The following is a 48,540-nucleotide window of genomic DNA, read 5'->3' on the forward strand; positions in this document are numbered from 1 at the left end:
CTCGCGGCCCGCCGGGGACCGCCTCGCGGCCCGCCGGGGACCGCCTCGCGGCCCGCCGGGGACCGCCTCGCGGCCCGCCGGGGACCGCCTCGCGGCCCGCCGGGGACCGCCTCGCGGCAGGGCGCCGACCGCCTCGCGGCAGGGCGCGGACCGCCTCGCGGCAGGGCGCCGACCGCCTCGCGGCAGGGCGCCGACCGCCTCGCGGCAGGGCGCGGACCGCCTCGCGGCAGGGCGCCGACCGCCTCGCGGCCCGCCGGGGACCGCCTCGCGGCAGGGCGCGGAACGAGTCCGCGCCGAGCGGGTGGTGCTACCACCAGAAGGCGGCCCACGACGCATCCACCGATCAGTCATTTGATCATCACCTGTACGGCCCAATTGATCATGACTGGGCGTCGAGCCCGGGATGGCGGCGGTTTAGACCGACAGGAGGCGGCAAACCGCGATTAATCCGTAATACGCGATATGAACAAAAGACGCGGATGATGCCCCGGGACCGGGAATGGCCGGGCAGAATCCCGCAAATTGTGGCGCATGCCACCAAGCGCCCAGGCCACAGGCTGCCGCGGGTTGTCTAGCCTCGCCGGGTGCGCCCCGACGACTCCGCCAAGCAGAAGCAGACCGGAACGACATCGGATGACCGTTCGGCCGATGCCACCTCCGCCGTACGGCGGGTCGGGCGGCACCGCGCCGACCCGCCCCGTCGCGGCGGGGTGCTGGCGTCCACCCCGGTACGAGCGGCCCTGGCCACCGGTGTGACCTGCTGCCTCGGCGTCGCCGTGTTCGCCGGCACCCGGCAGGCCGACCAGCACCGGGAGCCGATGCGTGAGGCCCTGGCCGACCGGGCCGCGGTCGCCGCCGAGGCCGAGCAGCGCGCCTCCCGTTCCCTCGACCGCTCTCCCGCCGTCCCGGTCACCGTCTCGCCCAGTCCGACGGCGACGCCCAGCGCCACCCAGAAGCCGAAGCCCAGGCCCAAGCCGAGCCGGCCGAAGCCGGTGGCGGGGCTGAACCAGCGACAGATGGACAACGCCAAGATCATCGTGGACGTCGGCGTGAGCATGAAGGTGCCCCGCCGCGGCCTCGTGGTGGCGGTCGCCACGGCGATGCAGGAGAGCACCCTGCTCAACTACGCCAGCGGCGTGCTGCCCGAGTCGCAGAACTACCCGCACCAGGCCATCGGCTGGGATCACGACTCCGTCGGGCTGTTCCAGCAGCGGCCGAGCAGCGGTTGGGGCACCGTCCGCGACCTGATGCGCCCGGCGTACGCCGCGCGGGCGTTCTACGAGGCGCTGCTGGAGGTTCCCGGCTGGCAGGACATGAGCGTCACCGCGGCGGCCCAGGCGGTGCAGATCTCGGCGTTCCCGGACGCCTACGCCCAGCACGAGGACCGGGCCACCACGGTGGTCGAGGCACTGACCTGATCCGTCGCACCGGCTCAGCCTCCGGCGCCAGCGGGCTGATCCCGTTCCGCCGGCTCAGGCGACCCGGGTGCCGCGCTCGCTCGGCGGCTCGACCCCGGCGCCACTCGCCGCGGCCCGGGTCGTCGGCACCCCGGCGGGCGGCACGGCCGCCGCGGCGGTCGGGGTGTCGACGGGCACCGGCGCCCCGGCCAACCCGGTCAGGATCTCGTCCGCCCGGTCCTCCCGCCGGCGGCGGGCCGCGAGGGCTGCCTCGAACTCCCGGCGGGCCTGCACCGCCTCGGCGTACACCCGCTCGCGGACCTGCCGAGCCTCCTCACGGGCCGCGTCGAGCTCGAACCGGGCCTGGGCCAGGATCTCGGCGGCCTCCCGCTCGATCTCGCCCAGTTCGGCCCGCTCACCCGCGCCGCGGCGACGCTCGACGACATCGCAGAGGCGGGTCGCCTCGTGCCGGATCTGGTCCCACTCCCGACCGGCCCCCGCGAGGCTCTCCGCCCGCGCCGCGAGTCTCGTCAACCGGACTCCCAGCTCGTCGAGGCAGGAGTCGACCTGCCCCCGGTCGTAGCCGAACTCAACGACGGAGAACCTCATACTGTCGCCCCCCAGGCAGCCGATGTTTCCTTCCCCACGCCGATCCTCGACCGTGCCGGCGACCGCCGAGGGGGTTCGGGAAAAATGTTCAGCATCCGCGCGGCGGGGGCGCCGCGGCCCACGGGGCGGGTCAGGCCCGCTTGGGCAACACCACGACGCGGCCGAAGAACTCGTCGATCCGGCGCACCACGTCGTTGAAGTCGTCCAGGTCGATCGGCTTGGTCACGTACGCGTTGGCCTGGAGCGTGTAGCTGCCCACCACGTCGGTGTCGGCGTTGGAGGTGGTGAGCACCACGATCGGGATGGTGCGCAGGTCCTCGTCCTGCTTGACCTCGCCGAGCACCTGCCGGCCGTCCATCCGGGGCATGTTCAGGTCGAGCAGGATCACGTCCGGGCGCTGGGCGTCGGTGTGCCGGCCCCGGCGGTGCAGGAACTCCATCGCCTCCTGCCCGTCGCCGACCACGTCGATGACCTTGTCGATGTCGGAGTCCGCGAGGGCCTCCTCGATCATGAGGACGTCGCCGGGATCGTCGTCCACCACGAGGATGCGAACGGGTCCGGGGGTGCCTTCACCCATGGGAGCTACCTGCCTCGGATCGGGGCGGACGGGGACCTGCCGGTCACCCGCTGGCGGGAATCTAACCGATCAGGGGGCGGTCTGCGGCGGCGGGTGGCCGGCGTCGGGCTCGTAGCCCAGCACCTCGGCGAGACCGGTGATCCGCAGCACCCGCTCCACCCGCCCGGTGGCGCCGGTGACCCGCAGCCAGCCGCCCCTCGCCGCCGCCCGGTTGTCGCCCCGGACGAACGCGGCGATCCCGGTCGAGTCGCAGAAGGTCAACGCGCTCAGGTCCACCAGCAGGTGGCGCTCCCCCTCGGCGGCGAGCCGGTCGATCGCGTCGTTCAACTCGGGGGCGCTGCTCATGTCGAGCTCGCCGGCCAGGTGTAGGCATGCCCCGACGCCGTCCCGTTGCGCGTACGTGACGGTGAACGTCACCGTGGTCCCTCCCGCTCCACCGCAGGCAGACGCTTGCAGTGGAGCAAGTATAGACAGGACGCACGGTCACCGGGTCGGGGTGCCCGTGCGGCCCACCGAGCGCCGCGCGTCCCTCGGCCAGAACCCGGCCGCGCACGGGAAGTCCCGCAGCTCACGTCCGTAGTGCTCCAGGGTGAGCGCCACCGCCGACGGGGGCACCCGCCGGCTGGCCAGGATGCCGCCAGCCAGTCGACGAACTCGGTGAACAGCGAGGCGTCGTCGACGTAGACGCCCGCGGCGAGGAAGTCGATGAGATAGCCGAGATCGCCGACCGTGGTGTCGAGCTGCGCCGGCGTGTACCCGCGCACCGCGGGGACCCGGGCGCGCAGGTCGGCCAGCGCGCTGTCGATCAGCTCCCCGCGCCGCTTCGCGAGGCTGGCGTACTCGTCGTCGGCCAGGTGCGCGCCCACCGCCGGCCGACCTCCGCCTGCGCGGGGGCCCAGTGGTACCTCATGGGAGGAAGCCCGAGGTGACGCCGCTGACCATGGCCGTCGACCTGGCCGAGCCGGGCGCGCCCGTGATCCGGATCGGTGGCGACCTGGCCTTCACCACCGCCGCGCCGCTGCGCCACGAGGTGGACCGGCGGCTCGCCGAGCAACCGCCGACGCTCGTGCTCGACTTCGCCGAGCTTCAGTTCATCGACAGCACCGGGCTGTCGGTGATCGTCAACGCGTGGCGCGAGGGGCAGCAGAGCGGCACCAGCATCCGCCTGCGCTCGACCCCGCGGTTCCTGGACACCATCCTCGACATGACCGGCGTGACCAGGGGCCGGGGGCCGGCGAGGATGGCCTAGGTGGCGGTCACCGGCTGCAGGCGCGGTCCGGCGCCGCGCAGCTCGCCCGCGCCCGGCGGGGGTTCCGCGTCGTCCGGCGGTCCGGAGTCGGGCGTCTGGAACAGGTAACGGACGAACTCCCCACCCGCCTCGTTGTCGTCCGCCCCCGGCCACTGCCCGATGCAGTCCATTCCGACCACCTCGCGGCCGGTGCCGTCGGCTTCCTCCATCAGGGCCCACAGGCTCACCGGGTAGCACCGGGTCGCGTCGGGCGCGAGCCGCCAGCGGGCGTACCAGCCGGGTCGGGCGGGAACGATCTCGACGATCCTCTTCATGACGACCTTCCCTTCCGCGTGCGTCGGAAGTCTTCCGGTCCAGCCCGATCGTGGGGCGGGGTCGGGTGAGCGCCCCTCACCCCGGCCGGATGACTCTCCGGTCCGGTCCGGTCCGCCGGACCCGCGCCGGCCGCGCCGGCGCCCGTTTCGGCCCGGGCGGCGGCGGGAAGGCGACGGGCGAGACAGCGGATCGAAGAGGGAAGCAGAGGTGTGCCATGCGCAAGCAGATGGAGGGCGACAACCAGCGCCGTCGGACCCTGGCTCGACAGGCGCGCGAACGCGGCCTGCGGGCCAGCGAGACCGGCGCCTCGCTGAGCGCCACCAAACAGCTCGCCCACCTGGACCAGGGCAAGCGGGCGGGCCCGCCGCCGGCCGGGCGACACAAGCCGGCCACCGTCGAGGGCGGGCCGAAGCCGCCGCCGCCTCCCACGCCGTCGGTGCTGCGGTCCGGCCCGGCCCAGCCGCGCCCGGGCCGCTCGGTCGGCGGCGCGCCGGGCACGGCGGACATGGGCTACCGGGGGCTGGTCGACGACGTCGGCCGGCGCGCCGGGGTCGACTTCCCGACCGCGAAGGTGGCGGCCGAGGCCACGGTGCTCACCCTGGCCTGGGCGCTGGACCAGGCCGAACGGCAGCGGCTGCTGGCGGCCGTACCGTTCAGTCTGCACGACGTGGTTCCGGCCGACGGCGTCCAACGCCACCAGGACCTGCCCGGCTTCCTCGCCGAGGTGGCCCGGCTCTGCGGCCGTACCCCGGAGCAGGCCCGGTACCAGGCGGCGGCCACCCTCGCCGCGCTGGCCGACCGCGACGGCGAGCTGATCGCCTCGCTGCGCGTACCCGACGGGTTGCGCGACCTGCTCGCCACCCCGCCCGGCGGCTGAGCGGCCCGGCCCGGCGCGGCACGCGCCGGGCCCCTGGGTAGCGTGCCGGGGTGGACAGCAGCGGCGGGGTGGAGATCGTGGTCGACCCGGGCCGGCCGAGCGGGCGCACGCTGCTCGCCGACGGGGTCGCCCAGTCGTACGTCGACGTGGCCGACCCCCGACACCTGCACTTCGAGTACGTCCGCCGGATGGCCGACGTGGTGGACCTCGCCACGCCGCCCGGCGCGCCGATGGACGCGCTGCACCTCGGCGGGGGCGCGCTGACCCTGCCCCGCTACGTCGGGGCGACCCGGCCCGGCTCGGCGCAGCTCGTGGTGGAGCGGGACGCGGGCGTGGTCGAGCTGGTCCGCCGCGACCTGCCCCCGCCGCCACCGGGGGTACGCGTCGAGGTCGCCGACGCGCGGGACGCGGTCGCCGCCGCCCCGCCCGCCCGGTACGACCTGGTGCTCGCCGACGTCTACCGGGCGGCCCGGATGCCGGGGCACGTGGCCAGCGTCGAGTTCGCCGCCGAGGCGGCCCGGGTGCTGCGCCCGGACGGCATCCTCCTGGTCAACGTCACGGACCTGCCGCCGCTGGTGTTCACCCGCGCCCGGGTGGCCACCCTGCGCGCCGTCTTCGCCGACGTCTGCGTGGTCGCCGACCGGCGGATGCTGCGCGGGCGCCGCTACGGCAACGTGGTGCTCGTCGCCGCCCGGCGGGCGGGCCGGTTGCCGGTCGGCCGGCTGGCCGCGCGGGTGGCCCGCGACCCGGTCCCCGGCCGGGTGCTGCACGGGCCGGCCCTCGACGAGTTCGTCGCCGGTGCCCGGCCGGGGACCGACGCCTCCCTCGGCGTCGGGGCGGCAGGGGGCACCCTTCCCTGACACCCGTGGCACGTCAGGGGCGCGGACGGCGCGTGGGCGGCCAACGGGGTTTCCGGCGGCGCCGGCCGGGTAGCCGCGCCGGATGAGAGGGGTTTCCGGTGGCGTCCGCCGGGTAGCCGCGCCGGATGAGAAACGGCGACGACCGGACAACCGCCCGCCGGACCGCGGTCGTCATCGGGGTGGTGCTGGCGACCGTGGTGGTGCTCGCGCTGGTCTGGGCCACGCGGCGCGTACTGACCTGGGTCGTCGTCGCGGCGTTCTTGGCGGTCGCGCTGAAGCCGCTGGTCGACGCGGTCCAGCGCCGCCTGGTGCGGCGGCGCGCGCTGGCCACCCTGCTGGTGTTCGTCGTCGTGTTCGTCGTGCTGGGGGCGTTGCTCGCGGGGATCGTCCTGCCGCTGGTGGGCGAGGTGACCCGGTTCGCCGACCGGGCGCCGGAGCTGCTGCGGGAGGCCCGGGAGGGCCGGGGGCCGGCCGGCGAGCTGCTGAACCGGCTGCGGCTGCGCCAGTTCGTGGTCAGCCACTCCGACCATCTGAGCCAGCTCGGTGGGCGACTCGGGGGGCCCGCGTACGGGTTCCTGCGCAGCGCGGTGGAAACCGGCGCCGGCATCGCCACCGTGATCGTGGTGTCGTACCTGATGGTGTTGCAGGCTCCCCGGATCACCTCCGGGCTGCTGCGCATGGTCGGCGACGAGCACGACGAGCGGATGCGGCGGATCGGCCGGGGCGTGTCCCGGGTGGTGACCGGCTATCTCGGCGGGAACCTGCTCATCAGCCTGATCGTCGGCGTGCTGACCTTCGTCGTGCTGACCCTGACCGGGGTGCCGTTCGCCGGGGTGATCGCGCTGCTGGTGGCCCTCACCGACCTGATCCCGCTGGTCGGGGCGACCCTCGGCGCGGTCATCGCGGCGGCGGCGGCCTTCCTGCACTCCCCCACCGCCGGGATCGTCGTGCTGGTCTTCTTCGTGGTCTACCAGCAGGTGGAGAACCACCTGCTGGCACCGGTGGTGATCTCCCGCGCGGTCCGGCTCAGCCCGTTGAGCGTCGTGCTGAGCATCCTGCTGGCGGCCGAACTGGCCGGTCTGCTCGGCGCGCTGCTGGCCGTCCCCGCCGCGGGCATCGCCCAGGTGCTGCTCCGCGAGTTCCTCCCGCCCGAGCGCCGGCCCACGCCACCGGCGGTGCCGGAGGGTCCCGGCGGGCGCACCCCCTTTCGTGATCGTCTGCCGTTCGGCAAGAGGAGGCGCCGGCCGGAGTCACGCTGACGACCGTGCGCCGTCCGACGGCTCGCCGGGGGCTCGCCCGTCAGCCCCGGCGAGCGGTGGCCGTCAGCCCCGGCGGGCCACCTCCGGCGACGTGCTCTCCAGCGGCACGGCGTTCGCGGGTATCAGGCCGAGCTGCACGGCCGGACGGGACAGGGTGGCGTCGAGCAGCCAGTCCGCGCCGACCCGGGCCCGGTTCGACGGCATGGCCAGCAGGTGGTAGCCGCGGGTGACGGCCTTGGCGGGCAGCCCGGACATGGACACCTTCAGCGGGTTCGCGGCCGCGTCCTTGCCGCCGAGGTCGACCACCCAGCCCAGCTCGCGGTGCCGGTACGGCCGGCGCCGGCCCTGCCCGTACGAGGCGGCGATGTTGTGGGCGGCCAGCTTGCCCTGGCGCTGGGCGTGCTGCGCGGTCATCGCGCAGATCCTGCCGGGGTTGTTGGGGTCGGGCACCGCTGCGGCGTCGCCGCAGGCGTACACCTCGGGATAGCCGGGGACGGTCAGGTACTCGTCGACCGTCAGGCGGCCCTTCTCGGTGCGCAGGCCCAGCTCGGCGACGAACGGGTCGGGACGCACGCCGACGCACCAGACCAGCGTGCACGTCGGCACGTACTCCCCGTCGGACAGCTTGACCCCGTCCGGGGTGGCCTCGGCCACCGACGTGCCCATCCGGACGTCGACGCCGCGCCGGCGCAGCACCCGGTCGGCCGTGTCCGACATCCGCTGGTCCATCTCGGGCAGCACCCTCGGGGCCACGTCGAGCAGCATCCAGCGGGGCCGGACGTCGAGGTGCGGGCGCTGGGCGACCAGCCGGTCGGTGAAGAGTTGGCCGTGCGCGGCCACCTCGGTGCCCGTGTAGCCGGCGCCGACCACGACGAACGTGGCGCGCGCCCGCCGCTCCGCCGGGTCCTCGGCCAGCTCGGCCAGCTCGATCTGGCGGACCACGTGGTCGTGCACGTAGAGCGCCTCCGGCAGGCCGCGGAACCCGTGGGCGTACTCGGTGACGCCGGGGATGGGCAGCAGCTTGTTGACGCTGCCGACGGAGAGCACGAGCCGGTCGTACGCGAGCTTGCCGGTGTCGCCCTCGGGATTGGTGTAGCCCACCCAGCGGTTCTGCAGGTCCACCCGGTCGGCCTCGCCGACGACGACCCGGACGCCGTTCAGGGTGCCGCTGAGCGGCACGGAGATCCGGCCGGGCTCGACCACCCCGGCGGCCACCTCGGGCAGCAGCGGCAGGTAGAGGAAGTAGTCGGTCGAATTCAGCAGCACGATCTCGGCCCGGTCCCGGGCGATCCGGCTCAACGTCTTCGCCGCGTGGTAACCGGCGAACCCGGCTCCCACGATCACCACACGAGGTTTCGTCATGTCCGCTGCGGTTCCCCCCGGCCGGACGGGCAAACACTCAAGCCGGGAATTCAAGAACGGCAATATAGACAACGGGGGTGTTCCGGGGCGACGATGCCCGGATGGGAGCACACCACAGCGCCCGCGCGGATGCAGTCAGGCGAGGTTGGGTCGCAGCCACCTCTCCGCCTCGGCCACCGCGCAGCCGCGCCGGACGGCGTACTCCTCGAGTTGATCCCTGCCGATGCGGCCGACGGTGAAGTACCGGGACGCGGGATGGGCGAAGATCATGCCGCTGACGCTGGCGGCCGGGGTCATGGCGTACGACGCGGTCAGGCCGATCCCCCGCGACCCGGCGTCGAGCAGGTCGAACAGCTCGCGCTTCAGCGTGTGGTCCGGGCAGGCCGGGTAGCCGAACGCGGGCCGGATGCCCCGGAAGCGCTCGGCGTGCAGGTCCTCGACCTTCGGGTCGGCGTCGGGCTCGAACCACTCGCGGCGCGCCCGCAGGTGGACGTACTCGGCGAACGCCTCGGCGAGCCGGTCGGCCAGCGCCTTGACCATGATCGACCGATAGTCGTCGTGCTCGGCCTCGTACCGCGCGGCCAGGGCGTCGGCGCCGTGGACGGCGACCGCGAAGCCCCCGAGGTGGTCCCCGGCCCCGGCCACGTAGTCGGCCAGGCAGCGGTTGGCCCGCCCCTCCGGCTTGCCGGTCTGCTGCCGCAGCATCGGGAACCGGACCCCGTCGACCACGATGTCGTCGCCCTCGGCGTACGCGGGCCAGAAGCCGTACCCGCCGCGGGCCTCGAACGCGCCCTCGGCCTCGATGACGTCGAGCAGGGCGTTGGCGTCGTCGTACAGCTCCCGGGCCGCCGGCTGGTCGAGGATCCGCGGGAACTTGCCCTTCAACCCCCAGGCCAGGAACAGGAACTGCCAGTCGATCAGCGGGCGCAGCTCGCCGACCGGCAGCTCCACGGCGCGTACGCCCGTGAACGCGGGGGTCGGCAGGTCGGCGAAGTCGACCCGCTCGCGGTTGGCGCGGGCCTGCTCGAGGCTCAGCAGCCCCAGGCCGCGGCGGGTCAGGTGCTGCTCGCGCAGGCGCTCCTGCTCCGCCCGGTTGGCGGCGTCCAGCTTGCTGGCCCGCTCGGCGTCGAGCAGGTCGGACACCACCCCGACGACCAGGGACGCGTCCAGGACGTGCACGGTCGGGCCGTCGTAGGCGGGCGCGATCCGCACCGCGGTGTGCTGCTTCGAGGTCGTCGCCCCGCCGATCAGCAGCGGGAGGCGCAGACCGCGCCGGCGCATGTCGGCGGCGACCGTCACCATCTCGTCCAGCGACGGCGTGATCAGCCCGGACAGGCCGACGATGTCGGCGCCCTCGGCGACCGCGGTGTCCAGGATCTTCGCCGCCGGCACCATCACGCCGAGGTCGATGACCTCGTAGGCGTTGCAGCCCAGCACCACGCCGACGATGTTCTTGCCGATGTCGTGGACGTCGCCCTTGACGGTGGCGAGCACGACCTTGCCCCGGCTGTGTCCGGTGCTCTTCTCCTTGTCCATGTACGGCTCGAGGTAGGCGACGGCGCGTTTCATCACGCGGGCGCTCTTGACCACCTGCGGCAGGAACATCTTGCCGGCGCCGAACAGCTCGCCGACGACCTTCATGCCGTCCATGAGCGGACCCTCGATCACGTCGAGCGGGCGCCCGAGCAGTTGCCGCGCCTGCTCCGTGTCCTCCTCGACGAAGTCGACGACACCGTGGACCAGCGCGTACGAGAGGCGTTCACGGACGGAGCCCGCGCGCCAGGACAGGTCGGCGGTCCGCCTGGTGCCGGTTCCCGTGACCGTGGACGCGAAGGACACCAGCCGTTCGGTCGCGTCCGGGCGCCGGTCGAACAGCACGTCCTCGACGAGTTCCAGCAGGTCGGCGGGGATGTCCTCGTAGACCGCGAGCTGGCCGGCGTTCACGATCCCCATGTCCAGCCCGGCGCGCACCGCGTGCAGCAGGAACGCCGAGTGCATCGCCTCGCGTACCACGTCGTTGCCCCGGAAGGAGAACGACAGGTTCGAGATGCCGCCGCTGGTCCGGGCGCCCGGGCAGCGCTGCTTGATCAGCGGCAGGGCGTCGATGAACGCCTTCGCGTACCCGTTGTGTTCCGGGATGCCGGTGGCGACGGCGAGCACGTTCGGGTCGAACACGATGTCCTCGGGCGCGAAGCCGGCCCGGCCGACCAGGAGGTCGTACGCGCGGGCGCAGATCTCCACCTTGCGCCGCGTGCTGTCGGCCTGCCCCTGCTCGTCGAAGGCCATCACGACGACGCCGGCGCCGAAGCCGCGGATCCGCCGGGCCTGGGCGAGGAACTCCTCCTCGCCCTCCTTGAGGCTGATCGAGTTGACCACGCCCTTGCCCTGCACGCACTTCAGCCCGGCCTCGAGCACGCGCCAGTTCGAGCTGTCGATCATGATCGGGACCTTGGCGATCTCCGGCTCGGTCGCGATCAGGTTGAGGAACGTGGTCATCGCCCGCTCACTGTCGAGCAGGTCGGCGTCCATGTTGACGTCGAGGATGTTGGCGCCGCCGCGGACCTGGTCGAGGGCGACGTCGACCGCGCCCTGGAAGTCGTCCGCCTCGATCAGCCGCCGGAACCTCGCCGAGCCGGTGACGTTGGTCCGCTCACCGATCATCACGAAGCCGGTGTCCGGGCCGATCTCGAACGGCTCCAGGCCGCTGAACCGGGTCGTGGCCGGCGGGACGGCCACGGCCCGCGGGGCGACGTCCCGCACGGCGGTGGCGATCCGCGCGATGTGCTCGGGCGTGGTGCCGCAGCAGCCGCCGACGACGTTGACCAGGCCGGCGGTGGCGAACTCGCCGATCAGCCGAGCCGTCTCGTCGGGTGTCTGGTCGTACCCGCCGAACGCGTTCGGCAGGCCGGCGTTCGGGTGGCAGGCCACGTAGGCGCCGGCGAGCCGGGCCAGGTCGGCGACGTACGGGCGGATCTCGGCCGCGCCGAGCGAGCAGTTGAGGCCGACGATCAGGGGCTCGGCCCGCTCGACCGAGGTCCAGAATGCTTCGACGGTCTGGCCCGACAGGGTCCGGCCGCTGAGGTCGACGATGGTGACCGAGATCCACAGCGGCAGGTCGGGGGCCACCTCGCGGGCCGCGGCGATCGCCGCCTTCACGTTGAGCGTGTCGAAGGCGGTCTCGATCATGAGCAGGTCGACGCCCCCCTCGGCCAGCGCCGTCATCTGTTCGCCGTAGGCGTCCTTGACCTGGTCGAAGGTGACCGCCCGATACGCCGGGTCGTCGACCCGGGGCGACAGCGACAGGGTGACGTTCAGCGGGCCGACCGAGCCCGCCACGAACCGGCCGCCGGCCTCGTCCGCCACCTGCCGCGCGAGCCGCGCGCCGCGCAGGTTCATCTCGCGGACCAGGTGCTCCAGGCCGTAGTCGGCCTGCCCGATGCTGGTCGCGGTGAACGTGTTGGTGGTGATCACGTCGGCGCCGGCCGACACGTACCGCCGGTGCAGGTCCAGGATCAGGTCCGGCCGGGTCAGGTTCAGCAGGTCCGGGTCACCCGTCACGTCGCACGGGTGCCCCTCGTCGACCACGGCGCCGCGATAGTCGGCCGGAGCCAGCCCGGCGCGCTGCAACATCGTGCCCCACGCGCCGTCGAGGACCATGACCCGCTCGGCCATCGCGCGTCGCAGGGCCGCGACCACGTCGCTCCGGCTGCGTGAACCATCCATGCCAACCGCCTCCGTATCCACCGGAGGCGCCCTTGTCGTGAAGGTGAGCCGAGCGTGGCGGGCGGGGACGCCCGTTGCAGCGCCTCTCGACTCGGCCCCTGATCTTACCCGAGGGGTACGGGAAGATCGTGGGATTCCGATTCCTCGGGACGCCGGTACGTTCACCTGCCGGTGCGCACACCGCCGGTCCGTCGCACCGGGCCTTCCGCGCTCCGGGCGTGGATCCGTTTCGGGCCGCGCCTCCGACTCTCGACCCCGCCGAACAGGCAGCGAGGACCCGCCAGGAGCACCCTGGCGGGCCCTCGCCTTCCCGGGTCCGGCGGCGGGTCCGGCAGATCGTCATCAACCCCCGCATCCGGAATCGCCAGAATGGCCGATCCCGAATCGTCGACTCGATGTCGGCGACACAGGGGTGTCCGCGCCCTCCGGACGCCGCCATGTCGGCGACATGGGGCGGATCGGCCGCCCGGACCCGCCGACAGTTTCCGCCGTCGGTCAACCGTGCTGGTCGCCGGCCCGGAGTCGGCGGCCCGCGTCGAGCTGCTCGACGGTCGGGGGCGGACGATCGCCAGCGGGAGCCTGGAGGCCGGGGTGGGCGCGACGCGCGTGGATCCCCGCCAGGTCACCAAGCTGAAGATCTTCGACAGGGACGGCGGAACCATGCGGACCGCAGCCACGCCGAGCCTCGGCCCCGACCTCGGCCAACTCGGCGAACCGACCGTCTCAAACTGGTGACGCCGGCGCGTCGACAACTTCAGGGAAGATGCTGCCTGCCGGGCGCCGCGAGGCGGCATCTTCCCTGAAGTTGCGCGGTGTTCGGGGCGCGGCGTCGCGCCGGGGGGATCAGGCGGTGGGGTCGATGTGCTTGGCCAGGTCGACGAACGCCTGCCACGTCTTCGGGTCGAAGTGGAGCGTGCCGCCGTCCCGGTCCTTCGTGTCGCGTACGAGCACGACGCCGGGCAGGTTGTCGGCCACCTCCACACACGAGCCGCCGTTAGAACCCGAGCGGGTCGACTTGTGCCACCTGGCACCGGTCACGTCCATGTCTGCGCCGCCTCCCTGATCAGTTCGAGTGACTGCCTGCGCGAGAGGGCTTCACCTCTGACCACTTCCCACGTCCGCTGGAGGGTAGCAAGGTCGTCCACCCCGTCCACCACCTGCGCTTTGACCTGGTGGTCGAGGTGGGCCACCACCGCCCCGTCGCTCAGCGTGGCCAGGATGAAGGCTCCCTGCAAACCAGGGTAGAGCCCGGCGTCCTCGGCGACCACAAGGATCTGGACGTGCGGCAGTTCCGCCAGCTTGGCGAGGTGTTCGAGCTGCTCGGCCATCACGCCGGGGCGCCCGTTGATCGGCCGGCGCAGCACCATGACGTCGAGCACGGCGACCAGCGGGATGGGAGATTCCCGGGTCAGGATCTGCTGCCGCTCCAGCCGCGACGCCGCCCGCTGCTCAACCTCCTCAGGGTGGAGCAGGCTGTGCGCCATTGTGGCGCGGGCGTACGCCTCGGTCTGCAGCAGGCCCGGCAGGAATGCCGGCTCGTACCAGCGCAGCAGGGTGCCGTCGCGCTCCAGCTCGATCCACTCGCGCAGCCAGGTCGGCGTCACGTCCAGCTTGCCCAGGTCGCGCAGCATCCGCATGAACCGGCCCTCCCCGCCCGGCTGATACGCGGGGTCGTGCGCCCGGTCGACGGCCTCCATGTACTCCTTCGTCGGCGGGCGCCCGCCCGTCTCCACGGAGCTGACATGGGAGCCGGAGTACCCGATGGTCCGGCCGAACTCCTCCTGACTCGACCCGAGCGACGCCCGGAGCAGCCGAAGCTCGTTGAGTACGTAGTCGCTGGCGGTCCCCATCACTTCCCCAATTCCTGCTCGATCGTGCCGGCGAGACTTCCAGGAGCGCTCGTCCGCCCTTCCGACCTGCACGGACACGCGCGCGCGTTCCGACAGTAGCGGCGCCCTAAGCGGACTGTCACGGATGCGAACCCGTTACACGCCGAGAAGAACTGGGGCGTACTCCGCCAGGGCCGCCCCGGTCTCCCCCGTCACCCGGGCCCGAGACTGAGAGCCAGGGGTACAACGGTGCGGGCTCGCTCTTGCCATCTTGCAGTTGTGGTGCCACAAAAGCGGTCAACGCCCCACTTTGTCGGGCACCACACCTCCATGATCGACGCGCAGCAAACCGGCGAAGGCGGAACACCGCACTAGGCAATCAGGCCGGAGCGGTGATCGCCCAGCGCTCGTGGTCCCGCCACGCCCCGTCGATGAACAGGTAGTCCGGCGAGTAGCCCTCCAGCCGGAAGCCGAGCTTGCGGGCCACCCGCCGCGACGGCTCGTTGCCCGGCTGGATGTTCGCCTCCAGCCGGTGCAGGCCCAGGGCGGTGAACGCGTGCTCGACCACCAGGCCGATGCCGGCCGAGGCGTGTCCCGTGCCGCCGTACGGCAGGAACGCGGCATAGCCGAGGTACCCGCCGCGCAGCGCACCGAGCAGGATGCCGCTGATGTTGGCGTACCCGGCGATCGCCCCCGTGGCCCGGTCGCAGATCAGGTAGCCGGCGTGGTCCCGGCGACGGATCTTGCGCAGGTACGCGGCGTACGCCTCGGCGGTGTCCGGGGCGGCCAGCCACGGGTGGTGCAGGTCGTGGCTGCGCCGGGCGGCGGCGACGAACTCGGCCTCGTCGACGGGCCGGGGCCGACGGATGGCCGCCGCACCGGCCGTACGCAGGTATCTCACGGGGCCACTCTGACCGTGGCGGTGCGCCCCTGTCCAGCCGAACGGTGATCGTGAAACACCTCCCGCGAACGGCGACGACGCGGGCCGGCCCACACGTTCGGGACGGCCCGCGTCGACGTGGCGGGTCAGGATGCCTCGCGCTTGCGCGCTCCCCGCAGTCCGGCGGCGACCGCCAGGGCGCGGACCTCGGGGGCCGCCGTCACGCTGAGCGGTTCCCGGCGCAGCTCCCGGAGCAGCCCGGCGACCATGCCGACCATCACGAACAGGAACGGCAGCGCGGCGAGGATGGTCAGCGACTGCAGGGCGGACAGCCCGCCGGCGAGCAGGAGCACCGCGGCCACCAGGCCGGTCAGGACGCCCCACACCGCATCGGTACTCAGCACCTGACGGTTTCCGCCGCCCGGCGCGCTGGGGTTACAGCCGCGCGGCAAGGCGGTGGTAGGCGCCGCTCCACCGGAGTTCCCGCTGGAGCCTCTCCGGCGTGGCGTCCGCGTCGATGACCACGAGCTCCGTACGCAGCATCTCGGCCAGTTCGCGGAACTCCGGCGTGCCGACCGCCTTCGACAGGACGGTGTGGTGCGGGCCGCCGGCGAGCAGCCAGCACTCGGCCGAGGTCGACAGGGTGGGTAGCGGCTCCCACAGGGCGCACGCGACCGGAAGCCTGGGCAGTGCCTCCTCGGGCTCGACGACGTCGACCTCGTTGAGGGTGAGGCGGAAGCGGTCTCCCAGGTCGCTGATGCCCACCACCACGGCGGGGCCGGGGGCGGCAGTGAAGCGCAGGCGCACCGGGTCCTCCCGGTTGCCGATGCCGAGGGGGTGGATCTCGAGGGTCGGCCTGCGTCCGGCGATGCTGGGGCAGACCTCGAGCATGTGGGCGCCGAGGATCTTCTCCTGCCCGGGCACCAGGTGGTAGGTGTAGTCCTCCATGAAGCTCGTGCCGCCGGGACGGCCGGCTTCCATGACCTTGGTGGTGCGGAGCATGACCGAGGTCTTCCAGTCGCCCTCGCCGCCGAAGCCGTAACCATCGGCCATCAGCCGCTGCACGGCGAGGCCGGGAAGCTGGCGCAGGCCGCCGAGGTCCTCGAAGTTGGTCGTGAACGCCTGGAAGCCGCCGTCGGAGAGGAAAGCCCGCAGGCCCGCCTCGATCCGGGCGCCGTAGCGCAGGGACTCGTGGCGGTCCCCGCCCGGGCACAGCTCGGCCGCCACGTCGTAGGCGTCGAGGTACTGCTCGACCAGGTCGTCGATCTCCGCGTCGGGGATGTCGTCGACGACCTTTACCAGCTCGTTCACGCCGTACGTGTTGACGGAGACCCCGAACCGCAACTGCGCCTCGACCTTGTCCCCTTCGGTGACGGCCACGTCGCGCATGTTGTCGCCGAACCGGGCCAACCGTAGCGTCCGCAGCTCGTGCGCGCCGAGGGCGGCGCGCGCCCAGGCGGCGACCCGCTCCACCACGACGGGGTTGCTGACGTGCCCGGCGACGACCTTGCGGGCCACGCCGAGCCGGGCGGTGAGGTAGCCGAACTCGCGGTCGCCGTGGGCTGCCTGGTTGAGGTTCATGAAGTCCATGTCGATGGTGGACCAGGGAAGTTCCGCGCCGGCCTGGGTGTGCAGGTGCAGCATCGGCTTGCGCAGGGCGTCCATGCCCGCGATCCACATCTTCGCCGGGGAGAACGTGTGCATCCAGGTGATGACGCCGATGCAGCGCGTCGCCGCGTTTGCCTCCAGCACCCGGGCGTGGATGGCAGCCGGGTCGGCGAGGACCGGCTGCCAGACCACCTTGGCGGGCAGCAGGCTGCTGGCGTCGAGCTGCTTGGCGATGGCCTGCGACTGCTCAGCCACCTGGCGCAGGGTGTCCTCGCCGTACAGGTGCTGGCTGCCGGTCAGGAACCACAGCTCGGGGGCGTTCTGGGGGTCAGCAGGCATGGGTGGTCTCCTCGGGTGGCTCGGGCGGGTCAGCGCTGCCCGTAGACGTTCTGGTAGCGGTCGTAGAGCGAGTCGATCTCGTGCTCGGCGATGGGCAGCGGCTGGCCCAGTTGCCGGGCGATGTGGACGGTGCGGGCCACGTCCTCACACATGACGGCGGCCTTGACCGCTGCCCGGGCCGTCGGTCCGATGCTGAAGACGCCGTGGTTGCGCATGAGTACCGCCGGCGAGCGGCTCTGCGAGAGGGTCTGGACGATCCCGCGCCCGATGGAATCGTCGCCGATGAGCGCGAACGGGCCGACGGGGATGTCGCCACCGAACTCGTCGGCCATCATCGTCAGCACGCACGGGATGGGTTCCCCGCGCGATGCCCAGGCGGTGGCGTAGGTCGAGTGGGTGTGCACGACACCGCCGACGTGCGGCATGTGGCGGTAGACGTACGCCTGGGCGTCGGTGTCGGACGACGGCGCGCGGTTGCCGTCGACGACCCGGCCGGACAGGTCGCAGACGACCATGTTGTCCGGGGTGAGCTGGTCGTACGGCACGCCGCTGGGCTTGATGACCATGAGGTCCCGGTCGGGCACACGGGCCGACACGTTGCCGGCGGTCCACACCACGAGCTCGTAGTGCGTCAGCTCGACGTGCAGCCGGCACACCTCCTCGCGCAGGTGCCGGATCGTCGCGTCGACGTCGGTCAGAACGGTCACGGTCAGCTCTCCTTCCGGCCGGCGGTGGCCATCGCGGAACGGCGGATCTCCTTGAGTCGCTTCATGACCGGGTTCGCACCCCGGCCGAAGTAGTCGTGGAGCGCCAGGTACTCGGCGAACAGTGCGTCGTAGGCCGCTGCTCGTTCCTCGTCGGGCAGGTACGCGGCCCGGGTGACCCGGCCCATGGCCTTGGCCGCGGTCGTGATGCCGGGGTGGGCGCCGGCGGCGACCGCGGCGTGGATCGCCGAGCCGAGCGCGGGCCCCTGCTCGGAACCGAGGACCGACAGCGGCATCCGGGTCACGTCGGCGTAGATCTGCATGAGCAGGCGGTTTTTGGTCAGGCCGCCGGCGACGATGAGCTCTTCGACCGGTACGCCGCTGTCCCGGAACGTCTCTAGGATGACCCGGGTGCCGAATGCGGTGGCCTCGAGCAGCGCGCGGTAGGTGTCCTCCGGGCGGGTCGCCAGCGTCTGCCCGACGACGACCCCGGACAGCTCGTGGTCGACGAGGACCGACCGGTTGCCGCTGTGCCAGTCGAGGGCGATGAGCCCGTGCTCACCTACCGCCTGGCCGGCGGCCCGCTCGGTGAGCAGTTCGTGCACCGAGAAGCCGCGCTCCTGCGCCTCGGCCGCGTACGCCGCGGGCACGCCCGTGCGGGTGAACCAACCGAAGATGTCGCCCACCCCGGACTGGCCGGCCTCGTAGCCCCAGAGCCCGGGGATGATCCCGCCGTCCACGACGCCGCACATGCCCGGCACCTCGCGCAGCACGGTGCTGGACATGACGTGGCAGGTGGAGGTGCCCATGATCGCCACCAGCTGGCCGGGCTCGGTGGCCTGGGCCGCGGGCGCGGTGACGTGGGCGTCGACGTTGCCGACGGCCACCGCGATGCCCTCGGGCAGGCCCGTCCAGGCGGCCGCCTGCGCGGTGAGCCGGCCGGCCGCCTCACCGAGCTGGCCGATCGGGTGCTCAAGCTTGTCGACGACGAAGCGCGCGAAGCCGGGGTTGAGCACGGCGAGGAACTCCGGAGTGGGGTACGTCCCGTCCTGGAGGATGCCCTTGTAGCCGGCGGTGCACGCGTTGCGGACGTACCTGCCGCACAGCTGCCACACGATCCAGTCCGCGGCCTCCACCCAGCGTTCGGTCGCGGCGTACACCTCGGGATCCTCTTCGAGGACCTGCAGCGCCTTGGCGAACTCCCACTCCGAGGAGATCAGCCCGCCGTAGCGCGGCAGCCATGCCTCCCCGCGGCGGCGGGCCAGCTCGTTGATGCGGTCGGCCTGTCCCTGGGCGGCGTGGTGCCGCCACAGCTTGACGTAGGAGTGCGGCCGGTGGGCGTACGCCGGCAGCTCGCACAGCGGCGTGCCGTCGGCCGTGGTCGGCAGCACGGTGCAGGCGGTGAAGTCGGTGGCGATACCGATGACGTCGGCCGGGTCGATCCCCGCCCGCCGTACCGCCGACGGCACCGCCACCCGCAGGACCTCGCGGTAGTCCTGGGGCACCTGCAGTGCCCACTCAGGGGGCAGCGCCGGGCCGGAGGGGAGGGCGTCGGTCAGCACGGCGTGCGGGTACTCGTGCACGGCCGAGCCCAGCTCGGCGCCGTCGGAGACCCGGACCACGAGGGCCCGGCCCGACAGGGTGCCGAAGTCGACGCCCACCACGTACCTGTCGTTGCTCATGTGCTGGTCCTTGTCGGTGGCGCGGTGCTCCCACGCACCACGAGCTTGGGGGTGACCAACGGCGAGGGCTGGAGTTCCCCGCCCTGGATCGCCTGCGTGACGACCTCGATCGCCCGGCGACCGACGGCGTCGAAGTCCTGCTGGATCGTGGTCAGCGGCGGGATGAGGTAGGGCGCCTCGGGGACGTCGTCGAACCCGACGACGGAGATGTCCTCCGGCACCCTCCGGCCGGACTCGTGCAGTGCGCGGAGCACCCCGATCGCCATCTGGTCGTTGGCGGCGAACACCGCGGTCGTCTCGGGCATTGCGCTGATCCGCAGCCCGGCGACGTACCCGCTCTCGGAGCTCCAGTCGCCCCGAACCGGCTCGGCCGGGCGCAGGCCCGCCGCGCTCATCGCCAGGCGCCAGCCCTCGACCCGGGCGCGGGCCTCCGCCCAGTTGAGCGGACCGCTCACGTGCACGATCTCGCGGTGTCCGAGTCCCAGCAGGTGCTCGGTAGCCATTCGGGCGCCGAGCACCTGGTCCACCCCGACGGTGCGGGACGCCTTCGACAGGTCCCCCTCCACCACCACGAACGGGACCTGGGAGCGCTGCGTACGCACCACCTCGAGCGCCTCGTCGTGCCCGGCGATCATGACGATGCCCTCCACGCCGACACGCATGAGGTGCTCGGTGGCGTCGCTGAGCGCCCGCCGGGTCACCTCGGTGAGGTTCACCGAGGTGGCGAAGTAGCCGGCGGCGCGGGCCGCGTCCTCGACGCTCCGGTGGATGCTGGTCGGGCCGAACAGCGTCCGGGCGGTACCGATGATGCCGATGATCCCGGAGCGGCCGCGCACCAGCGCGCGGGCGGCGGTGTTGGGACGGTAGCCGAGCCGGTCGATGGCCTGGAGCACCCGTTCCCGCGTCTCCGGCTTGATGCTGGGCGACCCGTTGATCACCCGGGACACCGTCTGGTGCGACACGCCCGCCAGACGGGCGACGTCGGCCATCACCGGCGCCTTGGCCGCGGCCGCCGTCACGGCCGCCTCCGCATGAAGACCCGCTGCATCACGATGAAGAGGAGCAGCAGGGTTCCGATCGCGATCTTTGTCCACCATGAACTCAGCGTGCCTTGGAACGAGATCAGTGTCTGGATGACACCCAGGACGAGGACGCCGAGCAGCGAGCCGAGGACGTAACCGACGCCGCCGGAGAGCAGCGTGCCCCCGATGACGGCGGAGGCGATGGCGTCCAGTTCCATGCCGACGGCGTGCAGGCCGTAGCCGGAGAGCATGTAGAGGGCGAACAGGAGCCCGGCGATCGCGGAACAAAGGCCGCTGATGACGTAGACGCCGACCTTGACCCTGGCGACCGGCAGGCCCATGAGCATCGCCGAGTTCTCGTTGCCGCCGACCGCGTACGCCGTGCGTCCGAACCGGGTGCGGTGCAGGACCCAGACCGCCACCGCCACGACGGCCAGGGCGATCACCACGCTCCAGGTGATCGAGACGGTGCCGGACAGCGGGATCGCGGCGGTGGCGAAGGTGCGGAAGGTCTGGTCCTTGATCGAGATCGACTCCACGCCGACGACGAAGCACAGTCCCCGGGCGAGGAACATGCCGGCCGGTGTGACGATGAACGGCTGGATCTCGAAGTGGTGGATGACCAGGCCCATGAGCAGGCCGAACGTCGATCCCATGGCCAGCACCAGCAGCACCACGAGCGGCGCCGGAAGCCCGGCCCGCAGACCGGCGGCGGCCACCATCGTGGACAGCGCCACCACCGCGCCCACCGACAGGTCGATGCCCCCCGTGATGATGACGAAGGTCATGCCGACGGCCAGGACGATGAGGAAGGCGTTGTCGATGAACAGGTTGGCCACGACCTGACCGGACAGGAACCCGTCGTAGCGGGCGGTGCCGACCCCGAAGAGGAGCGCGAACAGCACGAACGTGGCGACCACCGGGACGACCCGGCCGGGAATCGACCGCCGGCCCGAAAGCGCCCTGAGCGGGACCCTGCCCTTGACGGGCGTTGCTGAGGTCGTCATGGCTGGGCCACCTTCTCCACCATCATCGGGGTCTGGTTCCGCGGGTTCGGTCGGGCCGCGGGCTCGGCGTCGGGATTCGGGGGCGCGTGCCGTCGCCGGGTGCGGCGCAGCAGGGCGGCCCGCGCCTTGGGTGCACCTCACCCCGGTTGATCTGCAGGTCGAGCGGCGCGGCCGAGCCCTTGCGGCCGATTCCGGTGGCCCGCAGCACGGGAACGGTGGCGGCTTCCTCGCCGGCCTGTTCGGCGAGCCGCTCCACCTCCGCCAAGGCGCCGAACTCCCGTCCGATCATGAGCGAGACCAACTCGAGCCGGCTGAGCTCGGCGGTGTGGTACTCCCCACCAGACGGCCGTTGCGCAACACCGTCATCCGGTCGGAGATCACCACCGCACCCGACCGGGCCGGCGGCCAGCACCACGCCGGCGACGGCCGCGAGGAACTTCTTCGACATCGGACTTCCTCCAACTTTCTGACGCCATGTGTGCCCTCCCGTGCGACCGGTCCCCGGCTTCGCAGCCCATCTGACGCAGAAGTGTGAGCGCTAACATCCGGCCACGTCAACCCCTGATGTTCTTCTTGTCGACGGCAGATGTCGCAGCAGGGAGAAGCGTTGACATGATCGGGATCCGTGCGTATGTTGGCGCTCACACGCGTACGTGTTAACGCTCACTTCACGGTCTCAACCACACCCTTCCCCGCGACCATCCGTCTCTCACCGTGCGACGGTCACTCCCCGTAAGTCCGCGCTCAGTTCGAGTGGGGCCATGGAAAGACGCCACGAGAGGTGAGCCTTGCGGGGATCCAGCGATCGGCCGGCTGCCGGGGCAGCGAAGAGTGAGGGCACCGCCAGCGCCGGCGACGTGGAACGGTGGATCGTCCGGCGGGTCGCCGAACGAGACGCCGTGCAGCATTTCGGCCGTCGGTTTCCTCGTCCCCGCCCGCCGAGTGAAGCGGGCCGCCAGCGAGGTGCCCATGGTGTGGGTCCTTTTCTGTCGGCCTCTTCCCGAACCGTGCTGGTCGGTTACCCTGACACACGGCTCTCCAGTGGTCAGCTCCGGTGGGATGTCGGTCACGTGTAACCAGCCAGAACGCGCGGTCTGGTCCTTCTGCGGGTGCTGTTTGACGGCTGCAGACTGTGCCACAATCCTGGTGGGCTGATTCGACATGGCTTCGACTCCTTCGAATCGGTTGGGTCACGCTCGTAGGCGCGGGCGTGACCCACTTCTCTACGCAGGTGTCTCGCGTTGATCATGGTTGGCTGGAGTTGAACCCCAGCGACTGAGCGCAGACCGCGAATAGCCGGTCAGTTCCGCGATCCGCCGGTATGGCACGCCGGCGGCCACCGCCTGCTGGACTCGTGGCCGCAACTGCTCATCAACCCGGTCCAGATCCCGAAGCAGTCGCAGGCGTTCCGTCCCCAACCCGACAAGCTGGGCCACCGCCGTTGCCCGGTCGTGCTCAGGGAGGTCCGGGGTATCAATTACCTCGTAGCGGTATCGCCCGACCTCAAATGCGCGACCCTCCTCGACCGTGACGTGTCGAGCGTCTCGGGCGAACCGTTCTCCCGGTCTCGCCGCCTTGCCGAAGACGACGATGCGGGCTCCCGGCAGGGGTGGCGGATGACCGGACGGCTGGGGAGCAGCGTGCAACGCGCGTCTTCTGCGGTGGCGCGTACACGCGGGTAGGGGCACGCGATCTGTCGCGGCGCCCCGGTGGGGCCCGAAGTGGTGGCTCGGCCGCGCAGTGCGGCGAGCCCGAAGGCTCGGGTTGTCCGTACCGATGTGGGGGTTGTGTCCTCGGTGGCCCAGCTTCGCGACGAGGGCTATCTGGGTACGGTGGGTAGTAGGGCGGTGACCATGGTGGCACCTCGTGGGCGAGTTGGAACAGGGCCTTGACCTAAGAAGATGTGAGCGTTAACAATGCAGCAACCTGGTTTTGTTATCGCTAACATCTAGCCCCCTCGGGGAGGCCTGTGACTCTGGTAGATGCGGCCGCTGCCATCGGCACTGCCACCCACTCCACCGCGCCGGACAGGTCGAGATGAACCCGAGCGGCCCGGTGGGAATGCCACGTAGACGCGGCAGCCGGCACTCCGTGGCGACGCGCTTCGGGCAGAGGCGGAGCACCCCGGCACGCCGCGGCTGGCCCCGCTCGGCGACGGCATGACCGAGACCGCTGTGTCACCGACTCGCGCGGCGGACTGTGAAAGCCCTCGCCGTGGCACTCCAACCGGCTGTCGGACACGTACATCTCAACCAATGACGAGGAGCAGGAATGGCGCGCATCAGGGTCGACGCGGACCGCGCGATCGGCACCGTGGACCGGAAGATCTTCAGCGGTTTCGTGGAACACCTCGGTCGGTGCATCTACGGCGGGCTGTACGATCCCGGGTCCCCTTTCGACGATGAGACCGGATTCCGCCGCGACGTCGCCGCGGCCCTGAAGGCATTGAACCCGCCGGTGCTCCGGTGGCCGGGCGGAAACTTCGCCTCGAACTACCAGTGGACGGACGGGATCGGCCCGGCTGAGAAACGGCCGAAGCGGCTCGAGTTGGCGTGGTTTCTCACCGAGCCGAATCTTGTCGGTACCGACGAGTTCCTGCGGTGGTGCGAGCGAGAGGGATACGAGCCGTACCTCTGCGTCAACATGGGCTCCGGCACGTTCAGCGAAGCGCAGGCATGGGTCGAGTACTGCAACGGCACCAAGGACACGTACTGGGCCAACAAGCGCCGGGAGAACGGCCGCGAGGAACCCTACGGCGTGAAGTTGTGGGCCCTCGGCAACGAGATGTATGGCGACTACCAGGTCGGCCAGCTCACCGCCGAGGAGTACGTGAGCAGGGCACGCCAGTTCGCCAACGTGATGAAGCGTACGGACCGCTCCATCCGGCTCGTCTCCTGCGGGCAGAACGGATGGAGCGAGTGGGACCGGGTGGTCCTGGAGGGTCTCGCGGACCTCGTCGACTACCACTCGATCCACATCTACACCGGGTCGTCCGACTACTGGGTGAACGTGCTCGCCCCCCACCAGGCGGAGCGGTCGCTGCGCGCCATGCGCGCGCTGATCGACGGCGTCACCTACCGCAAGAAGCTCAGCCACGAGATCAAGGTCGCCTATGACGAGTGGAACGTGTGGTACCGGTACACGGAAGGGGTGTACGAGCCCTCCGACCAGCCACCGCTGGAGGAGCGGTACGACCACTCGGACGCGCTCGCGGTCGCCACGTACCTGAACATCTTCGTCCGGCATTGCCGGACGGTCGGCATGGCCAATCTCGCGCAGATGGTCAACGTCATCGCGCCGATCTTCACCCGTCCCGACGGGATGTTCCTCCAGACGATCTACCACCCGTTCCGGATGCTCTCCGAGCACACCCAGTCGGTCGCGCTGGACACCTTCGTCGACGGACCCACCCACGACCTCGTGGAGAGCCCGGAGAACATGCACTGGCTGTGGCCGCAGCCGGTTGCCGACATGAACCCGTTCCAGGTCCTGGACGTCGCGGCCACCCGGGACCCCGACAAGTCCACGCTCACCCTGTCGGTGGTCAACCGTTCACCGGACGAGGAGATCACCGCGGACGTCGAGTTGCGTGACGTCGTCGTCGCGGGGGCCGGGCAGGTGACGACGCTGCGGCACAGCGACCCACGAGCAACCAACGACTTCGACCGACCGGACGACGTGACCCCCGTGGAATCGGTGGCGCACGTCTCAGGCGGCTCCTTCCGGTACGCCTTCCCGCCGTGCTCGATCACGGTGTTCCGCCTACCGACCGAGCCCGCCTGACCCGGCCTTTCCCAACGACGCGGCATAGAGAGGAACACCATGTCCAAGTTCAAAATCGCCGCGGTCTTCGCGACCGCGGCGCTGGCTCTCGGCGCATGTGGCGGTGGAGGTTCCGGCGACGCCTCCGCCGACGCCGGTTCCGGACCACCGAAGCTGAAGCAGAAAAACTCCTACACCGTCGGCTTCGCGGCGCAGCAGTCCGACCACCCGTGGACCCTCGCGCTGGCCAGGTCCATCCAGGACGAGGCACAGAAGCGCGGCCACAAGATCGTCTTCACCGACGCGCAGGGTCAGACCGCCAAGCAGGTCCAGGACGTGGAGTCGCTGATCGCCCAGGGTGTCGACGCGATCCTGATCACGCCACGCGAGGAGGGACCCCTGGCACGAGCCGTCATCAAGGCGCGCGACGCGGGCATCCCGGTGTTCCTGATCGACCGGAGCGTGGACAGCAGTGTCGCGCAGGCGGGGCGGGACTACGTCACCTTCATCGGTTCGGACTTCGTCGCGGAGGGCCGCAAGGCGGGCGAGTGGCTCGTCAAGGCGGCCGGCGGCAAGGGCAAGATCCTGGAGCTGTCCGGCACCACCGGTTCGAGCGCGGCCAAGGACCGCGCCGAGGGGTTCCGGGAGGCTGTCAAGGGCACCGAACTGGAGATCGTCGCGACCCAGGACGGCGACTTCGTCCGGGACAAGGGCCGCCAGAAGATGGAGGCGATGATCCAGCAGCACCCGGAGGCCACCGTGGTGTTCGCGCACAACGACGAGATGGCCCTTGGGGCGATCACCGCGCTGGAGGCAGCCGGTCGGCGGCCCGGCAAGGACGTCACGGTCGTCTCGATCGACGGGCAGAAGGAAGCACTGCAGGCGATCATCGACGGCAAGCTCGGCGCGACCGTGGAGTGCAACCCCCGCTTCGGTCCCAAGGCGTTCGACGTGCTCGAAGCCTACGGCCGGGGCGAGAAGGTCGAGACCACGATGGTGAACGACGACGCCTTCTTCGACGCGAGCAACGCCGCCACCGCGCTGCCGAACGCCTACTGACCACATTCGCGCCCGGTGACGGGCGGGACCGACCGCGCCCGCCCGTCACCGGCGACGCCACCCCGGGAGAGGCACATGACGACGGACGACATGATCCTTGACATGCAGGACATTCACAAGAGCTTCGCCGGTGTCCCAGCACTGCGGGGGGCACGGCTGCGGGTGGGCCGGGGAGAGGCGCACGCGCTCATCGGCCAGAACGGCGCTGGCAAGTCGACCCTGCTCAAGGTGCTCACGGGCGTCTACAGCCGGGATGGCGGCAGCATTCGCTTCGACGGGGCCGACGTCGGGTTCGGCTCGCCGTACGAGGCGCAGCGGGCCGGGATCAGCCCGATCTACCAGGAGATCAACCTGGTCCCGCAACGGACCGTGGCGGAGAACGTGTTCCTCGGCCGGGAACCGCGCCGACTCGGGATCGTCGACCGCCGCCGGATGGTCAGCGAGACGGAGGAGCTGCTTTCCCGGATCGGCGTGCACGTCAACGCAGCACGCCCGCTGGAGACCTTCAGCACGGCGACCCAGCAGATGGTCGCCATCGCCCGGGCGCTGTCGTTCGACAGCCGGCTCATCATCATGGACGAGCCGACGTCCTCCCTGCACGACCGCGAGGTGCGGAAGCTGTTCGAGGTCATCGGTCAGCTGACGGCGGACGGCGTGGCTGTGGTCTTCGTCAGCCACAAGCTCGACGAACTCTACGCGGTGTGCGACCGTATCACCGTCCTGCGGGACGGCCGGACCGTCGCCGAGTCCCGGCTCGCCGAGATGAGCCGGATCGACCTGGTCGCCGCGATGCTCGGCCGCGATCCGCAGGACGTGCGCGCGGCCGGGCAGACCGCGTTCCACCGGGAACAGCGCGCGGTGGGCGATCCGGTTCTCACCACGAAGGCCCTGTCGAGCTGGCCGGCACTGCGTGGGGCGACGATCGAGGTACGCGCGGGAGAGATCGTGGGGTTGGCGGGGCTCCTCGGCTCCGGGCGCAGCGAACTCGCCGAGTCGATCTTCGGAGCCCGCAAGGTGGACCACGGTCAGGTGACCGCCGGCTCCGCCGCTGCCGCCGCGCCGACCTCACCGGCAGACGCGATCAGGTCCGGGATCGCGCTGACCCCGGAAGACCGGAAGACGGAAGGCATCGTGGCGGGAATGTCGGTGCGGGAGAACATCACCCTCTCTCTCCTGCCCAGGTTGTCGAGGTTCGGGTTCATCAACCGCCGCAGGGAACGGGCGGTCGTCGCGGAGAGCGTCCGCCGGCTCGGCATCAAGACCGCCAGCGTGGACCAGCCGGTGTCCGACCTGTCCGGGGGGAACCAGCAGAAGGTGCTGCTCGCCAGATCACTCGTACTGGATCCGGACCTGCTGATCCTCGACGAACCGACGCGCGGGGTGGATGTCGGCGCGAAGGCCGAGATCCAGCGCCTGGTCTCCGACTCGGTGAACGACGGCCGTGGCGTGCTGCTGATCTCCTCCGAGATGGAGGAGATCCTCGAAGGCAGCGAGCGGGTCTACGTGCTCCGCGACGGCGAGACGGTGGCGCACCACCAGACCGAAGGCCTCACCCAGGACGCGATCATGCGGGCCATGGCGTCCGGCGAGGCGCCTGACGCGCGTCCTTCCGACCCGGGAGACGACCTGTCATGAGCTCAGTCGCCACGGAGGCACGGGCAGTCGACGCCCCACCGGCAGCCGGCCCCCAACGCCGGCACCCGGCGCGGGCGATCGGCCAGAGACACGGGGTCTGGATCGCCCTCGCCCTGCTCGTGCTCGCCAACGTCGTCCTGACCGACGACTTCCTGACCCTGTCCACCCTCCAGGTGAACCTCACGCAGATGGCGACGATCGTCATCGCCGCGATGGGGATGACCATGATCATGGCAACCGGCGGGATCGACCTCTCCGTCGGGTCACTGATGGCCGTCGCCGGTGCCGCGAGCGGGTACCTGTTGCTGTCGGACACCGCGGTGTTCCAGAGCGGCTGGTCGGGCGTCGTCCTGATCGTCGCCGTCGGCATGCTGGCGGCCGCCCTGTTCGGATCGTTCAACGGCTTCCTCGTCGCGCACCTGCGGATCCAGGCCATCGTCGCCACCCTGGTCCTGCTGATAGCCGGCAGGGGAATCGCCCGGGTCATGACGAACGGGCGGTTGTTCACGTTCGAGAACCCCGAGTTGCTCCTGCTGGGTCGGGGACAGGTCGCCGGTCTGCCGATCCAGGCCCTGATCATGGTTATCGTCGTCGTCCTCACCGTCGTGGTGGTGCGGCTCACGACGTTCGGCCGGTACGTGATCGCGACCGGCGGCAACGAACGGTCCGCACACCTCGCCGGCGTGCCCGTGCGGCGCGTGAAGTACCTCGTCTACACCGTCGGCGGGGCGCTGGCCGGGCTGGCCGGGCTGCTGAGTGTGGCCGTGAACGGAACGGTCGACGCCGCCAACCTCGGCCTGGGCATCGAGTTCCCTGTGATCGCGGCGGTCGCAATCGGCGGGACGCGGCTGACCGGCGGCAACGCCCGGGTGCTCGCAACGGTGGGTGGTGCCGCGTTGATGCAGCTGCTGGCCTACACCCTCATCCGGCACGACATCCCGAAGGAAGTAGCGAATCTCGTGCAGGCGGCGGTCATCGTCGCGGCGGTGGCGGTGCAGCGACGGAGGCGGGTCTGACCATGAAGACATCCGAAGTGCCCGGTCGGGATGCGGCCCGGCCCGGCGGGCTGGCCAGGATCACGGGATCCTTTCAGTTCGACGGACCGCGGCACGGGGCGCTCGTCGTCCTCGTCGCCGTCCTGGTGTTCGCGGCCCTCCGGTACGACCGGTTCTACAGCCCCTTCCACGTGAAGGCGTTCCTGTCGTCGACCGACGTCGTCTGCATCGGCCTCATCGCCGTCGGGATGACCTTCGTCATCTCGCTCGGGGAGATCGACCTCTCGGTGGCGGGTACCACGGTCCTGGCCAGCATCGTGGCGGCGATGCTGGCCCCGCACGGGCTGGTGGTCACCCTCGCGGGAGCGGTCGCGGTGGGCCTCGTCGTCGGGGCGGTCAACGGGGCCCTCATCGCCCTACTCGAACTACCGTCGTTCATCGTCACGTTGGCGGCCCTGCTCGCCCTGAAGGGGCTCGCCCTCATCCTGTCCGGGAACGACAAGGTCCCGGTCGACTTCGGCACGCAACTGGTCGCCTTCTACGACGGGTCGCTCGGCGAGGTCGTCCCGTACCCGTTCCTGGTGCTCCTCGCGGTGTTCCTGGTGGCCTGGGTGGCCTACTCCTTCCGCGCCTTCGGTCGTCACATCCTGGCGATCGGGGGGAACCGGTTGGCTGCCGAGTTGATGGGGTTGCGGGTGGCACGCAGCAGGTTCGCGGCCTTTCTGATCACCGGCACGCTCGCCGGGCTGGCCGGTGCGTTCCTGACCGCCAAGACGACATCCGGCAACCCGCTCGAGGCGACCGGCTGGGAACTGAATGTCATCGCGGCGGTGGTGCTCGGCGGGACACTGCTGACCGGCGGTCGGGGATCCGTGCCGGCCAGCCTCGTCGGGGTACTGCTACTGGCGTCGGTCTTCGAGGTTCTCAACTTCGAGAACGGCCAGGGTGCCCTGACGATCGACTCCAACTGGCAGAACGTGGTCAGGGGCCTGTTCCTGCTGCTGATCATGGTCGTGCAGGCGGGTATCACCATGCGCGGTGAGCGTGTGCAACGCCGACGGATCCGCGACCAGATCGCGGCGGCGAGAGCATGACCGTGACCTGAAACGGTGCGAGGACTCGGATGGCGGTACCGGCTGGCAGATGGATGGCCGGCCGCCCGTTGACAGGCGACGTCAGTCGCGTACCGCCCGTTCGGCAGCGGCCGACCAGTCCAGATCCGAGTGCCCGAAGGTCACGTTCGGCCCACCGTCGGGGTTCCGCAGGGGAACAGGTCCGGCAACTGCTGCAGCTTGAGGTGGAACGGCGGGCCTGGCAGGTCCGGCTGCCATCCCCGGTCCAGTGCGGCGCGGATGCTCTGCTCCACCAGCGCCGGCTGGACCGCTTCCGACGGGTCCTCGGTCCGGTCGTCCGGCGCGGGCGAGCGGCTCGCCACGACGAGGATCCGTCCGGGCTCCAGCACCAGTTCCACGGCGAAGGACAGCGGTGACTGGGCCGTGGGCTGGCCCTTCGCCGGCTGCCTGCGGATGTTCCAGCGGTACAAGGCGCCTGCACCCGGCCGCACCGCTTCGAGTACGTCGGGGTCTGGACGGCGCCGTACGGCACGTACGAGGAGGTCGACCGCTCCTCGGACACGGTCCACCGGCACTGCCGGGAGGTGGTCGCCGCGTACACGAAGGGCACCCCGAACGCCGGGCTGGCACGCGGCGCCGGCACGACGTACCGGTTGCCCTCGCCCGAGGCGTGGGCCCGCGGCGACCGCGGAATCCGATGCTTCCACTGGTCCGACGACCGGGTCAGGACGCGGTCGCTGAAGGGCTGAGGCGAGCCCCTGGTGGGTGCCGGCTACAGCGGGCGCGGGTACGGCTGGTCCGCCGGCATCGGGACCTGGAGGAAGGTCGCGCCGCGCAGGTCCAGCCAGGCGCGGTCCGGCGCGCGGACGAGCCGCAGCATCACGTTCGTGCAGGCCGGGCAGCGGGCGACCAGCCCCGGGGCGTGCGGGTAGACCCGCATCCCCGCCATCGGGCCGGTGGTGCCGCAGGACTCGCACCGCCCGGTGGCGGCGCTCAGGTCGACGGCGAACAGCTCCCGCAGGGGGCCGTCCAGCACGTTCCCGTCCAGGTAGGACATGTCGGTCATCGAGTCTCCCTCATCCGGTCGGGCCGAACCGTTCGGTGCGGATGCGCGCGGGCGGGTGGCCGAGGCCGACCAGCAGGTCCGCCACCGTCTCCACGAACCCGGTCGGCCCGCAGACGTAGCAGAGCGGCTGGTCCTCGGGCGGCCAGCCGTTGGCGGTCACGTCGGCCGGGCCGACCCGGTGCGGCTCGCCGCGCCACCCCTGCGGCGCCTCGCGGGTGTACACGTACGCCACGTCCAGGCCCTCGTCGTCGCGGGCGCGGCGGCGCAGCTCCTCGGCGTAGAACACGTCGGCCGGTGTGCGCACCGAGTACAGCAGCCGGAACGGCGCCCGGCTGCCGGCGGAGCGGCGCGCCCGGATCATCGCCATCAGGGGGACCACGCCGGATCCGCCGGCGGCGAGCAGCACGGGGACGTCCTGCCCGGGCCGCCAGACGAACCAGCCGCCGACCGGCCCGCGCACCTCCACCGGGTCGCCGGGGGCGTACACGTCGATCAGGTACGGCGACACCTCGCCGTCGGGCACCCGCTGCACAGTCAGGGCGATCCGGTCGCCGTCGGCGGGCCCGGCGAGGGAGTACGACCGGGCGGCCTGGTAGCCGTCTTCGGCGGTGAGCCGGACGTCCAGGTGCTGGCCGGGCAGGTGCCCCGGCCAGCCCGGCGCGTCCAGGACCAGCGTCTGCGCGGTGGGGGTCTCCACCCGACGCTCGACGAGCCGGGCCACCCGCCAGGTCAACGGGGCGCTCACCCGACCGTCCCACGCCGCACGGCCGCCCCGCGCCGCACGGCCGCCCCGCGCCCCGCGGCCGCCCCACGCCCCGCGGCCGCCCCACGCCCCGCGCGGCGCCGGCCGCCGGTCAGTCGCCCGCGTACCGCTGCTCGCGCCACGGGTCACCGTAGTCGTGGTAGCCGGCCGTCTCCCAGAAGCCGGGCTCGTCCATGGTCTTCAGCCGGATGCCGCGCACCCACTTCGCGGACTTCCAGAAGTACAGGTGGGGCACCAGCAGCCGGGCCGGCCCCCCGTGCTCCGGCGGCAGGTCCCGGCCGGAGTACCGGTGGGCCACCCACGCCCGCCCGCCGCGCAGGTCGGCCAGCGGCAGGTTGGTGGTGTACCCGCCGTACGAGTGCGCGAGGGCGTAGGTCGCCTCGGTGTCGACGCCGTCGAGCAGCACGTCCAGCGAGACGCCCTGCCAGTTCGTCCGCCGCTTCGACCAGCGGGTGACGCAGTGGATGTCGACCGTGGGGGTGTCCTGGGGCAGGGCGGTGAACTCCGCCCAGGACCAGCGGTGCTCGTCGCCGGCCTCGGTGGTGATGACGAACTCCCAGGTGTCCAGCGGCACCTTCGGCGTCGGGCCGGCCGAGAGCACCGGGAAGTCCTCGGTCAGGTACTGGCCCGGCGGCAGGGCCGGCTCCGCCGAACGGGGCCGGCCCTGGAAGCCTGGCGTGACGATTCCCACCCGTCAGTCGTACCACCCCGGGGCGGGCGCGGCGGCCCGGTTCGCCCGGACCGCGCGTCAGTGGCCTTCGGTAATGGCCGGCGATGCGGATTCCCGGGTGGCGCGCAGGCTGGTGAGGGTGACGACGACCAGCACGCCGATGATGACGGCGAGCGAGGCGAGCGTCGGGATCTGCGGCACGCCGGGCCAGACGCCGTGCGCCCAGTGCAGCCCGAGCTTCACGCCGATGAAGGCGAGGATGATCGCCAGGCCGTAGCTGAGGTGCACGAGGCGGCTCAGCGCGGCGTGCAGCACGAAGTAGAGGGCGCGCAGGCCCAGCAGGGCGAACGCGTTGGTGGCGAAGACCAGGTACGGGTCCTCGGTGATGCCGTAGACCGCCGGCACCGAGTCCACGGCGAAGACCACGTCGGTGGCGAGCACCGCGACCACCACCAGGGCGAACGGGGTGAGTGCCCGCCGGCCGCCCTGCCGCACGGTCATCCTCGTGCCCTGGTACTCGTCGACGACCGGCATGAACCGGCGCAGCAGCCGCACCGACCGCATCCGGTTGATGTCGACCTCCTGCTCGTGGCCGGAGACGGCGTCGCGGAGCAGCTTGACCGCGGTGGCGACGAGGATGAGGCCGAACAGCAGGAACGCGAAGTCCAGCGTCTTGAGCGCCGCCGCGCCGAGGGCGATGAAGACGGCCCGCAGCACCAGCGCGCCGGCGATGCCGTAGAGCAGCACCCGCTGGGCGAGCACGGCCGGCACCGCGAACGCGGCCAGCAGCAGCATGAACACGAACAGGTTGTCGACGGAGAGCGACTTCTCCACCAGGTAACCGGTCAGGTACTCCAGGCCCTGCGCGGAGCCGTACCGGGACCAGACCCAGCCGCCGAAGGCCAGCGGCAGGGCGATGTAGAACGCCGACCAGCCGAGCGCCTCCCTGAGCGAGACCTCGTGCGGCCGGCGGGTCACCAGGAAGTCCAGGACCAGCAGGGCGAGCACGCCCGCGATGGTCACCGCCCAGAGCGTGGGCGTGCCCACCGACGCCAGCTCGGCGGCAGACAGGTACGACAATTCGGTCATGGAGCCCCCTCGAACACCGTGTCATGTTCGAGGTCTCCTTCACCCACGCAGCCGTGGGCAACCACCCGGGGCACGCCCCGGGCGCGCCGTACTGACCGGAATGGTTCGTGGGAAGTACTCCCCTCGTGGCGCCAAGGTTAGGGCACCCTCCGCCGGGTCGCCAAGCCGACTTCCCGGCCGTCACCGCCCGTTCCCCGGCCGTCACCGTCGATGTCCCGCCGTCACCGTCGACGTTCCCGGCCGTCACCGTCGATCTCCCGGCCGTCACCCGGTGCTCGCGCCGCCACCGGCCGCCGCCCGGGTCGCCGCGAGGACGTCGGCGACGTCGAGGTCGGCCAGGCACGCCGGGCCGGACGGGTCCAGCGGGCAGCGGGCCTGCCACCAGCAGGGCTGCTCGGTGATCGCCGTGGGCAGCCGGTGGGGACATTCGGGCAGCCCCTGGAGGTCGACGCCGGCGGAGGCCACGCTCACGGCCGTCCCGCCGACCCGGGTCGGCACGCCGGGTTCGGCCAGCGTGCCCGCCCCGGCCAGCGTGCCGGCCCCGGCCAGCGTGCCGGCCCCGGCCACCACCCGGGCTTCGGCCATGCCGTACCGGCGGGCGTCGGTCGGGCCGAACAGGCCCACCGTCGGCGACCCGGCCGCGGCGGCCAGCCGGACCGGCCCGGTGTCCGGCCCCACCACCACCCCGCCGCGCCGGGCGACGGCCGCGAACTGGCCGGCCAGGACGGGCAGGTCGCCCCGGGGCAGCGGCACCGCCACCGGGTCGACCGGGTCGGCTCCGACGGTCAGCACGGGATGACCGAGCCGGGTCAACGCGGCGGCCAGGTCCCGCCACCGCCCGGCCGGCCAGCGCTTCACCGCCATCCCCGCGTCGGTGACCAGCACCACCGGGGGCGCGGCCGGCTCGCCGACCAGGCGGGCCACGGCCCGTTCCCCGGCCGCCCGCGCCGCCGCCGGCAGGTGCACGCGCGGCCGGGTGGTCACGTCGACCCGGTCGAGCAGCCCCTCGGCGTGCAGGATCGCCAGGTAGCGCTCCCCCACCGGCTGGTCGGGCGGCGGCCGGCGCCACAGGTCGGTGACGCAGCGCGCGCCGCTGGCCTCCAGCAGGTCGGGGATGCCGTCGTACCGGGTGGTGGTGACGGCCAGGTCCGGCGGGGCGGCGGCGAGGGCGTCGAGGACCGCCTCCCGCTCCGCGCCGGGCCGGCCGTGCCGGGGCGTACGCACGTGCGTCACCGCCGGGTCCGCGCGGACCAGCTCCGCCCCGGGCTCGTGGGTGAGCACCCGCAGCCGGGCACGGGGGTTACGGCGGGCCAGGCCGTGCACCGCGGGCAGCAGCATCAGCAGGTCGCCGATCCCGCCAAGCAGGTCCACGACCAGGATCTCGCCGTACGTCTCCGCCACCGGTCACCCCCTCAGCAGCCCCGCGTACAGGTCCCGGTGCGCGGCGGCCACCCGCGGCCAGGAGTACGCGGCGACGAACGCGCGCCCCCGCTCGGCCAGCCGCCGGCGCAGCACCGGGTCGGACAGCAGCCGCCGCAGCGTGGCGACGATCTCCGCGCTGTCCCGGCGGGCGCGGATCACCGCCACCGCGCCGCTGCCGCTCAGCTCGTCCTCCCCGTCGGGCACGGTCACCGCGGTCGGGACGCCGTGGGCCAGGGCGGCCAGCAGCGCCCCGCTCTTCGTGCCCACCCCGGCGGTGAACGGCAGCACCACCACGTCGGCGGCGTGCAGCGCGGCGGAGACCCGCTCGGCCGGCAGGTGCCCGGTGAAGGTCACCGCGTCGGCCACCCCGTACCGCCGGGCCAGCCCGGTCAGCTCGCCCCGGTACGCCGCCGCCTCCGCCTCGGGCAGCGCCTGGGAGGTGAACCCGCCGACCACCAGCAGGCGCAGGTCGGGGTGCGTCCGGCGCAGCTCGGGCAGCGCCTCGATCAGGTGCCGCAGCCCCTTCACGGGGTGGACGAAGCCGAAGAACGCCAGCAGCGGCGCGCCCTCGGCCAGCCCCAGCTCCGCGCGCAGCCGCAGCCCCTCGGTGGCCGCCCCCGGCTGGTCGGTGACGTTCGGGGCGATGGGCACGTGCACCGGCTCCCGGCCGGTGCGGGCGCGCACCACGGCGGCGTGGGCCGGGTTCGTGACGACGACGGCGCCACTGGCCGGCACGAGCCGGCCGGTCTCCCGGCACCACCGGCCGCCGCGCTCCACGATCGACCACAGGGGGCCGGGCAGCCAGCCGGGGGCCGCCCACGCGCCGTACTCGTGCAGGGTGGTGACCAGCGGGACGCCCCGGGGCAGCCGCAGCGGCAGCAGGCCGGGGACGCGGGAGAACCGGTACGCCGACGGGGCGAACTGCACGTGCACCACGTCGGGCCGCAGCCGGCGGGCCTGCCTGACCGCCCGGCCGCAGGCCGCCCACCACCGGGCGGGCGACGTCCCGCCGTCCGGGCACACGCCGACGGCGGTGGCGTCGACGCCCGCCTCGGCCAGGGCCCGGGCCAGCCGCGCCACGTAGTCGCTGACCCCGTCGGCGTCGGGCCGGCCGGGGCCGTGCAGCAGGGCCACCCGGATCGGGCGCTCGTCGGCCACGCCACCCCCTCGCCTCGCGCCGTCGCGGGCGGATTCCCGGGGCCTTACCAGGCAAACGCGCGCCGCCTACGGTGTACCGATGAGCGAGCGCGAGATCCAGGCGGGCGTCGGCGTAGGGCCCCTCGCCGGCGTACGGGTGGTCGAGCTGGCCGGCATCGGGCCCGGCCCGTTCGCGGCGATGATGCTGGCGGACCTGGGCGCCGACGTGGTCCGGGTCGACCGGGTCCCCGACGTGGACCCGACGGCGTTCGGCACGCCGCACCCCGACCTGCTGAACCGGGGCCGCCGCTCGGTGGCCGTGGACCTGAAGTCGGCCGGCGGCCGGGAGGCGGTGCTGGCCCTGGTCGCCGGCGCGGACGCGCTGGTCGAGGGCTTCCGCCCCGGGGTCACCGAGCGGCTCGGCCTCGGCCCGGCCGACTGCCTGGCGGTCAACCCCCGCCTGGTGTACGGGCGGATGACCGGCTGGGGGCAGGACGGCCCGAACGCCCCGTACGCCGGCCACGACATCGACTACATCGCGCTGACCGGGGCGCTGCACGGCATCGGCCGCGCCGGGGAGCGCCCGGTGCCACCGCTGAACCTGCTCGGCGACTTCGGCGGCGGCGGGATGATGCTCGCCCTGGGCGTCGTCTCCGCCCTGTACGCCGTCGCCGGCGGGGCCCGGGGCCAGGTCGTCGACGCGGCCATCGTGGACGGTGTCGCCGTGCTGTCCACGATGATCCACGCGCTGCGCCGGACCGGCATGTGGCAGGACCCGCGCGGGGTGAACCTGCTCGACGGCGGCGCACCGTTCTACGACACGTACGAGTGCGCCGACGGCCGGCATCTCGCCGTCGGCGCGCTGGAGCCCCGCTTCTACGACGAGCTGGTGCGGCGTACGGGCTTCCCGCTGCCCGGCGACGAGGCGCCCGACCGCAACGACCCGGCGAACTGGCCGGCGCTGCGCGAGGCGTGGGGGCGGCTGTTCCGCACCCGTACCCGCGACGAGTGGACGACGCTGCTCGGCTCCTCGGACGCCTGCGTCGCGCCGGTGCTGGACTGGGCGGAGGCCCCGCGGCACCCGCACCTGGCGGCCCGGGGGGTGTTCGTGGAGCACGCCGGGGCGACCCAGCCGGCCCCCGCGCCCCGGTTCTCCGGCACCCCGACGGCGCTGCGCCGGCCGCCGCCGCACGCCGGCGAGCACACCGCCGAGGTGCTGGCCGAGGCGGGCCTCACCGCCGACCGGATCGCCGCCCTGCGCGCCGAGGGGTCGGTGGCCTGACAGGCCGGCCGGGGTCGGTGGCCTGGCGGGTGGGCAGGGGTCGGTCGCCCGGCGGCCCCGCGACCTCCCCCGGTCCCGCCGGCCCTGGGCGTCAGGCGCGGCGCATGGTGGCGGCGCCCGGCGCGAGGGCCGGCTCGACCATGTCCCGGTAGTCGCGCGGCAGCTGCACCACCACGTCGTCGAACTCGCCGCCCGTGATCGCCTCGCGCAGGGTGACGAACACCGCCTGCACCGCCCCCCGCGCGGACCGCTCGTCGAGGCCCGCCCGCTGGCCCGTCCGGGCGACGAACTCGGCCGCACCGAACCGGTCCGCGGCCTCCGTGTCCGGGCTGGGCCGCAGCACCAGCTGCAACGGCTTGGGCAGCTGCGCCGCGAGGTCGAGCACCTCACCGCCGGTCAGCCGCTCGGCGAGGGTCTCCAGCGTGGCCCGGGTCAGCTCGACGGCCCGCTCGGAGTCCACCCGCGCCCGCCGGGCCACCAGGTCGATGAAGGTGTCGTAGTTCATGCGGCGCTCCTTCCGCTGCCTCGGACGGCCCGCGTACCCGTACCGAAAGGGCGGAAACGCCCCCGGTGGCCGGCGGAGATCGCGGCCCGCGACCGGGCGTGAGCGGCCCCTGCGCGGGTAACCGCGGCCGGTCGTGACGGAGCGAGAAGCCGCGAGGAGCGCACACCATGGCGAGCTACGACGAGGTCCTGCGGTACCTGTCCAGCCTGGACTATCCCGCGGGAAAGGCCGACGTGCTCCGCGAGGCCGAGCGGGAGGGCGCCCCGCCGGACGTGCTGAAGGCGTTGCGGGCCCTGCCGCCGGTGGACTACGCCAACGGCAACGAGGTGGCGCGGTCCGCCGGCATCGAGGCGGCCCCCGAGGTCGGCCCGGCGCAGCGCGCGGCGCAGGCCCGGGACCGGCACCCGCGCGTGTCGCAGCACGTGCGCCGCATCTGAGCGCCGGTACGTCGACGAGTGTCGGAGAGAGGGGAACCCTCCTCTACCGGGGGCGACAATACCGGGGGCGACAAGAAGCGGCCCTTCCTTGCCCGCCGGCCGGACGGGCACACCCCGGCGGCGGTGCAGCTCACGGTGATGGGGCTCGTCGGCGCGCTGGCCGGCGGCCTGTCCGCGGTCCTGGTCTCGCCGGTCCTCGGCCCCCTGGTCGGCTGGGACGCGGCGGCGCTGGCCTGGCTGGTGCTTGTCTGGCGGTCGCTGTGGCCGCTGGACGCCCAACGCACCGCCCGGCTGGCCGTGTACGAGGACCCGAACCGGGCCGTCCGGGACGTACTGCTGCTGAACGCCTGCCTGGCCAGCCTCGTCGCGGTCGCGGTGGTGCTGGCCGCCGCGCCCCGAGTCCCGTCCGGGCTGCTCCAGACCGCCTACGGCGTGCTGGGCGTGGTCAGCGTGCTGCTCTCCTGGCTGGTGGTGCACACCGTCTTCACGGCCCGGTACGCGCGCGTCTACTACACCGGAGCCGACGGCGGGGCGGTGTTCCACCAGGAGGAGCGGCCCCGCTACTCGGACTTCGCGTACCTGGCGTTCACCGTGGGGATGACGTTCCAGGTCTCCGACACGGACCTGACCAACAACGAGATGCGGACGATCGTGCTGCGGCACTCGCTGCTGTCGTACCTGTTCGGGGCGATCATCATCGCGGCGACCGTGAACCTGCTGGCCAGCCTGGCCCGGTGAGCCCTGGCCGGCCTGGCCCGGTGAGCCCTGGCCGGCCTGGCCCGGTGAGCCCGAGACCGAGGGACCAGGCAGGCAGCGACAGGACGCCGGGGACAGGCGGGCGCCCGGGCCGCGAACCGCGACCAGGGCGCCAACAGGAGCCTGTCCCCTGGCGGTGATCGCGACCCGAACCGGGTCGCACCGCCGACCGTCGCCGCCCACCCGAACCGGGCGGGGCGCGACTGCTGCGATCATCCTATCGTCCGCATCAGCCGTACGGTCAAGTTTCAGGCAGCTGCGGGCGCGATCACGATCATCCGGTCAGCTCGGCGTACCGCTTCTCCAGCTCCACCCGGGCGAGCGCGCCGACCAGCCAGGCCAGCCGCTCGGACTCCCCGCTGCCGGCCAGACCGGCCAGATCACGCGCGGAGCGCCCGAGGCCCAGCCGGCGTGCGGCGGCGAGGGCCTTGCGGTCCGCCACCGGGGCGACCTCCCGCCACAGCGCCTGCACCTCGCGCAGGAACAGCTCCGTCGCCTCGGCGCTCACCCCGGGCAGCTCCGCCAGCAGCGCCCGCTCGCCCGCCGGGTCGTAGTGCCCGGAGCCGCGCAACCGGCGCAGGTCGCCCCGGTACCGGTCCACGACGGTCCGGGCCAGGTCGCCGAGGGTGTCGGCGAGCGCCCCCACGTCGCCACGCTGCCCGGCCTCGCGCAGCACCCGCACCCGGTCGGCGTGCAGCGACCGGGCCAGCCGGGCGGCGCTGTCCCAGCCGGCGTCGCGCAGGGCCGCTGCGGCGTCCACCGCCCGCCGGAAGTCGCCCCGGCGGGCCAGCAGGACCGACAGGACGAGCAACTGAAACAGGCTCGACGGGTTGTTGGTGACCGGGAAGCCGTACTGCTCGGCGAAACCGCGCCCGCTGCCGGCGAGCCGGCGTACCAGGCGCTTCTTGTCCTCGATGCTGGAGATCGCACTGGTCGGCATGCCCGCGACTACCCGCGGCGCCGCCCGTCACTCCTGCCGGCGGTCGGCCCAGGACGTCCCCGGCGGTCAGCTCAGGATGTCGCCGTGCCGGGTACGCGCCTTGAGCCGGGTGGTCGGCAGCTCGGGCGCCGGCAGCGGCGGGGCGGGATCGTCGGCGACCACGCCGAAGCGGCGGCCGGCCATCCAGTCCGCCCGGGCCGCGGCGACCTCCTCGTGCGAGCGGCCCACGAAGTTCCACCACATCACCAGCGGCTCCTCGAACGGCACGCCGCCGAGCAGCAGCAGGTGGCTGCCGGGGGCCGCGTGCAGGGTGAGGCTCTCCCGCCCGGCCGCGAGGTAGAGCAGCGCACCGGGCGCCACCGGCACGTCGCCCACCTGGGCGGAGCCGGACATCGCCAGCAGGCCGTACTCGAAGTCACGGCGCAACGGCAGCCGGGCCGGCGCGCCGCCACGGGCGACGAGCTGCGCGCCGACCAGCGGGGTGTGCACCACGGCCGGGGACCGCTCCCCCGCGATCTCGCCGGCCAGCAGCGTCACGTCGAGGTCGCCGTCGCGCCAGACGGGCAGGTCGGCGTGGTGCGCGAAGTCCGCCGCGCCGGCCCGCGCCGCGTCCGGCAGGGCCACCCACAGCTGTACGCCGTGCATCACCGGCGGGTGCGCGGCGGGCGAGCGCTCGGAGTGGGCGATGCCGTGGCCGGAGGTCATCACGTTGAGCTGGCCGGGGCGGATCGGCTGGACGTTGCCGAGGCTGTCCCGGTGCACGATCTCCCCGTCCAGCAGCCACGTGACGGTCTGCAGGCCCGTGTGCGGGTGCGGCGGCACCTCCATCCCGGGCCGGTCGGCGACGTCGTCCGGGCCGAAGTTGTCCACGAAGCACCACGCCCCGACCATCCGGCGCTGGCGCTGCGGCAGCAGCCGGCGCACCGTCGTGTAGCGGCCGAGCGGCACGTCGTGCCCGGGCAGCAGCACGCTCCCCGGGTCGACGGGCGCCACGCCCGGCGGGCGGGTCTGCGCGGGCAACGATTCGGTACGGTCCACCGCCCGACTGTACGCGCACCAGCACCGCTGCCTCGGAGGATGCCGCTGGCCGGGCTGTTCGCTGTGCGCTGTGCGCTGCTCGTTGCTCGCTGCTCGTTGCTCGTTGCTCGCTGCTCGCTGCTCGCTGTGGGGGCTGGGGGCGACCGTGCCCGGCTTCGGGCGGTCAGGCTTGATCCCTACGCCGGGCACGGTCGCCCCCAGCCCGTGGTGGTCGCTGTCCGCCCGTGAGTAGCGGTCGTCATCCGGTACGCGGTCGCGTGGGACGCTGCTGGCCGGCACCCCCGTTCTCTGGGGTGCCGGCCAGCGGCGTTGCTTGTGTCTGTGTCAGCTGTTCCAGTAGTGGGCGACGAGGTCGGCGGCCTGCTGCTCCCACTGCGCGTACGCGTCCGGGTACGCCGACACCTGCACCGTCTGCGCGCCGTCGGTCAGCGGCATGTCCTGCCACCCGTCCACCTGCTTCAACCCCTTCAGGAACGCCGTCGTCGAGTACTCCGGGTCGGTGATCTGCTCCGGGCTGCCCCAACCCGACGACGGGCGCTGCTGGAACAGGCCCAGCGAGTCGTGGTCGTTACGGTCACCCAGATGCCCCAGGTTCTCCAACTTCGACTCCTGCAGGCTGGTGGCGATCGAAACGACGGCGGTCCGCTCGGGCAGGCCGGCCTTCTTCGTCGCGGCGACGATCGCCTTCGCGTTCGCGACCTGCTCATCGTTCAGGCCGATCTTCGACTGCTCGCCCTGCACCCCATGCGGAATCAGCTTCGCCCTGTCCACACCGGGCTTTCACCACCGGCACCATCCGCATCGCACCGGACCGTAAACACGTTGTGTTGCCGCGGCTCGGTCGTCTGAGGCTGCACGAGTCGGCTCGTAAACTCGCCCGCCGCGTGGAGGCCGGCACCGCCCGGATCATGTCCGCGACCGTCCGGCGCGACGGCGGACGGTGGCACGTGGCGTTCACCGTGCAGATCGACCGGACCGACCGGCGACCCGCCCAGCCCGGGTCAGTGGTTGGCGTGGACGTCGGGATCACGCATCTCGCGGTGTTGTCCACCGGTGAGTGTGTGCCGAACCCGCGCCACCTGCACCGTGCGCAGCGGGTCCTGCGCAGGCTGGGTCGTGGCCTGTCCCGCACGGCAGGCCCGGACCGGCGCACCGGAGCACGGCCGTCGAAGCGGTGGCACCGAGCGCAGGCCCGACTCGCTCGCGCGCACGCCCGGGTGGCGAACCTCCGCCGCGACGGGCTGCACAAGCTCACCACCCGGCTGGCCCGTGAGCACGGCACGATCGTGGTCGAGGACCTGAATGTGTCCGGGATGCTGGCCAACCGGCGTCTGGCCCGGCACATCGCCGACGCCGGGTTCGCCGAACTACGCCGACAACTCACCTACAAGACCGGATGGAACGGGGGTCGGCTGATCGTGGCCGACCGCTGGTATCCGTCCTCGAAGACCTGCTCGGGTTGCGGCACGGTGAAAGCCAAGCTGGCCCTGGCCGAGCGTACCTACACCTGCGCCACCTGCGGCCTGGTTCTGGACCGGGATCTGAACGCCGCACGCAACCTCGCCGCGCTCGCGGGTGAGGCTGTCGACGCCCGGAGTGGCCGGGAGTCGCTAAACGGACGTGGAGCCGACCGTAAGACCCCGCTCGCGGGGCAGGTGGCCGTGAAACGTCAACCCGGCACCGCACCAGCGGGTCAGACCGTCCCACCGCAAGGCAGGACTACCAATCACATGCTCACCAGAGCGCACTGATAGGTAACGGTATCACCGTGCTGGCTCCGGGGCATCGTGCTGCTCGGTCGTGCGTCAGGTGTAACGACCCCGCCCCGGCCACGATTCCGCCCCCACGATGCCGCCGGTCACACCCCACGACCCCTACGAACCGGACAGGCAAGGCAAATCGCCGCAGTCGGGTCGGGTGATCGACTTGATGTCGCCGACATGGCGGCATCCGGAGTGCTCGGACACCCTTATGTCGCCGACATCGAGTTGATCAAGACGCGGCGACCGCCCTCGGACCGGGGTGGGGCCCGCCGTGACCGGCGCAGGGATCAAGCCTGACCGCCCGGAGCCGGTCACGGCGGGGCCCCACCCCACCCGCACCTACCCCCGCCAGGAGCTGCCGCGGTAGATGGTCCCCCGGTACTCGGGCTTCTCCTCGACCACGTCGACCGCCACGTCGACCGCCACGTCGACAGGCGCCCGACGGGCCGCCCGCGCCCGCCGCACCCGGGTCACCACGAACCAGCCCAACCCCACCGCGCACACCGCGATCACCACGTTCTGGAACGTGCCCACGTAGCTCTCGACGACGTGCCAGTTCTCCCCGAGCAGATACCCTGCCATCACGAAGACGGTGTTCCAGATCAGGCTGCCCAGGGTCGTGTACACCAGGAAGGTCCGCACCGGCATCCGTTCCACCCCGGCCGGGATGGAGATGAGACTCCGGAACACCGGAATCATCCGGCCGAAGAACACGGCCTTCACCCCGTGCCGGAGGAACCACGCCTCCGTCCGGTCGACGTCCTCCAGCTTGATCAGCGGCAGCCGCGCGGCGATGGCCCGCATCCGGTCCCGGCCCAGCATCGCGCCGATCGCGTACAGCGCGAGCGCGCCGAGCACCGACCCGAGCGTCGTCCAGCCGATCGCGCCGACCAGGCTGATCTTCCCCTGGCTGGCCGCGAACCCGGCCAGCGGCAGGATCACCTCGCTGGGGATCGGCGGGAACAGGTTCTCCAGCGCGACCGCCAGCCCGGCGCCGGGGCCGCCGAGCCGCTCGACCAGGCCCGTGACGAATCCGACCGGCCCGTCGGAGCCGGGCTCGGAAGCGGAGGCGACCGTACGGGGGAAGGGCAGGAGCGGCTGCGTGCTGATCATCAGACAAAGTTAGTGACCGTTTTCGCCAACTGCCACGCCTCCGGCAAGCAGCGAACGCCACGGCATCGAAGGAGGATTCACAGGGTGCAGCCGCCGTCATGACAGCCGATCCCCGAGCGGGAATCAGTCGTCCTCGTCGTCCCCGCCCGACTGAGAGTACGGGACGAGCAGGGCACCGAGCTGCTGGGCCGCCTCTCCCCTGATCCGTTCCCTGTCGATCGCCTCGGCGACGCGCTCGCGCAGGTCCCGGATCCGTTTGATCCGGTCGTTCGGCTTGCCGCGTTCCAGGTCCCGAACCTTGTCGCGCAGTTCGTCGGCCGTCTTCGGGTCGATCTCGCCCCGGGCCTCCGCCTCGTCCACCACGGCGACGATCGCGGCGGCCAGTTCCCGGAGGCTGACCGGTCGCGTCTGCGCGGTGGTCGGCGGGGCGGTGCTCGGGGTGGCCGCCTCGGTCGGCGTCGCCGCCTCGGTCGGCTGCTCCTCCTGGGTACTGGTCTCGGGCCCCGCGGCCGGCGGGGTCGGTGAGCCGCCGTCGAGGGCGAGCAGCCCGACCAGCCCGAGCAGCAGCGCCACGCCCGCTGCGACGAGGACGCCGACGAGGCGGTTGCTTCGGCGCGGCGCGGCGGGCGGCGGACCCGGACGGACCGCGGCGGCCGCCGCGGCGCGGGGCGGGACCGGTCGGGCGGGCGGGCCGGCGCGGTCGATCAGGGTGGGCGGGTGCGCGGCGGCGCCGCGCACGGTGGGCAGTATCGCCGTCGGCGGGCCGGCCGTCGGCGCCGCACCGAGCCGGGCCGCCAGGTGGGCGGCGGTGGGCCGGTCGGCCGGGTCGGCGGAGAGGCAGGCCAGGGTGAGCGCGGCGACCTCCGGGGGCAGCCCGGGGGCCTGCGGGGGCGGAACGGGGGCGGGACGGGCGTGCACCGCGAGGGCGTCCTCCCAGCTCTGCACGGGCAGCGGGGCCCGGCCGGTGAGGGTCCGGTAGAGCAGAGCGCCGAGGGCGTAGACGTCGCTGGCCGGGTTCGGCGGCCCGGGGGTGAGCCGTTCCGGCGCGAAGTACGCGGGCGTGCCCATCACCAGCTCGCCGGTCTGCCCGCTGAGCGGGTGGTGCGGCCCGGCGAGGGCGGCGATGCCGAAGTCGAGCACCTTGGCGCCGGTCTCGGTGAGCATGACGTTGCCCGGCTTGATGTCCCGGTGCACCACGCCGATGCGGTGGGCGGCGGCCAGCGCGGCGGCGACCTGCCCGGCCGTCCGGACGGCCTCCGGCCAGGGCAGCGGTCCGGCGGCGAGCCGGTCGGCGAGGTTGCGCCCCTCGACCAGTTCCATCACCAGGTACGGCACCACCCTGCCGCCGGCCAGGGTCGCCTCGCCGTAGTCGTACACCTGGGTGACGTGCGGATGGGTGAGCCGGGCGGCGGCGCGGGCCTCACGCTGGATGGCGGCCCGCAGCTGCGGGTCGGTGGCGAGCTGCGCGGCGAGGGCCTTGACCGCGACGGGCCGGTGCAGCACCTCGTCGTCGGCGCGCCACACCTCGGACATCCCGCCGAGGCCGATGCGCTCGCGCAGGACGTACCGGTCGTGCAGCCGGAGGGTGGGAGTGAACGGCGACATGATGGGGTCCAGTCTGCCTGCCGGGCGCCGCCGCGCACCAACCGCGGGTGCCCGATCCGACCCCGGGAGTCCCGTCCGTGCCACGGCGGGCGGACTGCCGTGAGCTGCCCCGGGCGGGCGGACCGTCGTGCGCTGCCCGGCGAGTGCGCCACGTCAGGGCCGGCGGGCGACCGCCCCGCCGGCGTCCGCCGCCGCCGGGCTCGGCCCGGCGGCCGACCTCAGCCCGGGTACAGCTCGTCGCGCAGCCGGGTGAGCAGGTCCGGCGTCCGTTCGGGTGGCTCGGCCTCGACGCAGAGCCGTTCCATGGCCGCCGCGTAGTAGTCCAGGTCCTCCCGCTTGTCGAGGTAGAGGGCGCTGGTGAGCTGTTCGATGTAGACGATGTCCGGGAGGTCCTGGTCGCCGAAGCGGAGGATGGTGAAGGCGCCGCCCGCCGCCGCGTGCCCGCCCGCCTCGAACGGGATGACCTGCACCCGCACGTGTGGCGAGCGGGTCGCCTCGATCAGGGCGGTGAGCTGGCCGCGCATCACCGCGGGCCCGCCGATGGGCCGGCGCAGCGCCGCCTCGTCGATCACCGCCCACAGCTGCGGCGGCTCCGGGCGGCTCAGCAGTTCCTGGCGCCGCATGCGCAGGCCCACCCGGCGGTCGATCTCCTCGACGCCGGCGCGGGGGTGGCCGAGCAGGACGACCGCCCGGGCGTACCCGGGGGTCTGGAGCAGGCCGGGCACGAACTGGACCTCGTAGCTGCGGATCAGGGCGGCGGCCGACTCCAGGCCCAGGTAGGACTGGAACCAGGAGGGCAGCACGTCGCCGTACCGGTGCCACCAGCCGGGGCTGTTCGCGTCCCGGGCGAGCTTGAGCATGGCCGCCCGCTCGTCGGCGTCCACCACCCCGTACAGGGTCAGCAGGTCGGCGACGTCGCGCTCCTTGAAGCCGACCCGGCCCAGCTCCATCCGGCTGATCTTCGACTCGGAGGCCCGGATCTCCCAGCCGGCGCCCTCCCGGGTCACCCCCCTGGCCTCGCGCAGCCGGCGCAGCTGTGCCCCGAGCAGCATGCGCAACACGGTCGGACCGGTGGCCGGACCGCCTCCGGTGGGAACCATCGTCACGCCCCGACCCTCCACCTGGCAGCTCTCGCCGGCCGGGCCCCACCCCGGCCGACGTGTAAGCATGCCATGGACCGATAGTGAGTCGAATCCGTGGCGTATGGACTCGCCCTCCCACATCACGGGACGCGGTCGGCCGGTGACGCGAAGTCAGTTGATCAGGTGATCGAAGTCCCCGTCGCGGGCGCCGAGGACGAAGGCGGCGATCTCGTCCACCGTGTAGATCAGCGCCGGCCCCTCGGGGTGGCGCGAGTTGCGGACGGCGATCCCGGCGCCGTCGGGAAGTTCGGCCAGCTCGACGCAGTTGCCGCTGGGATTGCTCCGCCGGCTCTTCTGCCACGTCAGCGCGGGAAGCTGGGCGGCGGGAACGCCGTTGGGTGGCTGCTGCATGGGGCGTCCTTCTCCTCGGGGGCCTGCCGATGCCGCGGGAGGAGCGGTGCTGGCGAGGGGGTGCCTGACGAACAGTTGCATCTGCACGTGCATCTGCTATTGCATCTGCACTGGGCAGCGAGCATGATAGCGCAGATGGGACGGTACCCATCCGCTCACTTTGGGTTACCCGACCTGGGCTCGTACCAGGCAAACGTGAGACCGAACGGGCGTTGGCCGTCGCCCGCCGGCCGACACGGCGAGGGGAGGGCTCGTGCCGGATCCGCTGACCATCGCGTCCGGGATCTCAGCCGCCGGCGCCCTCGTCTCCGCGTGGCAGTTGCGCCGCCGAGCCCAGGTCGCCGAGGCGGAGATCGCGCACCTGCGGGCCGAACTGGCCGCCGAGCGCCACGCCGCAAGCCACGATCCGCTGACCGGGCTACCCAACCGGCGCGCGTTCTTCCGGCTGGCCGCGGCACTGCTGACCAACGCCGCCTGCCAACCGCTGATCGCCGTGGTGCTCGACCTGGACGACTTCAAGCAGGTGAACGACCGGTACGGTCACGCCGCCGGGGACAAGGTGCTGATCTGCGTGGCCGAGCGGCTGGCCGCCTTCGCCGGGGACAACCTGGTGGCCCGGCTCGGCGGCGACGAGTTCGCGGGCCTGCTGGCCGGTCCCACCGTCGACCGGTGGTGGATCGAGCACGCCACCCGGCGGCTCTGCGAGTCGCTCGCCGCGCCGATCCCGCTGGGCACCCGCAGCCTGCGGGTGACCGCCTCGGTCGGGCTCGCCCCGGTCACCTGCCCGACCCAGCTCACCGAGGCGCTCGACCGCGCCGACGCGGCCATGTACCAGGCGAAGAGCCTCGGCGCGTCCCGGCCCGCCCGCCAACTCGTCGGGGACCTCCCGGGCCCGGTCCAGCTCGTCGACAGCGCGTGACCTCGCCGCGCCCCGACGCGCCGGCTGCCGCCCGGGCGCCGCGACAGAGGGTCAGCGCCAGCCGTAGCCGGCCCGCAGGGCCCGCCCGATCCGGTCGAAGCGGGCCCGGTCGAGCACCGCGCCCTCGCGCCGGATGCTGTCCTCACGCATGGTGAGCACCCGGTCGAGCCGGACCCAGCTGGGCCGGCTCTCGCGGTCCCACGCGCCCGGGCCGAGGGACAGCCAGTGCCGCTGGCCGTCCCGCTCGCTCTGACTGGACAGCATCAGCCCGAACAGGGTCCGGCTCTGCCGGCCGACGACCAGCACCGGCCGGTCCTTGCCCTGCCTCGGGTCGTCCTCGTAGGGCACCCAGGTCCAGACGATCTCACCCGGGTCGGCCTGGCCGTCCGGCTCCGGGGCGTAGCTCAGCTCCCGTCGCTGCAACGCGGAGACCTGCCGGCGCCGCGCGACCTGGGCCGGGATCGACCCCGGCGTACGCGTGCGCGCGGCCCCGCCACCGGTCACCCGGCCGAGTCGGGACGCCACACTCCTCAACAGACCTGCCACGGCCGGCAGCCTAACCCGTCGCCGCCACTCCCGCCGACACGCGTCGCCGGGGCGCTCGTCGGGGTCACGGTGGAGTCGTTAACGATCCCCACGGATAAATCCGGGGGATTTTCCTCCGGGGCCAGGCCCTGGATTCCCAGCTCGGACCGCACCTGATCCACCGTCCCGGAAGG

General features: G+C 72.7%; 48 protein-coding genes, 2 pseudogenes and 1 riboswitch. Of the genes and pseudogenes, 17 read left to right on the top strand and 33 right to left on the bottom strand.

Features of this window, described 5'->3' with window-relative positions; translation table 11 throughout:
* Window positions 1-584: 584 nt before the first annotated feature.
* Window positions 585-1,418 carry a hypothetical protein gene (locus tag ACGFIZ_RS26230; protein WP_393423428.1) on the top strand — a complete coding sequence of 278 codons (834 nt, stop codon included), beginning with the start codon at window positions 585-587 and terminating at the stop codon, window positions 1,416-1,418.
* 54 nt (window positions 1,419-1,472) lie between these two features.
* Here the strand turns inward: ACGFIZ_RS26230 and ACGFIZ_RS26235 are convergent, their stop codons facing one another.
* From ACGFIZ_RS26235 to ACGFIZ_RS26250, 4 genes are all read right to left on the bottom strand, one after another.
* Entirely contained in the window at window positions 1,473-2,006 is a 534-nt protein-coding gene (locus tag ACGFIZ_RS26235; RefSeq protein WP_393423430.1) for an ATPase, read from the bottom strand.
* Window positions 2,007-2,136: 130 nt separating this feature from the next.
* Window positions 2,137-2,583: a response regulator gene (locus tag ACGFIZ_RS26240; protein ID WP_393423432.1), complete on the bottom strand. Its 447-nt coding sequence runs from the start codon at window positions 2,581-2,583 to the stop codon at window positions 2,137-2,139.
* 69 nt (window positions 2,584-2,652) lie between these two features.
* Window positions 2,653-3,000 (bottom strand): STAS domain-containing protein, encoded by a 348-nt coding sequence (locus ACGFIZ_RS26245; protein ID WP_393423434.1) that lies wholly within the window; start codon window positions 2,998-3,000, stop codon window positions 2,653-2,655.
* Window positions 2,997-3,449 (bottom strand): hypothetical protein, encoded by a 453-nt coding sequence (locus ACGFIZ_RS26250; protein WP_393423436.1) that lies wholly within the window; start codon window positions 3,447-3,449, stop codon window positions 2,997-2,999. Before ACGFIZ_RS26250 ends, ACGFIZ_RS26245 begins: the two co-directional genes overlap by 4 nt.
* 59 nt (window positions 3,450-3,508) lie before the next feature.
* Between ACGFIZ_RS26250 and ACGFIZ_RS26255 the strand changes: the two genes are divergently transcribed.
* Window positions 3,509-3,832, top strand: coding sequence for an STAS domain-containing protein (locus tag ACGFIZ_RS26255; RefSeq protein ID WP_393423438.1), 324 nt, complete (start codon window positions 3,509-3,511; stop codon window positions 3,830-3,832).
* On the opposite strand, the gene ACGFIZ_RS26260 is transcribed toward ACGFIZ_RS26255, so the two are convergent.
* Complete coding sequence (locus tag ACGFIZ_RS26260; protein ID WP_347668272.1) at window positions 3,829-4,146, bottom strand: hypothetical protein; 318 nt, start codon at window positions 4,144-4,146, stop codon at window positions 3,829-3,831. The two genes, ACGFIZ_RS26255 and ACGFIZ_RS26260, sit on opposite strands and share 4 nt — an antisense overlap.
* Window positions 4,147-4,361: 215 nt before the next feature.
* Here ACGFIZ_RS26260 and ACGFIZ_RS26265 point away from each other — a divergent pair.
* The 3 genes and pseudogenes from ACGFIZ_RS26265 to ACGFIZ_RS26275 form a co-directional block, all read left to right on the top strand.
* Window positions 4,362-5,021, top strand: a pseudogene (locus ACGFIZ_RS26265) (DUF2267 domain-containing protein); the annotation flags it as partial.
* Between the two features lie 53 nt (window positions 5,022-5,074).
* The gene (locus ACGFIZ_RS26270) at window positions 5,075-5,884 is read left to right on the top strand and encodes a spermidine synthase (RefSeq protein WP_393423440.1); all 810 of its coding nucleotides are present in this window, start codon (window positions 5,075-5,077) and stop codon (window positions 5,882-5,884) included.
* A gap of 125 nt (window positions 5,885-6,009) precedes the next feature.
* Window positions 6,010-7,143 (top strand): AI-2E family transporter, encoded by a 1,134-nt coding sequence (locus tag ACGFIZ_RS26275; RefSeq protein ID WP_393423442.1) that lies wholly within the window; start codon window positions 6,010-6,012, stop codon window positions 7,141-7,143.
* Between the two features lie 63 nt (window positions 7,144-7,206).
* Here ACGFIZ_RS26275 and ACGFIZ_RS26280 read toward each other — a convergent pair whose 3' ends face one another.
* Window positions 7,207-8,505 (bottom strand): NAD(P)/FAD-dependent oxidoreductase, encoded by a 1,299-nt coding sequence (locus ACGFIZ_RS26280; protein ID WP_393423444.1) that lies wholly within the window; start codon window positions 8,503-8,505, stop codon window positions 7,207-7,209.
* Window positions 8,506-8,640: 135 nt separating this feature from the next.
* Window positions 8,641-12,228, bottom strand: a complete 3,588-nt coding sequence (gene metH, locus ACGFIZ_RS26285) for a methionine synthase (RefSeq protein WP_393423446.1) — start codon at window positions 12,226-12,228, stop codon at window positions 8,641-8,643.
* Window positions 12,229-12,245: 17 nt separating this feature from the next.
* A riboswitch (S-adenosyl-L-homocysteine riboswitch) is annotated at window positions 12,246-12,322 on the bottom strand.
* A gap of 407 nt (window positions 12,323-12,729) precedes the next feature.
* On the opposite strand from metH, the gene ACGFIZ_RS26290 reads away from it, so the two are divergent.
* Window positions 12,730-12,963: a hypothetical protein gene (locus tag ACGFIZ_RS26290; RefSeq protein WP_393423448.1), complete on the top strand. Its 234-nt coding sequence runs from the start codon at window positions 12,730-12,732 to the stop codon at window positions 12,961-12,963.
* Between the two features lie 108 nt (window positions 12,964-13,071).
* On the opposite strand, the gene ACGFIZ_RS26295 is transcribed toward ACGFIZ_RS26290, so the two are convergent.
* The 10 genes from ACGFIZ_RS26295 to ACGFIZ_RS26340 all read right to left on the bottom strand — a co-directional run bounded on the left by ACGFIZ_RS26295 (window position 13,072) and on the right by ACGFIZ_RS26340 (window position 21,747).
* Window positions 13,072-13,266 carry a DUF397 domain-containing protein gene (locus ACGFIZ_RS26295; protein WP_393423508.1) on the bottom strand — a complete coding sequence of 65 codons (195 nt, stop codon included), beginning with the start codon at window positions 13,264-13,266 and terminating at the stop codon, window positions 13,072-13,074.
* The gene (locus ACGFIZ_RS26300) at window positions 13,263-14,078 is read right to left on the bottom strand and encodes a helix-turn-helix transcriptional regulator (RefSeq protein WP_393423450.1); all 816 of its coding nucleotides are present in this window, start codon (window positions 14,076-14,078) and stop codon (window positions 13,263-13,265) included. Before ACGFIZ_RS26300 ends, ACGFIZ_RS26295 begins: the two co-directional genes overlap by 4 nt.
* 358 nt (window positions 14,079-14,436) lie before the next feature.
* A complete protein-coding gene (locus ACGFIZ_RS26305; protein WP_393423452.1) occupies window positions 14,437-14,958 on the bottom strand; it encodes a GNAT family N-acetyltransferase in 522 nt (173 codons plus the stop codon).
* A gap of 125 nt (window positions 14,959-15,083) precedes the next feature.
* Entirely contained in the window at window positions 15,084-15,341 is a 258-nt protein-coding gene (locus ACGFIZ_RS26310; RefSeq protein ID WP_393423454.1) for a BCCT family transporter, read from the bottom strand.
* Between the two features lie 31 nt (window positions 15,342-15,372).
* Window positions 15,373-16,884, bottom strand: a complete 1,512-nt coding sequence (gene araA, locus ACGFIZ_RS26315; RefSeq protein ID WP_393423456.1) for an L-arabinose isomerase — start codon at window positions 16,882-16,884, stop codon at window positions 15,373-15,375.
* A gap of 29 nt (window positions 16,885-16,913) precedes the next feature.
* Window positions 16,914-17,591 carry an L-ribulose-5-phosphate 4-epimerase gene (locus ACGFIZ_RS26320; RefSeq protein ID WP_347669430.1) on the bottom strand — a complete coding sequence of 226 codons (678 nt, stop codon included), beginning with the start codon at window positions 17,589-17,591 and terminating at the stop codon, window positions 16,914-16,916.
* Window positions 17,592-17,593: 2 nt separating this feature from the next.
* Complete coding sequence (araB, locus tag ACGFIZ_RS26325) at window positions 17,594-19,270, bottom strand: ribulokinase (RefSeq protein WP_393423458.1); 1,677 nt, start codon at window positions 19,268-19,270, stop codon at window positions 17,594-17,596.
* On the bottom strand, window positions 19,267-20,289 hold the full coding sequence (locus tag ACGFIZ_RS26330) for a LacI family DNA-binding transcriptional regulator (RefSeq protein ID WP_393423460.1): 1,023 nt from the start codon (window positions 20,287-20,289) through the stop codon (window positions 19,267-19,269). Before ACGFIZ_RS26330 ends, araB begins: the two co-directional genes overlap by 4 nt.
* Window positions 20,286-21,299 carry a galactofuranose ABC transporter, permease protein YjfF gene (yjfF, locus tag ACGFIZ_RS26335; RefSeq protein WP_393423462.1) on the bottom strand — a complete coding sequence of 338 codons (1,014 nt, stop codon included), beginning with the start codon at window positions 21,297-21,299 and terminating at the stop codon, window positions 20,286-20,288. Before yjfF ends, ACGFIZ_RS26330 begins: the two co-directional genes overlap by 4 nt.
* A gap of 22 nt (window positions 21,300-21,321) precedes the next feature.
* Complete coding sequence (locus tag ACGFIZ_RS26340; protein ID WP_393423464.1) at window positions 21,322-21,747, bottom strand: hypothetical protein; 426 nt, start codon at window positions 21,745-21,747, stop codon at window positions 21,322-21,324.
* Between the two features lie 1,823 nt (window positions 21,748-23,570).
* Between ACGFIZ_RS26340 and ACGFIZ_RS26345 the strand changes: the two genes are divergently transcribed.
* From ACGFIZ_RS26345 to ACGFIZ_RS26365, 5 genes are all read left to right on the top strand, one after another.
* On the top strand, window positions 23,571-25,082 hold the full coding sequence (locus tag ACGFIZ_RS26345; RefSeq protein ID WP_393423465.1) for an alpha-N-arabinofuranosidase: 1,512 nt from the start codon (window positions 23,571-23,573) through the stop codon (window positions 25,080-25,082).
* 39 nt (window positions 25,083-25,121) lie between these two features.
* Window positions 25,122-26,120 (top strand): ABC transporter substrate-binding protein, encoded by a 999-nt coding sequence (locus ACGFIZ_RS26350; protein WP_393423467.1) that lies wholly within the window; start codon window positions 25,122-25,124, stop codon window positions 26,118-26,120.
* A 75-nt stretch (window positions 26,121-26,195) separates the two neighbouring features.
* Window positions 26,196-27,755 (top strand): sugar ABC transporter ATP-binding protein, encoded by a 1,560-nt coding sequence (locus ACGFIZ_RS26355; RefSeq protein ID WP_347671880.1) that lies wholly within the window; start codon window positions 26,196-26,198, stop codon window positions 27,753-27,755.
* On the top strand, window positions 27,752-28,771 hold the full coding sequence (locus ACGFIZ_RS26360; protein ID WP_347671881.1) for an ABC transporter permease: 1,020 nt from the start codon (window positions 27,752-27,754) through the stop codon (window positions 28,769-28,771). Before ACGFIZ_RS26355 ends, ACGFIZ_RS26360 begins: the two co-directional genes overlap by 4 nt.
* Before the next feature lie 2 nt (window positions 28,772-28,773).
* A complete protein-coding gene (locus ACGFIZ_RS26365) occupies window positions 28,774-29,844 on the top strand; it encodes an ABC transporter permease (protein ID WP_347671882.1) in 1,071 nt (356 codons plus the stop codon).
* Window positions 29,845-29,984: 140 nt separating this feature from the next.
* On the opposite strand, the gene ACGFIZ_RS26370 is transcribed toward ACGFIZ_RS26365, so the two are convergent.
* Window positions 29,985-30,293: a hypothetical protein gene (locus ACGFIZ_RS26370; protein ID WP_393423470.1), complete on the bottom strand. Its 309-nt coding sequence runs from the start codon at window positions 30,291-30,293 to the stop codon at window positions 29,985-29,987.
* Between ACGFIZ_RS26370 and ACGFIZ_RS26375 the strand changes: the two genes are divergently transcribed.
* A complete protein-coding gene (locus ACGFIZ_RS26375) occupies window positions 30,267-30,572 on the top strand; it encodes a septum formation family protein (RefSeq protein ID WP_393423510.1) in 306 nt (101 codons plus the stop codon). The genes ACGFIZ_RS26370 and ACGFIZ_RS26375 overlap by 27 nt on opposite strands.
* 23 nt (window positions 30,573-30,595) lie before the next feature.
* Here the strand turns inward: ACGFIZ_RS26375 and ACGFIZ_RS26380 are convergent, their stop codons facing one another.
* From ACGFIZ_RS26380 to ACGFIZ_RS26405, 6 genes are all read right to left on the bottom strand, one after another.
* Window positions 30,596-30,889 carry a DUF6510 family protein gene (locus ACGFIZ_RS26380; protein ID WP_393423472.1) on the bottom strand — a complete coding sequence of 98 codons (294 nt, stop codon included), beginning with the start codon at window positions 30,887-30,889 and terminating at the stop codon, window positions 30,596-30,598.
* 10 nt (window positions 30,890-30,899) lie between these two features.
* The gene (locus ACGFIZ_RS26385) at window positions 30,900-31,634 is read right to left on the bottom strand and encodes a ferredoxin reductase (protein ID WP_393423474.1); all 735 of its coding nucleotides are present in this window, start codon (window positions 31,632-31,634) and stop codon (window positions 30,900-30,902) included.
* Window positions 31,635-31,743: 109 nt separating this feature from the next.
* Window positions 31,744-32,343 carry a sulfite oxidase-like oxidoreductase gene (locus tag ACGFIZ_RS26390; protein ID WP_393423476.1) on the bottom strand — a complete coding sequence of 200 codons (600 nt, stop codon included), beginning with the start codon at window positions 32,341-32,343 and terminating at the stop codon, window positions 31,744-31,746.
* Between the two features lie 57 nt (window positions 32,344-32,400).
* On the bottom strand, window positions 32,401-33,411 hold the full coding sequence (locus tag ACGFIZ_RS26395) for a TerC family protein (RefSeq protein ID WP_393423478.1): 1,011 nt from the start codon (window positions 33,409-33,411) through the stop codon (window positions 32,401-32,403).
* A gap of 264 nt (window positions 33,412-33,675) precedes the next feature.
* A complete protein-coding gene (locus ACGFIZ_RS26400; protein WP_393423480.1) occupies window positions 33,676-34,812 on the bottom strand; it encodes a glycosyltransferase family 9 protein in 1,137 nt (378 codons plus the stop codon).
* Window positions 34,813-34,815: 3 nt separating this feature from the next.
* On the bottom strand, window positions 34,816-35,991 hold the full coding sequence (locus ACGFIZ_RS26405; protein ID WP_393423481.1) for a glycosyltransferase family 4 protein: 1,176 nt from the start codon (window positions 35,989-35,991) through the stop codon (window positions 34,816-34,818).
* A 79-nt stretch (window positions 35,992-36,070) separates the two neighbouring features.
* Between ACGFIZ_RS26405 and ACGFIZ_RS26410 the strand changes: the two genes are divergently transcribed.
* Window positions 36,071-37,252, top strand: coding sequence for a CaiB/BaiF CoA transferase family protein (locus ACGFIZ_RS26410; RefSeq protein ID WP_393423483.1), 1,182 nt, complete (start codon window positions 36,071-36,073; stop codon window positions 37,250-37,252).
* 91 nt (window positions 37,253-37,343) lie between these two features.
* Here ACGFIZ_RS26410 and ACGFIZ_RS26415 read toward each other — a convergent pair whose 3' ends face one another.
* Complete coding sequence (locus ACGFIZ_RS26415) at window positions 37,344-37,757, bottom strand: DUF2267 domain-containing protein (protein WP_393423485.1); 414 nt, start codon at window positions 37,755-37,757, stop codon at window positions 37,344-37,346.
* A 167-nt stretch (window positions 37,758-37,924) separates the two neighbouring features.
* Here ACGFIZ_RS26415 and ACGFIZ_RS26420 point away from each other — a divergent pair, with 167 nt between their 5' ends.
* Window positions 37,925-38,194 carry a DUF2795 domain-containing protein gene (locus tag ACGFIZ_RS26420; RefSeq protein ID WP_393423487.1) on the top strand — a complete coding sequence of 90 codons (270 nt, stop codon included), beginning with the start codon at window positions 37,925-37,927 and terminating at the stop codon, window positions 38,192-38,194.
* Window positions 38,195-38,317: 123 nt separating this feature from the next.
* A complete protein-coding gene (locus ACGFIZ_RS26425; RefSeq protein ID WP_393423489.1) occupies window positions 38,318-38,932 on the top strand; it encodes a DUF1345 domain-containing protein in 615 nt (204 codons plus the stop codon).
* Window positions 38,933-39,224: 292 nt separating this feature from the next.
* Here the strand turns inward: ACGFIZ_RS26425 and ACGFIZ_RS26430 are convergent, their stop codons facing one another.
* From ACGFIZ_RS26430 to ACGFIZ_RS26440, 3 genes and pseudogenes are all read right to left on the bottom strand, one after another.
* The gene (locus tag ACGFIZ_RS26430; protein WP_393423491.1) at window positions 39,225-39,890 is read right to left on the bottom strand and encodes a hypothetical protein; all 666 of its coding nucleotides are present in this window, start codon (window positions 39,888-39,890) and stop codon (window positions 39,225-39,227) included.
* Between the two features lie 66 nt (window positions 39,891-39,956).
* Window positions 39,957-40,928 carry a pirin family protein gene (locus tag ACGFIZ_RS26435; RefSeq protein WP_393423493.1) on the bottom strand — a complete coding sequence of 324 codons (972 nt, stop codon included), beginning with the start codon at window positions 40,926-40,928 and terminating at the stop codon, window positions 39,957-39,959.
* A gap of 324 nt (window positions 40,929-41,252) precedes the next feature.
* Window positions 41,253-41,696, bottom strand: a pseudogene (locus tag ACGFIZ_RS26440) (hypothetical protein); the annotation flags it as partial.
* A 32-nt stretch (window positions 41,697-41,728) separates the two neighbouring features.
* On the opposite strand from ACGFIZ_RS26440, the gene tnpB reads away from it, so the two are divergent.
* Window positions 41,729-42,679 (top strand): IS607 family element RNA-guided endonuclease TnpB, encoded by a 951-nt coding sequence (gene tnpB / locus ACGFIZ_RS26445; protein WP_393423512.1) that lies wholly within the window; start codon window positions 41,729-41,731, stop codon window positions 42,677-42,679.
* A 351-nt stretch (window positions 42,680-43,030) separates the two neighbouring features.
* On the opposite strand, the gene ACGFIZ_RS26450 is transcribed toward tnpB, so the two are convergent.
* The 4 genes from ACGFIZ_RS26450 to ACGFIZ_RS26465 form a co-directional block, all read right to left on the bottom strand.
* Window positions 43,031-43,804, bottom strand: coding sequence for a DedA family protein (locus ACGFIZ_RS26450; protein WP_393423495.1), 774 nt, complete (start codon window positions 43,802-43,804; stop codon window positions 43,031-43,033).
* A 123-nt stretch (window positions 43,805-43,927) separates the two neighbouring features.
* Window positions 43,928-45,409, bottom strand: coding sequence for a protein kinase (locus ACGFIZ_RS26455; protein ID WP_393423497.1), 1,482 nt, complete (start codon window positions 45,407-45,409; stop codon window positions 43,928-43,930).
* Between the two features lie 218 nt (window positions 45,410-45,627).
* Complete coding sequence (locus ACGFIZ_RS26460) at window positions 45,628-46,461, bottom strand: helix-turn-helix domain-containing protein (protein WP_393423499.1); 834 nt, start codon at window positions 46,459-46,461, stop codon at window positions 45,628-45,630.
* 201 nt (window positions 46,462-46,662) lie between these two features.
* Window positions 46,663-46,902 carry a DUF397 domain-containing protein gene (locus ACGFIZ_RS26465; protein ID WP_393423501.1) on the bottom strand — a complete coding sequence of 80 codons (240 nt, stop codon included), beginning with the start codon at window positions 46,900-46,902 and terminating at the stop codon, window positions 46,663-46,665.
* A gap of 253 nt (window positions 46,903-47,155) precedes the next feature.
* On the opposite strand from ACGFIZ_RS26465, the gene ACGFIZ_RS26470 reads away from it, so the two are divergent.
* Entirely contained in the window at window positions 47,156-47,821 is a 666-nt protein-coding gene (locus ACGFIZ_RS26470) for a GGDEF domain-containing protein (protein ID WP_393423503.1), read from the top strand.
* Window positions 47,822-47,872: 51 nt separating this feature from the next.
* Here the strand turns inward: ACGFIZ_RS26470 and ACGFIZ_RS26475 are convergent, their stop codons facing one another.
* On the bottom strand, window positions 47,873-48,367 hold the full coding sequence (locus tag ACGFIZ_RS26475) for a type II toxin-antitoxin system PemK/MazF family toxin (RefSeq protein ID WP_393423505.1): 495 nt from the start codon (window positions 48,365-48,367) through the stop codon (window positions 47,873-47,875).
* Between the last annotated feature and the right edge of the window lie 173 nt (window positions 48,368-48,540).

The sequence above is a fragment of the Micromonospora sp. NPDC048830 genome (assembly GCF_043198215.1).
In the GTDB taxonomy this organism is placed as follows: Bacteria; Actinomycetota; Actinomycetes; order Mycobacteriales; family Micromonosporaceae; genus Micromonospora.

Coding starts and splice junctions, on each gene's coding strand:
- ACGFIZ_RS26235 (WP_393423430.1), bottom strand. CDS start 2,006: ATGAGGTTCTCCGTCGTTGAGTTCGGCTACGACCGGGGGCAGGTCGAC.
- ACGFIZ_RS26240 (WP_393423432.1), bottom strand. CDS start 2,583: ATGGGTGAAGGCACCCCCGGACCCGTTCGCATCCTCGTGGTGGACGAC.
- ACGFIZ_RS26260 (WP_347668272.1), bottom strand. CDS start 4,146: ATGAAGAGGATCGTCGAGATCGTTCCCGCCCGACCCGGCTGGTACGCC.
- ACGFIZ_RS26275 (WP_393423442.1), top strand. CDS start 6,010: ATGAGAAACGGCGACGACCGGACAACCGCCCGCCGGACCGCGGTCGTC.
- ACGFIZ_RS26280 (WP_393423444.1), bottom strand. CDS start 8,505: ATGACGAAACCTCGTGTGGTGATCGTGGGAGCCGGGTTCGCCGGTTAC.
- metH (WP_393423446.1), bottom strand. CDS start 12,228: ATGGATGGTTCACGCAGCCGGAGCGACGTGGTCGCGGCCCTGCGACGC.
- ACGFIZ_RS26300 (WP_393423450.1), bottom strand. CDS start 14,078: ATGGGGACCGCCAGCGACTACGTACTCAACGAGCTTCGGCTGCTCCGG.
- araA (WP_393423456.1), bottom strand. CDS start 16,884: ATGCCTGCTGACCCCCAGAACGCCCCCGAGCTGTGGTTCCTGACCGGC.
- araB (WP_393423458.1), bottom strand. CDS start 19,270: ATGAGCAACGACAGGTACGTGGTGGGCGTCGACTTCGGCACCCTGTCG.
- yjfF (WP_393423462.1), bottom strand. CDS start 21,299: ATGACGACCTCAGCAACGCCCGTCAAGGGCAGGGTCCCGCTCAGGGCG.
- ACGFIZ_RS26340 (WP_393423464.1), bottom strand. CDS start 21,747: ATGTCGAAGAAGTTCCTCGCGGCCGTCGCCGGCGTGGTGCTGGCCGCC.
- ACGFIZ_RS26345 (WP_393423465.1), top strand. CDS start 23,571: ATGGCGCGCATCAGGGTCGACGCGGACCGCGCGATCGGCACCGTGGAC.
- ACGFIZ_RS26350 (WP_393423467.1), top strand. CDS start 25,122: ATGTCCAAGTTCAAAATCGCCGCGGTCTTCGCGACCGCGGCGCTGGCT.
- ACGFIZ_RS26355 (WP_347671880.1), top strand. CDS start 26,196: ATGACGACGGACGACATGATCCTTGACATGCAGGACATTCACAAGAGC.
- ACGFIZ_RS26360 (WP_347671881.1), top strand. CDS start 27,752: ATGAGCTCAGTCGCCACGGAGGCACGGGCAGTCGACGCCCCACCGGCA.
- ACGFIZ_RS26365 (WP_347671882.1), top strand. CDS start 28,774: ATGAAGACATCCGAAGTGCCCGGTCGGGATGCGGCCCGGCCCGGCGGG.
- ACGFIZ_RS26380 (WP_393423472.1), bottom strand. CDS start 30,889: ATGACCGACATGTCCTACCTGGACGGGAACGTGCTGGACGGCCCCCTG.
- ACGFIZ_RS26395 (WP_393423478.1), bottom strand. CDS start 33,411: ATGACCGAATTGTCGTACCTGTCTGCCGCCGAGCTGGCGTCGGTGGGC.
- ACGFIZ_RS26410 (WP_393423483.1), top strand. CDS start 36,071: ATGAGCGAGCGCGAGATCCAGGCGGGCGTCGGCGTAGGGCCCCTCGCC.
- ACGFIZ_RS26415 (WP_393423485.1), bottom strand. CDS start 37,757: ATGAACTACGACACCTTCATCGACCTGGTGGCCCGGCGGGCGCGGGTG.
- ACGFIZ_RS26420 (WP_393423487.1), top strand. CDS start 37,925: ATGGCGAGCTACGACGAGGTCCTGCGGTACCTGTCCAGCCTGGACTAT.
- ACGFIZ_RS26430 (WP_393423491.1), bottom strand. CDS start 39,890: ATGCCGACCAGTGCGATCTCCAGCATCGAGGACAAGAAGCGCCTGGTA.
- ACGFIZ_RS26450 (WP_393423495.1), bottom strand. CDS start 43,804: ATGATCAGCACGCAGCCGCTCCTGCCCTTCCCCCGTACGGTCGCCTCC.
- ACGFIZ_RS26455 (WP_393423497.1), bottom strand. CDS start 45,409: ATGTCGCCGTTCACTCCCACCCTCCGGCTGCACGACCGGTACGTCCTG.
- ACGFIZ_RS26460 (WP_393423499.1), bottom strand. CDS start 46,461: ATGCTGCTCGGGGCACAGCTGCGCCGGCTGCGCGAGGCCAGGGGGGTG.
- ACGFIZ_RS26465 (WP_393423501.1), bottom strand. CDS start 46,902: ATGCAGCAGCCACCCAACGGCGTTCCCGCCGCCCAGCTTCCCGCGCTG.